General features: G+C 56.2%; 40 protein-coding genes, 2 tRNA genes and 1 pseudogene. 23 read left to right on the top strand and 20 right to left on the bottom strand.

Translation table 11 applies throughout. The features are described from left to right. A partial coding sequence (locus tag HEQ34_RS11455) for a ClpXP protease specificity-enhancing factor SspB (RefSeq protein ID WP_296200499.1) occupies window positions 1-455 on the bottom strand: 455 nt, incomplete at its 3' end. Between the two features lie 93 nt (window positions 456-548). Between HEQ34_RS11455 and hisB the strand changes: the two genes are divergently transcribed. The 6 genes from hisB (at window position 549) to groL (ending at window position 5,997) form a co-directional block, all read left to right on the top strand. Beyond that, complete coding sequence (gene hisB, locus HEQ34_RS11460; RefSeq protein ID WP_296200501.1) at window positions 549-1,136, top strand: imidazoleglycerol-phosphate dehydratase HisB; 588 nt, start codon at window positions 549-551, stop codon at window positions 1,134-1,136. A 150-nt stretch (window positions 1,137-1,286) separates the two neighbouring features. Next, window positions 1,287-1,898 carry an imidazole glycerol phosphate synthase subunit HisH gene (gene hisH / locus HEQ34_RS11465; RefSeq protein WP_296200503.1) on the top strand — a complete coding sequence of 204 codons (612 nt, stop codon included), beginning with the start codon at window positions 1,287-1,289 and terminating at the stop codon, window positions 1,896-1,898. Between the two features lie 94 nt (window positions 1,899-1,992). After that, window positions 1,993-2,721, top strand: a complete 729-nt coding sequence (gene hisA, locus HEQ34_RS11470) for a 1-(5-phosphoribosyl)-5-[(5-phosphoribosylamino)methylideneamino]imidazole-4-carboxamide isomerase (RefSeq protein WP_296200505.1) — start codon at window positions 1,993-1,995, stop codon at window positions 2,719-2,721. A gap of 237 nt (window positions 2,722-2,958) precedes the next feature. Continuing rightward, window positions 2,959-3,717: an imidazole glycerol phosphate synthase subunit HisF gene (gene hisF, locus HEQ34_RS11475; protein ID WP_296200507.1), complete on the top strand. Its 759-nt coding sequence runs from the start codon at window positions 2,959-2,961 to the stop codon at window positions 3,715-3,717. Window positions 3,718-3,883: 166 nt separating this feature from the next. Next, window positions 3,884-4,171 (top strand): co-chaperone GroES, encoded by a 288-nt coding sequence (gene groES, locus HEQ34_RS11480; protein WP_295442258.1) that lies wholly within the window; start codon window positions 3,884-3,886, stop codon window positions 4,169-4,171. Between the two features lie 170 nt (window positions 4,172-4,341). Then, entirely contained in the window at window positions 4,342-5,997 is a 1,656-nt protein-coding gene (gene groL / locus HEQ34_RS11485; RefSeq protein WP_295490368.1) for a chaperonin GroEL, read from the top strand. Between the two features lie 61 nt (window positions 5,998-6,058). Here groL and HEQ34_RS11490 read toward each other — a convergent pair whose 3' ends face one another. Continuing rightward, complete coding sequence (locus HEQ34_RS11490; protein WP_296200511.1) at window positions 6,059-7,495, bottom strand: carotenoid oxygenase family protein; 1,437 nt, start codon at window positions 7,493-7,495, stop codon at window positions 6,059-6,061. Window positions 7,496-7,545: 50 nt separating this feature from the next. Between HEQ34_RS11490 and HEQ34_RS11495 the strand changes: the two genes are divergently transcribed. After that, window positions 7,546-8,148, top strand: coding sequence for a TetR/AcrR family transcriptional regulator (locus tag HEQ34_RS11495; RefSeq protein WP_296200514.1), 603 nt, complete (start codon window positions 7,546-7,548; stop codon window positions 8,146-8,148). On the opposite strand, the gene HEQ34_RS11500 is transcribed toward HEQ34_RS11495, so the two are convergent. From HEQ34_RS11500 to HEQ34_RS11540, 9 genes are all read right to left on the bottom strand, one after another. Then, window positions 8,145-8,537 (bottom strand): nuclear transport factor 2 family protein, encoded by a 393-nt coding sequence (locus tag HEQ34_RS11500; RefSeq protein WP_296200517.1) that lies wholly within the window; start codon window positions 8,535-8,537, stop codon window positions 8,145-8,147. The two genes, HEQ34_RS11495 and HEQ34_RS11500, sit on opposite strands and share 4 nt — an antisense overlap. Before the next feature lie 129 nt (window positions 8,538-8,666). Beyond that, window positions 8,667-9,611: a D-2-hydroxyacid dehydrogenase gene (locus tag HEQ34_RS11505; RefSeq protein WP_296200520.1), complete on the bottom strand. Its 945-nt coding sequence runs from the start codon at window positions 9,609-9,611 to the stop codon at window positions 8,667-8,669. A 42-nt stretch (window positions 9,612-9,653) separates the two neighbouring features. Beyond that, window positions 9,654-11,234, bottom strand: coding sequence for a cysteine--tRNA ligase (gene cysS, locus HEQ34_RS11510; protein ID WP_296200523.1), 1,581 nt, complete (start codon window positions 11,232-11,234; stop codon window positions 9,654-9,656). 166 nt (window positions 11,235-11,400) lie between these two features. Then, complete coding sequence (locus HEQ34_RS11515; RefSeq protein WP_296200525.1) at window positions 11,401-12,072, bottom strand: nitroreductase; 672 nt, start codon at window positions 12,070-12,072, stop codon at window positions 11,401-11,403. A 64-nt stretch (window positions 12,073-12,136) separates the two neighbouring features. Then, complete coding sequence (gene cobT / locus HEQ34_RS11520; protein ID WP_296200527.1) at window positions 12,137-13,951, bottom strand: cobaltochelatase subunit CobT; 1,815 nt, start codon at window positions 13,949-13,951, stop codon at window positions 12,137-12,139. Beyond that, window positions 13,951-15,147: an alpha/beta hydrolase gene (locus HEQ34_RS11525; RefSeq protein ID WP_296200529.1), complete on the bottom strand. Its 1,197-nt coding sequence runs from the start codon at window positions 15,145-15,147 to the stop codon at window positions 13,951-13,953. The genes cobT and HEQ34_RS11525 overlap by 1 nt, the downstream gene beginning before the upstream one ends. Then, a complete protein-coding gene (locus HEQ34_RS11530; RefSeq protein WP_296200532.1) occupies window positions 15,147-15,683 on the bottom strand; it encodes a peroxiredoxin in 537 nt (178 codons plus the stop codon). Before HEQ34_RS11530 ends, HEQ34_RS11525 begins: the two co-directional genes overlap by 1 nt. Before the next feature lie 39 nt (window positions 15,684-15,722). Next, window positions 15,723-16,718, bottom strand: coding sequence for a cobaltochelatase subunit CobS (gene cobS / locus HEQ34_RS11535; RefSeq protein ID WP_296200534.1), 996 nt, complete (start codon window positions 16,716-16,718; stop codon window positions 15,723-15,725). 10 nt (window positions 16,719-16,728) lie between these two features. Further along, window positions 16,729-17,325: a J domain-containing protein gene (locus tag HEQ34_RS11540; protein WP_296200537.1), complete on the bottom strand. Its 597-nt coding sequence runs from the start codon at window positions 17,323-17,325 to the stop codon at window positions 16,729-16,731. Window positions 17,326-17,368: 43 nt separating this feature from the next. Here HEQ34_RS11540 and HEQ34_RS11545 point away from each other — a divergent pair, with 43 nt between their 5' ends. The 3 genes from HEQ34_RS11545 to HEQ34_RS11555 are packed head-to-tail and all read left to right on the top strand — an operon-like array spanning window position 17,369 to window position 19,144. Next, the gene (locus HEQ34_RS11545) at window positions 17,369-17,647 is read left to right on the top strand and encodes a BolA family transcriptional regulator (protein WP_296200540.1); all 279 of its coding nucleotides are present in this window, start codon (window positions 17,369-17,371) and stop codon (window positions 17,645-17,647) included. Window positions 17,648-17,692: 45 nt separating this feature from the next. Further along, window positions 17,693-18,211, top strand: coding sequence for a hypothetical protein (locus HEQ34_RS11550; protein ID WP_296200541.1), 519 nt, complete (start codon window positions 17,693-17,695; stop codon window positions 18,209-18,211). An 18-nt stretch (window positions 18,212-18,229) separates the two neighbouring features. Then, window positions 18,230-19,144: an alpha/beta hydrolase gene (locus tag HEQ34_RS11555; RefSeq protein WP_296200545.1), complete on the top strand. Its 915-nt coding sequence runs from the start codon at window positions 18,230-18,232 to the stop codon at window positions 19,142-19,144. Here the strand turns inward: HEQ34_RS11555 and HEQ34_RS11560 are convergent. Then, window positions 19,141-20,229 carry a DUF2332 domain-containing protein gene (locus tag HEQ34_RS11560; RefSeq protein ID WP_296200548.1) on the bottom strand — a complete coding sequence of 363 codons (1,089 nt, stop codon included), beginning with the start codon at window positions 20,227-20,229 and terminating at the stop codon, window positions 19,141-19,143. The genes HEQ34_RS11555 and HEQ34_RS11560 overlap by 4 nt on opposite strands. 39 nt (window positions 20,230-20,268) lie before the next feature. Between HEQ34_RS11560 and hisG the strand changes: the two genes are divergently transcribed. From hisG to HEQ34_RS11585, 5 genes are all read left to right on the top strand, one after another. Further along, window positions 20,269-20,925: an ATP phosphoribosyltransferase gene (gene hisG, locus HEQ34_RS11565; RefSeq protein ID WP_296200551.1), complete on the top strand. Its 657-nt coding sequence runs from the start codon at window positions 20,269-20,271 to the stop codon at window positions 20,923-20,925. Next, window positions 20,912-22,201, top strand: coding sequence for a histidinol dehydrogenase (hisD, locus tag HEQ34_RS11570; RefSeq protein ID WP_296200554.1), 1,290 nt, complete (start codon window positions 20,912-20,914; stop codon window positions 22,199-22,201). Before hisG ends, hisD begins: the two co-directional genes overlap by 14 nt. Beyond that, window positions 22,198-22,662, top strand: a complete 465-nt coding sequence (gene nusB, locus HEQ34_RS11575) for a transcription antitermination factor NusB (RefSeq protein WP_296200558.1) — start codon at window positions 22,198-22,200, stop codon at window positions 22,660-22,662. Before hisD ends, nusB begins: the two co-directional genes overlap by 4 nt. A gap of 56 nt (window positions 22,663-22,718) precedes the next feature. Continuing rightward, window positions 22,719-23,633: a thiamine-phosphate kinase gene (gene thiL, locus HEQ34_RS11580; protein ID WP_296200561.1), complete on the top strand. Its 915-nt coding sequence runs from the start codon at window positions 22,719-22,721 to the stop codon at window positions 23,631-23,633. 404 nt (window positions 23,634-24,037) lie between these two features. Next, window positions 24,038-26,164 carry a sodium-translocating pyrophosphatase gene (locus tag HEQ34_RS11585; protein ID WP_296200564.1) on the top strand — a complete coding sequence of 709 codons (2,127 nt, stop codon included), beginning with the start codon at window positions 24,038-24,040 and terminating at the stop codon, window positions 26,162-26,164. 76 nt (window positions 26,165-26,240) lie between these two features. On the opposite strand, the gene HEQ34_RS11590 is transcribed toward HEQ34_RS11585, so the two are convergent. Then, a complete protein-coding gene (locus tag HEQ34_RS11590; protein ID WP_296200566.1) occupies window positions 26,241-28,934 on the bottom strand; it encodes a TonB-dependent receptor in 2,694 nt (897 codons plus the stop codon). 179 nt (window positions 28,935-29,113) lie between these two features. On the opposite strand from HEQ34_RS11590, the gene infA reads away from it, so the two are divergent. The 5 genes from infA (at window position 29,114) to HEQ34_RS11615 (ending at window position 31,216) form a co-directional block, all read left to right on the top strand. Next, the gene (gene infA, locus HEQ34_RS11595) at window positions 29,114-29,332 is read left to right on the top strand and encodes a translation initiation factor IF-1 (RefSeq protein ID WP_125230427.1); all 219 of its coding nucleotides are present in this window, start codon (window positions 29,114-29,116) and stop codon (window positions 29,330-29,332) included. Window positions 29,333-29,350: 18 nt separating this feature from the next. Further along, window positions 29,351-29,926: a nucleoside triphosphate pyrophosphatase gene (locus HEQ34_RS11600; RefSeq protein ID WP_296200597.1), complete on the top strand. Its 576-nt coding sequence runs from the start codon at window positions 29,351-29,353 to the stop codon at window positions 29,924-29,926. Continuing rightward, window positions 29,919-30,911, top strand: coding sequence for a ribonuclease E/G (locus HEQ34_RS11605; RefSeq protein WP_296200569.1), 993 nt, complete (start codon window positions 29,919-29,921; stop codon window positions 30,909-30,911). The genes HEQ34_RS11600 and HEQ34_RS11605 overlap by 8 nt, the downstream gene beginning before the upstream one ends. Then, window positions 30,895-31,074, top strand: a complete 180-nt coding sequence (gene yacG / locus HEQ34_RS11610) for a DNA gyrase inhibitor YacG (protein ID WP_296200571.1) — start codon at window positions 30,895-30,897, stop codon at window positions 31,072-31,074. Before HEQ34_RS11605 ends, yacG begins: the two co-directional genes overlap by 17 nt. Window positions 31,075-31,141: 67 nt before the next feature. Continuing rightward, window positions 31,142-31,216 (top strand) — tRNA-Phe (locus HEQ34_RS11615). A gap of 153 nt (window positions 31,217-31,369) precedes the next feature. Here HEQ34_RS11615 and HEQ34_RS11620 read toward each other — a convergent pair. After that, window positions 31,370-33,976: a TonB-dependent receptor gene (locus tag HEQ34_RS11620; protein WP_296200575.1), complete on the bottom strand. Its 2,607-nt coding sequence runs from the start codon at window positions 33,974-33,976 to the stop codon at window positions 31,370-31,372. A 224-nt stretch (window positions 33,977-34,200) separates the two neighbouring features. Between HEQ34_RS11620 and HEQ34_RS11625 the strand changes: the two genes are divergently transcribed. Continuing rightward, complete coding sequence (locus HEQ34_RS11625) at window positions 34,201-34,341, top strand: DUF2256 domain-containing protein (RefSeq protein WP_296200580.1); 141 nt, start codon at window positions 34,201-34,203, stop codon at window positions 34,339-34,341. 66 nt (window positions 34,342-34,407) lie between these two features. Here HEQ34_RS11625 and HEQ34_RS11630 read toward each other — a convergent pair whose 3' ends face one another. Genes HEQ34_RS11630 through HEQ34_RS11640 form a run of 3 tightly spaced genes read right to left on the bottom strand, consistent with a single transcriptional unit; the run spans window position 34,408 to window position 36,299 of the window. Beyond that, a complete protein-coding gene (locus tag HEQ34_RS11630) occupies window positions 34,408-35,148 on the bottom strand; it encodes a DNA-binding domain-containing protein (RefSeq protein ID WP_296200584.1) in 741 nt (246 codons plus the stop codon). A 23-nt stretch (window positions 35,149-35,171) separates the two neighbouring features. Next, a complete protein-coding gene (locus HEQ34_RS11635; protein ID WP_296200585.1) occupies window positions 35,172-35,996 on the bottom strand; it encodes a DUF692 domain-containing protein in 825 nt (274 codons plus the stop codon). 33 nt (window positions 35,997-36,029) lie between these two features. Beyond that, on the bottom strand, window positions 36,030-36,299 hold the full coding sequence (locus tag HEQ34_RS11640) for a DUF2282 domain-containing protein (RefSeq protein ID WP_296200588.1): 270 nt from the start codon (window positions 36,297-36,299) through the stop codon (window positions 36,030-36,032). A 432-nt stretch (window positions 36,300-36,731) separates the two neighbouring features. Between HEQ34_RS11640 and HEQ34_RS11645 the strand changes: the two genes are divergently transcribed. Next, window positions 36,732-39,176, top strand: a complete 2,445-nt coding sequence (locus HEQ34_RS11645) for a TonB-dependent receptor (protein ID WP_296200591.1) — start codon at window positions 36,732-36,734, stop codon at window positions 39,174-39,176. Between the two features lie 58 nt (window positions 39,177-39,234). Further along, window positions 39,235-40,215 carry a 5'/3'-nucleotidase SurE gene (locus HEQ34_RS11650; RefSeq protein ID WP_296200594.1) on the top strand — a complete coding sequence of 327 codons (981 nt, stop codon included), beginning with the start codon at window positions 39,235-39,237 and terminating at the stop codon, window positions 40,213-40,215. A gap of 136 nt (window positions 40,216-40,351) precedes the next feature. On the opposite strand, the gene HEQ34_RS11655 is transcribed toward HEQ34_RS11650, so the two are convergent. From HEQ34_RS11655 to HEQ34_RS11665, 3 genes and pseudogenes are all read right to left on the bottom strand, one after another. Then, window positions 40,352-40,427, bottom strand: a tRNA-Thr gene (locus tag HEQ34_RS11655). A 20-nt stretch (window positions 40,428-40,447) separates the two neighbouring features. Further along, the gene (locus HEQ34_RS11660) at window positions 40,448-41,299 is read right to left on the bottom strand and encodes a hypothetical protein (protein ID WP_296200600.1); all 852 of its coding nucleotides are present in this window, start codon (window positions 41,297-41,299) and stop codon (window positions 40,448-40,450) included. Beyond that, window positions 41,296-42,092 (bottom strand): annotated as a pseudogene (locus HEQ34_RS11665) (replication-associated recombination protein A); the annotation flags it as partial. The gene HEQ34_RS11660 and the pseudogene HEQ34_RS11665, both read right to left, overlap by 4 nt.

Genomic DNA, 42,092 nt, shown 5'->3' on the forward strand with positions numbered 1-42,092 from the left:
ACGCTGACGACGTTGGAGCCGTCTTCGACGACGACGGAGGGGCCGTCATTGCCGGCTTCTTCGTGCGGTTCAGGGGCGCTTTCGCCTGCGTCAACGTGGAACTGTAACGCGAAGTCTACGGCTGGGTCCACAAAGGCGGTGATCGCGGAATAAGGGATGAACAGATGCGACGGGATCTGGCTGAACGACAGGCCAACTTCGAAATGCTCTGCCTCCACCTTAAGGTCCCAATATTTGTGCTGGAGCACAATGGTCATCTCGTCAGGGAAGCGTTCATGCAGATGTTGCGGAATGGAAACGCCAGGGGCTTGAGTCTTGAAAGTAATGTAGAAATGATGATCGCCCGGTAGGCCATCGCGCGCGACATTGCCGAGCACACGGCCCACCACCGCGCGCAATGCCTCTTGCACAACGTCATCATAAGGAATCAGGCTATCAACATGCTCTTCGGTCATAGCTTCTAGGTGGACCGACGGGAGCCCGAAATCAAGACGCTTATTGCCGCAAGCCAACTTGCCAAATGCGCTAGTGCGGCTATATCGGCGGCCATGCGTACAGGCTCTATCAGTCGAAAGACGAATGAAACGTCCATTGATGTTGAGGTTAACCTTGACGGCAGTGGTGTGTATGAAGTGTCAACGGGCATTGGCTTTCTCGACCATATGCTGGAGCAATTGTCCCGCCATTCGTTGATCGATTTGAAGGTGAAGGCGATAGGCGACCTGCATATCGACCAGCATCATACCACCGAAGACACTGGCATCGCCATTGGCGAGGCTGTGTTGCAGGCATTAAGCGATAAGCGCGGTATTACCCGTTACGGCACAGCCTATGCGCCGATGGACGAAACCTTGACGCGTTGTGCGCTCGACATTTCGGGGCGGCCTTATTTTGTCTGGAAAGTATCGCTTGGCATGCCGCGGCTTGGCGAATGGGATACCGAGCTGATCGAACATTGGTTCCATAGCTTCGCGACCAGCGCGGGCATCACGTTGCATGTCGAAAATCTATATGGTTCGAACAACCACCATATTGTGGAAAGCTGTTATAAGGCTTTGGCCCGCGCCTTGCGCCAAGCGGTTGAGATCGACCCGCGCAAGGCGGATGCGATTCCGTCGACTAAGGGGACGTTGTGAATCTCCCCTCCCGCAGGCGGGAGGGGTCGGGGGTGGGCCTGTGACGGTTAGGTTGCAAGCTCGCCTATGGCTCGCCACACCCAGCGCGGCCTTTGGGACTGTCCGGGGGACAGTCCTGCTGCGCTCCCCTCCCGCCTGCGGGAGGGGAATGTGAACCTTGCTCTCATTGATTATGGCGCGGGGAACCTGCATTCGGTGCATAATGCGTTGAAGGCGGCGGGCGCGACCGATATTCGCGTGACCGCTGATCCCGCTATCGTTGCCAAGGCCGACCGTATCGTTCTGCCCGGCGTAGGTGCCTTTGCGCATTGTATAGACGCTTTGTCTGCCATTGAAGGCATGACCGCCGCGATGGAACAGCGCGTTCGGGTCGAAGCGACACCGTTTCTGGGCATTTGCGTGGGGATGCAGTTGCTCGCCGACGAAGGCGTTGAGCATGGAAGCACAAGCGGGCTGGGTTGGATCGGCGGCACTGTGCGCGCGATTGCGCCCGCGCCGGATCTGAAAATCCCGCATATGGGTTGGAATGATGTGGTGCCGCGGGACGGCGCGCCGTTGATAGAGCGCGGCGAAGCTTATTTCCTTCATGGCTATCACTTTGATGCAGCGGACGCCGCCGATGTGCTGGCTACGACGGACCATGGCGGCACCCTCGTCGCTGCTGTGGGCCGTGACAACATAATGGGTGTGCAATTTCATCCGGAAAAAAGCCAGGCCTATGGCATCAATTTTCTGAAACATTTTCTGGAATGGATGCCGTGACCAAAACGCACAAACATCTTCCTGCCTTTGTGCCTTTGTGCGAACCAAATTTATCACGCAAAGACGCAAAGACACAAAGAAGAAAGTATTTTTCATGATTGTCTTCCCTGCGATTGACCTGAAGGGTGGCGAGGTTGTGCGCTTGGCCGAGGGCGATATGAACCGCGCGACCGTCTATGCCGATGATCCGGCGGCGCAAGCGATGCTGTTTGCCGAACAAGGCGCGCAATTTCTCCATGTCGTCGATCTCGACGGGGCATTTGCCGGGCGGCCTGAAAATGCCGAAGCGGTGGAGGGGATTATCGAAAATTTCCCCGGCTATATCCAATTGGGCGGCGGCATTCGCAATCCGCAGACGGTTGAACGCTGGTTCGACATGGGCGTCGCGCGGCTGGTGATTGGTACGGCTGCGCTAAAAGACCCGGCATTTGTGAAGGACATGGCGCGCGAATTTGCGGACGGTATTGTTGTCGCAGTCGACGCGCGCGACGGGTTTGTCGCGACTGAGGGCTGGGCCGAGACATCCGACATGCCCGTCATCGACCTGGCCCGCCGCTTCGAAGACGCGGGCGTGGCGTCGATCCTGTTCACGGATGTTGGCCGCGACGGGATGCTAACCGGTTGTAATATTGACGCGACGGTTGATTTGGCGCGGCGGGTAAACATTCCGGTGATCGCCAGCGGCGGGGTGAAGGGCATTGATGACATTCACATGCTGTCGCTGCATGCGAAGGACGGCATTGAAGGCGTGATTACGGGCCGTGCGATTTATGACGGGCGGCTGGATCTGGCGACGGCGATTAAGGTGGCGGAGCGCGCGTGAACTGCCAATCACATAACACCGTAACCCTGAACAGCGGCCGCTTGCGGTCGCGTTGGTCGAAGGGTGTGTTAAATGCTGACGCATCAACGATGGGCGCCCTTCGACTTTCATCAGCGCTGATCGCGCTGATGGCTCAGGGCTGCGGTAAGTTTTCAATGGTGACATGCCAATGACCGCCCCCCTCAACCCCGACGCTGCGCGTCGCGGTCCCCCTGCCCGTAACGGGGAGGAATTGTTATGACCGTCCGCGTCCGCGTTATCCCCTGTCTCGACGTTTCCAATGGCCGGGTGGTCAAGGGTGTGAACTTTGTCGACCTGCGCGACGCCGGTGATCCGGTAGAACAAGCACAGGCCTATGATGCGGCGGGTGCGGACGAACTTTGCTTCTTGGATATCGGCGCAAGCCATGAGGGGCGCGGGACGATCATTGATGTGGTCCGGCGCACCGCTGAAGTATGTTTCATGCCGCTAACCGTCGGCGGCGGCGTGCGCAGTGCCAAGGATGCACGGGCATTGTTGCTGGCGGGTGCAGACAAGGTCGCGGTGAACAGCGCAGCCGTAGCGCGGCCAGAGGTCGTGGCCGACATCGCCGCACGTTTCGGCAGCCAGTGCGTTGTGGCATCGGTGGATGCGCGGCGGACGGGCAGCGGATGGGAAATCTTTACTTATGGTGGCCGCAATCCAACCGGCATTGACGCCCTCGAACATGCCGTCAGGCTCGCCGACCTTGGCGCAGGCGAATTGCTGGTGACGAGCATGGACCGCGACGGCACGCGCGATGGCTACGACCTCGCACTCACCCGCGCAATCGCCGATGCGGTGAACATCCCCGTGGTGGCCAGCGGCGGTGTTGGCAATCTCGACCATCTGGTCGCTGGCGTGCGCGAAGGCCATGCAAGCGCGGTTCTGGCGGCATCAATATTCCATTTCGGCCAATATAGCATTGCCGATGCGCATGCGGCGTTGAGAGCGGCGGGGTTGCCGGCGCGCGCCTGACCTGCGACGCAAAAAATTCGCTCCCCGAGTCCTTGACCTGTCACAAAAACACCCTATCTGGGCTCCGTTAGCACTCGTCCTGTATGAGTGCTAATGTACATTCATTGCCGTCCTCTGCTTCATGCAGGCGTGGCGGGATGGCGAAACAAAAAAAGGATAGTTCAACATGGCATTTCGTCCATTGCATGACCGCGTTCTCGTCCGTCGGGTCGAGGCCGAAGCAAAAACCGCTGGCGGGATCATCATCCCTGATACAGCTCAGGAAAAGCCACAAGAAGGCGAAGTCGTCTCCGTGGGTTCGGGTACACGCGCCGATGACGGCACCGTAACGGCGCTCGACGTGAAGGCGGGCGACAAAATCCTGTTCGGCAAATGGTCGGGCACCGAAGTCAAGATCGACGGTGAAGACCTGTTGATCATGAAGGAATCGGACATATTGGGAATCGTTTCTTAAACAACTGACATGCTTCCCGGCGCAGGCCGGGATCCATTGTAAACGTTCGAATCTGGACCCCAGCTTTCGCTGGGGAACACAACATAGTCTGGACCCCGGCCTTCGCTGGGGAACACAACGTAATTCAGTCTCCAGCCTTCGCTGGGGCACACACTTAAAGGAAAAATATCATGGCTGCTAAAGACGTGAAATTCGGCCGCGATGCGCGTGAACGCATCCTGCGCGGCGTAGACATCCTCGCCGATGCGGTGAAGGTGACTTTGGGTCCAAAGGGACGCAATGTTGTCATCGACAAAAGCTTTGGCGCACCACGCATCACCAAGGACGGCGTTACCGTCGCCAAGGAAATCGAACTGAAGGATAAGTTCGAAAATATGGGCGCGCAAATGGTCCGCGAAGTTGCTTCGAAGACCAACGACATTGCCGGTGACGGCACGACTACTGCCACGGTTCTTGCACAAGCAATCGTGCGCGAAGGCATGAAGTCGGTCGCAGCAGGCATGAACCCAATGGACCTGAAGCGCGGCATCGACACAGCGGTAAACGCGGTTGTTGCTGACCTTGTTAAGCGTTCGAAGCCAGTTGCGGGTTCTTCTGAAATCGCACAGGTCGGCACAATCTCTGCCAATGGTGAAGCTGAAATCGGTAAGATGATTGCAGATGCCATGGAGAAGGTTGGCAAGGAAGGCGTCATCACCGTCGAAGAAGCCAAGGGCCGTGAAAGCGAGCTCGAAGTTGTCGAAGGTATGCAGTTTGACCGCGGTTACCTGTCGCCATATTTCATCACCAACACCGAGAAGATGTCGGTCGAGTTGGACAACCCATATATCCTCATCCACGAAAAGAAGCTCGGCAACTTGCAAGCCATGTTGCCAATCCTCGAAGCTGTGGTGCAGTCGGGCCGTCCATTGCTGATTATCGCAGAAGACGTTGAAGGCGAAGCGCTTGCCACTTTGGTTGTCAACAAGCTACGTGGCGGCTTGAAGATTGCTGCCGTAAAGGCACCAGGCTTTGGCGATCGTCGCAAGGCGATGTTGGAAGATATCGCGATCCTCACCAAGGGTGAAATGATCAGCGAAGATCTGGGCATCAAGCTTGAAACCGTTACCTTGGGCATGCTTGGCCAAGCCAAGCGCGTCACCATCGACAAGGACAACACCATCATCGTCGACGGTGCTGGCGAAACTGATGCGATCAAGGGCCGCGTAGAAGCGATCCGTGCGCAAATCGAAAACACCACGTCGGATTACGACAAGGAAAAGCTGCAAGAGCGTTTGGCGAAGCTCGCCGGCGGTGTTGCCGTGATCAAGGTCGGTGGTTCGACCGAAGTCGAAGTGAAAGAACGCAAGGACCGCGTTGATGACGCCCTGCACGCAACCCGCGCAGCGGTTGAAGAAGGCATCGTCCCCGGCGGCGGTACGGCACTTCTGTACGCTACAAAGGCTCTCGAAGGCCTGAAGGGCGTCAATGACGACCAGACACGTGGCATCGACATCATCCGCAAGGCTATTGTCGCTCCATTGCGTCAGATCGCGGCCAATGCTGGATATGACGGCGCTGTTGTTTCGGGCAATTTGTTGCGGGAAAATGACGAGACCATGGGCTTCAACGCATCAACAGATGTGTATGAAAACCTCGTGGCCTCGGGCGTTATCGACCCAACCAAGGTCGTTCGTACTGCATTGCAAGATGCGGCATCGGTTGCTGGTCTGTTGATCACCACTGAAGCTGCTATCTCCGACGCACCAGAAGACAAGGCCGGTGGCGCTGGCGGCATGCCAGGCGGCATGGGCGGAATGGGCGGCATGGGCGGCATGGACTTTTAATCGTCCAACGCTTTGTAATGCACACAAAACGGGCCGGAGGGGAAACCTTCCGGCCCTTTTTTTATGCCGCAACCCAATTGCCGTGAAAGCCGGGCGGGATGCGGTGCGGGATGTGGATGATGGCTTGAGGAGCGGCTTCGAAATTGGCTGCGTTCAGGATCACCAGATCGGTCGTCTGCGCCGCAATGTTCACAACATAGCCCATCAGCCAACCATCATCCTCCGCCTTCGCCTCTTGTTTTGGCACGAAAACAAACTCGCCGGGGATATGGCCCGAACCGAAATCATGGACTTTGCGAACGCCAGCCTCAAGGTCATGCTTGTACAGCTTTGACTGGTTCGGCGAGGCCCCGTCAAAGCCATCGGGCAGCGACATCGTATAGGCAAACCGATACGGCTTACCGATGCGTGCCTCATTGGGGCGTGGAAATTCTTGGGAATCTGGGTCAATTACCATGCGCTTGGTGCTGCGTGCGGCTGGATCTATCGTCCAGCGTTCAAACGGGACGCGCGCTGAATCCGGGCCGATTTTGCTTTCGGCAAACATCGTATCATGCGCGCAGACATCCATGATGACTGTGCCATCTTCGGCCTCAAAAGCGTTGCAGGGGTGGAACACATAACATGGCGCGACGTCGCACCAGATGACATCGTCGCTGCTGCCCTCCTTTGGAAGCAGACCGATGCGCGCCTTGTGCGCGGGGTTCCATGCATAAGGGAAAGGATGGCCTGCGAGCAATGTCTTCATCGAAAAGGTCACGGGTAAATCGAGGATGATCACATAGTTTTTGGTGATCATACAATCGTGGATCGACGGGCCATCTTGTACGCGGATTGGTTCCTCGCGGCGGACCTTGCCTTTGGCATCGACGACTACATGCCAGATCGTGTCGGCGATATCGCCCTTATAGGTAATCGCATGCATTTCACCGCTGTCATGGTCGAGATGCGGATGTGCAGAGAAAGCGTTTTTGAGCGTCCCGCCAAAAGGATCAAAGGCGATGGTTTCAAGTTCCTCGTTAATCCGCACAGGATAGCTACCTGCCTCGACAATCGCCCATGTCTCACCAGCATGGCCCAGGACATTGGTGTTGACCGTATCAAACGCGCCGTTGCGTGGCCCCGGCGCATCGGGAAGGCCGAGCGCCTTAGTGACTTTGCGGCTCTTGATCCAACGGTTGCGGTACCATAACGCTTTGCCGTCATGCAGCCGCACGCCATGCACCATGCCGTCGCCGGTGAACCAGTGATAGGCGGCGGGATTTTCGGGAGCCGCCGGATTGGGGCCGATGCGAATATAGCGACCGTCCAGTTCGCTCGGGATGCTGCCGGTTACTTTCAAACTATCGAGCGTCAGTTCCGCATCCATTGGCGCATGAATACCCGTTAGATAGGGATTGGGTTTATCCGCTTTCATCCGGTCGCGATTAAAATCGGCAATCTTGGTCACACCTTTGCTCACCACGCCGCGGATCAATGTTTCGACTGCACTTGCCATATCAACATCCTTTGCTTGAACTTCGACTCATTAAAGTTTACGGTGATAACATGATGATCAAAGGTAACGGTGTCAACATAGAATCTGAACCGCGACGCTATCATCATGGCGACCTTCGCTCAGCCCTTGTCGCGGCTGGATTGGAGCTGCTTGCGAGCCGGGCTGCCGATGAAATGTCGTTGCGCGAAGTGGCGCGGGCGGTGGGGGTTAGCGCGACGGCCGTCTATCGCCATTTTCCCGACAAACAGGCGTTGTTGTTCGAGTTGTGCGAACACGGCGCGCAGCAACTGTGCGAAAGTCAGCGCATTGCAATGGCTGGCAAGACGCCAAAAACTGCATTAGAGGCATCGGGCCGCGCCTATATCTTATTCGCATTGGCCAATCCCGGATTATACCGGTTGATGATGGCAACCAAACCGTCGATTAAATATATTGATGCCCATGACAGCGCAATGGACAATGCCATGCAATTGCTCAAAGATTGCGTTGCAAATGTGTTGCCGACCAACGCCACTGCCATGGAGCACGAAGTCGCGGCGCTGCATGCGTGGTCGTTGGTCCATGGTATTTCGATGTTAATGCTGGACGAATTGGTTGCACCGGACGGCAAAGTCATTGATGCACTACTGGAGATACCGCTTAATTTTGTTTAGCCCGACATCTGCTGCAACATTTCGCCCATTTTCTGGTGCAGCATGTTCATGCCCTTTAACGGGCGCACCATCACCTTGAAATGGGTGATCAGGCCGTCATTATCGCAGGTGATCATATCAATGCCGTTGATAGCAACGCCGTCGATGACGGTTTGAAATTCGAGGATTGCGCTGTTCTCCCGGTGCCATTCGCCGACATATTTGAATTCCGCATTGCCCAATGTATGCCCCGCCGCTGCCAGATATTTGGCGGTGATCGCCTTGCCCAGTTGGGGCGTGTGGACGACGGGGCTTTCGAAGACACAGTCGTCGTGCAGGATCGCGGCGATGGCATCTACATCGCGCGACAAGGCGACCGTGTGCCAGATTTCGGCGGGGTTATGTGGCATTAACTGTTTCTCTCATACCGTAGTGCTGAGCCTGTCGAAACGCGCCTGTCGGGGGTAGCGCTACAACCGACAAGCGCCCTTCGACGGACGCAGCCGCATTGCGACTGCTGCTCAGGGCTCCGGTTGTTATCAATAACCAAGGTCGAGGTCCACCATGGGCTCAAGCGCTTCGCCCTTGCGATAGCGTTCGAGGTTTTCGAAGAAGCGCGTGGCCGAGCGGACAAACATCTTGTCCTGCGCGCGGCCGGACAAATGCATGGTGACATGGGCGTTATCAAGCGTCCACAATATATGGTCGGTGGGTAAAGGCTCCGGCGTGGTGACGTCCAGAAACGCGTTGGCGATGTGCTTGGCTTGCAATGCGGTGACCAGCGCGTCCTGATCGACAACCGACCCGCGCGCGATGTTGATTAACGTTGCGCTGGGTTTCATGGCGGTAAGCTCATCTGCGCCAATCATATTGTCTGTTTCCGGCGTTGCGGGAACGGCGAGGATCACCCAGTCAAAATCGCCCAACTGCGCCCGCCATTGGTCGGGCGTCAGCATATTTGGCCCCGGCGAGCGGCGAACGACAGTCACATCAACGCCAAAGGGTTTGAGGCGTTCTTCGATCAGCTTGCCAATCGCGCCATAGCCCAGCAGCAATGCCTTTGACCCGAACAGTTCGACCTTTCCTGGCGAATCCTGCAACCATTCACGTCGTTCCTGCGCGCGCACGACTTCGCGATAGTTTTTGGCGACGGTCAGCATGCCCATTACCACATATTCGGCGATGGTAACCGCGTTGATGCCCGCGCCGTTCGTCACAACGCACCCTTGCGCCTTCAATTGCGCCAGCGGCATGCCGTCGACGCCGGCATAGATGCTGTTGAGCCATTTCATGTGGGTCGCGGCACCGATGACTGTCGCCATGTCGCCCTTGTCATACATATCAAACCAGCCAATCTCCGCCTGCGGCGCAAGCGCAAGCGCCTCATCCTTGGACATGAAGAAATGCGGATCAATCCAGTCGGGCAAACGCGGTTCAATCAACGGACGCACAAGGCCCGACATTACGAGTTTCGTTTTGGTCATGTACTTCTCCCCTCCCGCAGGCGGGAGGGGAATGATGGAGGGTTAAACATCCAATTTCCAATCCCAGCCCAGCGGGTCGCCGTCCATGACCTCGACGCCCTTGGCGATCAGGTCATCGCGGATGGTGTCGGACTTGGCGAAGTCTTTTGCCGCGCGGGCTTCTGTGCGGGCGGCGAGGGCGGTTTCGATTTCGGCTTCGGTGATGATGGCGGCCTTGGGGCGGATGCGGAGGTCCTGGCGGGTGAGGGGCAATAGGTTGAGGCCGAGGGCGGCATCCATCTCTGCAATGGCTGCAAGCTGTTGTGCGACATCGACCTTTTTAAGGCCGACGATGTTTTCCAACGCGGTGATAGCGATGGCGGTGTTGAGGTCGTCCGCTATTGCCGCCGCAAAGTCTTTCAGCGTAGCCGCTATGGGAGAAGAAAGGTCACCTCGCACCCCCGCAACGTCACCTCGCACCCCCGCAACGTCACCTCGCACCTCCGCAACGTCACCCTGAACTTGTTTCAGGGTCCATTTATCAGCCTCAACCATCGGTTCGTTGGGCACGATGGATGCTGAAACAAGTTCAGCATGACGGGTTTGGGTATCAGCATGACGGGTCTTGAGAGCGCTGACCCCCATCACCATCCGCTTCAACCTAACAAACGCCGCCTGCAACCCCTCCCAGCTAAACTCCAGCTCGCTCCTATAATGCGCTTGCAAGCACATCAGGCGGTAGGCGAGGGGGTGGAAGCCTTTGTCGAACAGCAACTGCAGGCGCAGGAATTCGCCGGACGATTTGCTCATCTTGCCGCTACGCTCGATCAGGAAATTATTGTGCATCCAAATGCGCGCGCCGCTGTCGGCGCAGCCCTCATGCGCTTGATTTTGCGCGATTTCATTGGGGTGGTGGATTTCGCGATGGTCAATGCCGCCGGTGTGGATGTCGAACGGCATGCCAAGCAGTGCCTTTGACATGACCGAGCATTCCAGATGCCATCCCGGCGCGCCTTTGCCCCATGGGCTATCCCACTCCATCTGCCGTGTTTCGCCCACTGGCGTCTTACGCCAAATGGCAAAGTCGGCGGCGTTGCGTTTGCCATCGACTTCTTCGATCCGCGCTTCGCCATCTTCGGTGACGGCGCGGGCCAGGCGGCCATATTCTGGAACGGTCGAAACATCGAAATACAGGCCGCTGTCGAGTATATAGCAATGCTTGTCGGATATGCTTTTGCCCCATTCAATCATTGCGTCGATATATTCGGTCGCTTTGGGGTGCGCGGGCTTGCGTATGTTCAGCCGTTCCAGATCGGCCTCAAAATCCGCTTGGTAAAAGGCCGCGATATCCCATGCGGACTTGCCTTGTGCTGCCGCCGCTTTCTCCATCTTGTCATCGCCCGCGTCGGCGTCGCTGGTCAGATGGCCAACATCGGTGATGTTGATGACATGGGTGAGCTTGTAGCCCTTGTAAGAGAGCACGCGACCCAACGTGTCTGCAAAGACATAAGCGCGCATATTGCCGATATGCTGGTAATTATACACCGTCGGCCCGCAGCTATACACCCGCGCTTCGCCGTCGTGAACGGGGGTGAAGGTTTCCAGTTGCCGGGTCAGGCTGTTGAAGAGGCGCAATTCTGTCATGCGCTGGCGATGGTGGAAACTACCATCAAGGTCAAGTCACCTCCAACTGTCACCCTGAACTTGTTTGTGCTCTGCACGCCTGCGGCTCCAGGGTCCATTTTGCTTCTCTGCCCCTTGGTTTGCGGGGCTGAATGGATGCTGAAACAAGTTCAGCATGACGTTTTTTTTAAAAGCCTTCCCATTTAATGGCCGCATCAATCTCCACGCGTGGCACCGTGAAGTTATTCACGGCGGCGTCTGTATCGCGATAACCAATTGCCATGCCGCAGAAGAAGATATGTTCATCATCAATGTTCAGCAGTTCGCGCATCGTCGTGCCGTACATCGCCCAGATTTCCTGCGCGCAACTGTCGAGGCCCTCTTCGCGCAGCAACAGCATCACGGTTTGCAGCCACATGCCCATGTCCGACCATTGCGGCGGGCCCATATATTTGGCTGTGTAGGTGAACAATTGCACCGGCGCGCCAAAGCTGTCCCAGTTTTTCATCATCTGCGCAACGCGGCCAGCGCCGTCTTCGCGGGCAAGGCCAAGCGCGTCGAACATCGCCTTGCCCACGCCGCGGCGCTGGTCTTCGTAGCGGCCTTCAAGGCCCTTGGGGTAGATGTCATATTCATGGCCATCACCCATCGGCGCAGTGGCGGCCTTTGCCTTGATCTTTGCCGTGAGGTCAGCCAGCGGCGCGCCTGTGAGGATGACGGCATTCCAAGGCTGCGTATTGCCGCCGGAGGGCGAACGCTGCGCCTTGGCAAGCACGCGTTGAAGTGTCGTCTGATCGACAGGCTTATCCAGAAATTGCCGGACAGAGCGCCGTGAGGCGACGGCTTCGGTTACGTTCATCTATATGTCCCCACAGGTTTAATCGTTTGATTAAATCATATAATGCGGCGTGCGAAAGGCAAGCTTATTCCTCGTCAAACAACCCAGCCAGTTGTTCAATCATCGTCCCGCCCAATTGCTCGACATCCATGATCGTCACCGCGCGTTTATAGTAACGCGTTACGTCATGGCCGATGCCGATGGCGACCAGTTGCACGGGGCTGCGCGTTTCGATCATTTCGATGACCTTGCGCAAATGCTGTTCAAGATAGCCGCCATGATTGACCGACAAGGTGCTGTCGTCCACGGGCGCGCCATCGGAAATCACCATCAATATGCGGCGGTCTTCGGCGCGGGCGATCAGGCGGTTGTGCGCCCAGAGCAAAGCCTCTCCGTCGATATTTTCTTTCAACAGCCCTTCGCGCATCATCAGGCCCAGATTGCGCTTGGCATGCCGCCATGGCTCGTCGGCTTTTTTGTAGATGATATGGCGCAGGTCGTTGAGGCGGCCGGGCATGGGTTGGCGTCCGGCGGCCAGCCAATCCTCGCGCGCTTGCCCGCCCTTCCACGCCCGGGTGGTGAAGCCCAATATTTCGGTTTTGACGCCGCAGCGTTCCAAGGTGCGCGCCAATATGTCGGCGCTGATCGCGGCGATGCTGATGGGCCGTCCGCGCATCGAGCCGCTATTGTCTATGAGCAACGTCACCACAGTATCGCGGAAATCGGCCTCGCGTTCGATTTTGTAGGACAAAGAGCTTCCCGGTGAGACAATCACGCGGGCAAGTCGTGCGGCGTCGAGCATGCCTTCTTCTTGGTCGAAATCCCAACTGCGGTTTTGTTGCGCCATCAGGCGGCGTTGCAGGCGGTTGGCGAGTTTTGTCACCACCGATTGCAGGTTCGACAATTGTTGGTCGAGATACGCGCGCAGCCGGTTCAGCTCTTCTTCGTCGGCAAGTTCGGTCGCGGTGATAGTTTCGTCAAATTTGGTCGACCAGATTTTATAATCGCTTTGCGGCAAATGGTCCCAATTGCGGCGCTGCGGCGTGACAGGTTGCATCCCGTCATCGCCCATTTCGCCGTCGGCGCCGTCCTGATCATCCATGTCTTCGCCGTCATAATCGGCCTCAGTCTCTTCGCCTTCGCCTTGCTGCGGCTCGGCGCGGGCTTCGGCTTGGCCAGCTTCGCCTTCGCCGTCATCTTCGCTGTCGCCGTCTTGGTCTTGCGCATCCTCTGCATCATCGCCGCCTTCGTCGGCATCGGACGGATCGACATCCCCTTCGGTAAGTTTCAGATGCTCCAACATGGATTGAGTCAGCGCGGCAAAGGCGTTTTGATCATCCAGCGCAAGCGCCAGCGCATCAAGGTCACTACCGGCATTTTCCTCAATCCAACCGCGCAGCATATCAACGCCAGCGGCGGCACCGGCTGGCACAGGCGCGCCGGTCAGCCGTTCGCGCACGATCAGGGATAAGGCCGTGGAAATGGGCACTTCGTCAGGGGCTTGTGCGCGGGCAATCGGGTCGGTGCGCATTTTCAGTTCAAGCGCATGGCCAAGGTTTGCGGCAATTCCCGCCATATTGCGCGAACCCAGCGCCTCAACCCGCGCATTTTCCACCGCGTCAAAGGCTGCACCCGCAATGACTTCGGATGGGCGCAATGCGGCGTGGCGGGCGGGGTTATGATGCTTCAACCTCAACGCAAAGCTGTCGGCAAAGCCACGCGCCTCGGCGACTTGATCGGGCGGAAGCAGGCGGCCCGGCATAGGTACCTTGAAATTCTTGCCCGCCTGGCTTGGCGCATCGGCGGTGAAGGCCAATTCTACCTCCGGCTCATGCGCGAGCGCACGGGCGGTGCCGGTCAGCACTTGCTTAAATTGTTCCAGAGGGGTGTCGTTGGACATTAATCAGGCAATCTCTTGCACATCGCGGCAATGTCTTCCTTCGTCGGCTTTTCCGGAGCGCGCAGGGTGAAGACATGTGCATCCTTGGTCGCCACGCGGTCCTGTGTGGTGCGTGCGCCGTTCACAACGGCGGCAAAATCCTTGCATACGGCAAAGCTGCGCAAATAGTCGCTATGGCCCACTCTATCGCCGGACACGTCGCTAGTATCGATAATTGTGAAGCCGGTTTTGGCAGGTTCGGTCTGATATTTTGACTTGGTCGCAAAGCAGCGTTGCGGCAGACCCTTTGCCTTTAGTTCCTGCGCCTCAAAGGGGTTGAAGCAAAATGGCGAGCCTAAGCGCGGATAGCCATGCACCGCGCGCGATAAGGCCAGCGCGCGGTCGCTGAGCGATGCATAGACCGTCACGCGCCGGTCATTGTTGACACGCCGCGCGGCTAGGACTTCTTCAGCGATGTCGCGTTCAAAATCTTCACGATCCACATCAGGTGATGCCAATATGATATTGGAAATATTGCTGGAATCGGCGTTGGTCGATGTGCGGTCAACATATTCAACCGCCGGAATTACAAGCCGCGCGCCAAGCGAATGGGACACGACGACGATCTCCTTGACCCACTCCGTCCGCGCCAATTTGGTCAGGAAATTGCGGAAATTGCGCTCGTCCCAATACATGTTGGTTTCATCAACGGCGTAGCTCAGCAAATTGCCTTGTGAGGGCCAGCTATAATGAATGATTGGCCCATCAAAATTGCTCATCGCGCCAATTTGCACCGCGTCGCGCGCCGTAGTTGCCAGTGTTTCGCGATAGCCATGCACATATAGCAGCACACGGCCCTTGCGCAGGTTCGCCGCATCGCGCAGGCCATCCCACCATGCATCCTCCGGTTGGAATGCAAGTGGCACAACCACTTGCGCATCGCCCTTCGCAGGCTTTATCTTTTGCGGTGGCGCAAAGCGGGCATAGCGCACGCGATCGGCCCTGTGATTGGTCAGGGCGATAGTATCGCCGCGGCAGTCGGGCAGGCGGCTCGTAACAATGAAATGGTCTTTTCCGGCTATCGCGGCGCTGTCATTCTGCGTTGGATTGCAACGCGGATTTTCCACCAGCGTGCTGTGCGGCACATCGCCATATGCGACGGCCACGGTGCAACCAGACAGGAGCATTGGCAAAAGCAGGAAAGCGAGCTTACGCATTACTTGCGCTTGGCGTTCGCCGCGTGCCATGCCTTTACCGCGTTCAGCGCGCCGGAAACATGGCCCTTCACGCCAAGCTGCGAATAGGCAAACAACACCTTGCCATCAGGCGCGATGACATAGGTCGTGCGGTTGGTACCTCCCATCATGGGCAGGCTGACGTCGTAATTTTTGATCATGGGCTTGGTCGCGATACCGACCATGAATTTGTTGCGGCAGGCTTCAACCGAAAAGCGCTTTAGCGTCTCCAGATTATCGGCCGACATGCCAACAATCGACGCGCCATAAGCGGCAAAGTCATCGGCAGCTTCGGAAAATTCATGCGCCTCAACGGTGCAGCCTGACGTGAACGCTTTGGGATAAAAATACAGCACCACTGGCCCGTTTTTCAAAGCCTTGTTCAGGTTGAAGCTATCGGCCTTGCCGGCCAGCACGGCTTGCGTCGTGAAATCGGTTGCGCGTGTCCCGGGTTTCAACGCGCCAAATGCCGGTGATGCCGACAGCATGAGCGCGAGAGCCAGTGCGAAGCGTTTCATAATGCGTTCCTTCAACTGAGGCGGCGAAATAGCCGGTAGTTACTTCGTTTTGCCAACGACGCTTTCTGGCAGATCTTGGCCAAAAACGCGCTGATAATATTCGGCGACCAAGGCGCGTTCCGCGTCATCGCATTTGTTGAGGAATGACAGGCGGAAGGCAAAGCCGACATTTTTGAAAATCGCGGTGTTCTGCGCCCAGGTGATGACCGTACGCGGGCTCATAACCGTCGAGATATCGCCGTTGATGAAACCTTGGCGGGTCATTTCGGCAACCTTTACCATATTGGCGACAGTAGCAGCGTCAGTGCCCGAGGCCTTTGCCAAAACGATTTCGCCTTCAACCTGCGCAGGCAGATAGTTCAGGCCAACGACAATGTTCCAGCGGTCCATCTGGCCCTGGTTGATCGCTTGCGTGCCATGATACAGGCCGCTGGTATCGCCAAGCCCTACGGTGTTGGCGGTGGCAAATAGGCGGAAATAGGGGTTGGGGCGAATGACGCGGTTTTGGTCGAGCAGGGTCAGCTTACCTTCGGTTTCCAACACGCGCTGGATCACGAACATCACGTCAGGGCGGCCAGCATCATATTCGTCGAACACCAATGCCGTCGGCGTCTGCAACGCCCAAGGTAACAGGCCTTCGCGGAACTCGGTCACTTGCTGCCCGTCACGCAAAACAATGGCGTCACGGCCGATCAGGTCGATACGGCTGATATGCGCGTCCAAGTTGATGCGGATGCATGGCCATTTCAGACGCGCCGCAACTTGTTCAATATGCGTGGATTTACCCGTGCCGTGATAGCCTTGCACCATCACGCGGCGGTTATAGGCAAAGCCAGCAAGGATCGCGAGGGTGGTGTCGGGGTCAAAGACATAGCTGTCGTCGGTGTCAGGCACACGTTCGTCGGCAATGGAAAAAGCGGGGCATTCCATATCCACATCAATGCCGAACAATGCGCGCACGCTGACCATTTTGTCAGGGGCGGCGAGGATGGTCGCGTCGCGGCTGTCGGGTTGGATATTTGGGATGTCAGTCATGTTATTCTCGTCAAATGAAAGCGGGCGAAGATTTAAGGTGCGTATAGGCAGCAATCACGTCTTGCAAAGCCTTTTCATAGGAGCGGTTGCCGCCATTTTTGTCCGGATGATAGGCGCGCACCTTCGCCGAATAGGCGCTGCGTAAGGCGCGGCGATCGGCATCCTCGCCAAGCCCTAGCGTCCGCAACGCTTTGCGGTCCTCCAGCGACAGAAAATGGCCATCGGCACGCTCTTTGGGTAGGCGCGACCGGAACCGGGTGGAGATAGCATCCAGCGGGTCCTTAAAGTCCGCCCATTTCGGCGGCGAATCGACATTGCCATTGGCGCGAAAGGCGCGGGTTTCACTTGGCCAGAATTGCACCGGGCTTTGCGCCATGGAAATTTCGTCGGCGCTCATGCCCGCAAACCAATTATAGCCCGCGTTAAACTGCCGCACATGGTCAAGGCAGAGATATTGATAGTCGCCGGGGCCGTTGGCCGACGCGGCCTGTCCTTTCGGATCAGGCGCGCGAAATTCCCCCGCTTCGCGGCAGCGGGGATAGGCGCATGGCCGCCCGCCCCCTCGAATGCGGCCGTGAAATCGGTCAGTGGAACGGTCGGAGGCCATGATTTTCCTTGGCGAAAAACCTGCCATATGGGAAGAGCAGGCTATGAAAAAAGGTCCTGCACAAGTTGAAATGGAAATGCTGCTTGAAACAGCATTCGCGCCAACCCGCCTTGCCGTCATCAACGACAGCGCCAAGCATCACGGCCATAGCGGCGATGACGGGTCCGGCGAATCCCACTTCACCATCGAAATTGAGAGCGCAGCCTTTACCGGCGTTGCCCGCCTGATGCGACAGCGCATGGTGAACAAGGCGCTGGGCGATATTCCCGGAATGCGCGTCCATGCGCTGGCCATCAAGGCTAGTGCACCCGACGAGATTTAGCTATTCTAAGACACCAGAAAATCGGCCCATAAAGGAGATGAATATATGCATAAATTGACACAAGCTGTTCTTTTGGTTGCTTTATGTGCTTCCCCTGCTTTTGCCGCCGATTCAGACACGAACCGACCCAAGGTGTACACAGACATCGTCGCGTGTCGCGCCTTGGCCGACGCCGCCGTGCGTCTTGCATGCTTCGATACCGCAACCAAAGCATTGGAAGATGCCACCGACAACCGCCAGATTGTCATGCTGGACCAAAATGACGTGCGCAAAACTAAAAAGTCTTTGTTCGGTTTTTCCTTACCGAAAATTCCGTTTTTTGGTGAAAGCGACGCAGAGCAGGAAGCAGAATTCAAACAAGTCGAAGGCGATCTGACGGGCGTGAAGTCCATAGGAGCCGGTAAATACCAATTCACCGTCAAGGATGCAGGGGTGTGGCAGACGACGGAGGCGACACCCTTGCTTTTGCGAGATGGCAAAGCGTTCACCATCAAACGCGGCTCGCTTGGCAGCTTCATGCTGGTGATGAACGGCCGGGGCATCCGTGTGAAACGGGTCAGCTAAACCAGAGGGCCAAATGACATGATCGAACTTTCCCCGCACCGCCTGTCGCTGTCGACGGGAATCGACATGGACGCGTTTACGGCTGGTGATCCCAAGAATCCGGCGATTATTTTCCTACACGGCTTTCCCGAATCGCACCGCACATGGCGGCACCAGATCGCGCATTTCGCCGACCGTTTTTACTGCATCGCGCCCGATCAGCGCGGCTATCGCGGGACGTCAAAGCCGCAGGAGGTGGACGCGTATACGGCGGACAAGCTGACTGCCGATATCTTTGCGCTAGCCGATGCCTTGCATGTGCAGGAATTCATCATCGCTGGCCATGATTGGGGAGGGGCGATTGCGTGGAGCGTTGCGTTGAACGGGCAAGCCAGCGCGCTCAATCCCGCTTGGGCGGGGCGTGTGCCGCGCGCGATTATCGCCAATGCGCCGCATCCCTATATTTTCCAGAATTTGTTGATTACCGACATGAACCAGCGCGAGTCGAGCCAATATATTCGCGCCTTTCGTGATCCGGCGAACGACGCGTTGGTGCAGGAACAGGGGCTGACCGGACTATTGTTGAAGACGATCAAATGGGACAAGCCAAATGCGATGGAGCCCGAGGAGCGTGCCGCATTATTGGCCGATTGGGCAGACCGTGACGCCTGTTTCGGAATGCTCAACTGGTATCGCGCGTCTGCGCTATATGTGCCTGCGATGGACGAGGATGCCGAAATCCCGGCCTTTGCCGCGGGTGCATTTCCGCCGCTGATGATTCCGACATTGATTGTATGGGCGATGGATGACCTGGCTTTGCCGCCGAGCAACATTGATGGCATACAAGAGCTTGTGCCCGACGTAACGATCGTGCCCGTCGAAAATTGCGGACATTTCGTGATTTGGGAACGACCCGATTCCGTGAACGCGGCGATGGACGCATTTTTGGCCTAATCGCCGCGCCAGTCTATCCACGCACCATGGGCATGCGCTTCGGCCAGCAAATGCCATTCGTCGGGGCCAGGCCAATATTTGACCGATAGCTCATGCTTGAAAGTCTCGCGATTGGTTTCCAGCATGACCCAAGCGAGCGGTCGTTCGGGCGTTGCTTTTTGTCCAGCGGCTTCAATGGCTGCGCGGATTTTCTGGCGCCGGTCCTCGGGGATATATTGCCACACAATCGAATGGTTGAATATGCGGACGACATAAGGGTCTTGTGGAGCAGATAGGCGCTCCAACACCCAGTCGAGCGCATCGGCCTTTACAACATTGGGTGGTTGCACGGCGGCAAGAGCAATCGCGGCGTCCATGCGTGCCAGCCGATCCAGATTTTCAGGCCAGACATAGCTTTTTACGCGCAATGCGGATGCGGGGTCGGATAAATCAATGGGGGCCTGATCACAGCCATGAATGTGGGTGATCGTTACCAGCGAATCAGGCGGCGGCGGGCCATGCCAATCGGGCCTAATACGCATCGGAGAATTTTCTGGCCCCACGCTGACGCCGCCTAAGTCATAATGATAACGGTCCATCATGCTATTGATGCCCGCGCTCGCGCCCAGTTCATTCAGTTCAAATTGCGAACCGATTTTGGGCGAAAGCCACAGCAAAGCGGCCATGAAGTTGGCGGAACGCCCGGCTTCGTTGGTTTGGGGCGGACCATCCAGCCATGGCAATAATCGCGCACCATGGTCATGCGTAATTGCGGCGATGATGGCGTCGACTTCGGCCTGATCCGTCACTTCGCCGCGATAAATTGGCCCCAAGCGATCATCTGCGCCCGTCAGGTGCAGATGGTGAAGCCCGCCCGCGAGCCGCAATGGCAGGGCATCCTCCAATGGCAGCCCCGGCCAGTTGGCAATGCGCCGTCCGATCATATTTTCGCCTTGCATGAGCGCAAGCTGCGCCTCGACGATCCGCGCTGTCACGGGCGCGTCGTTGCGGCGGCAATGTTCGGCCTGAATCATTATGCCCTCTGCCACATGCGCATCATCCATCACGCCGCGTCCAAAATCATCCGATGCTATATTTTCTGCCATATTGCCCTTTCTGCCCGCGACCCGTAAAGCGCGGTCATTGTGACTGAACCAATCATCTTTGCAATCCCCAAGGGACGGATTCTCGACGAGGCTTTGCCGTTGATGCAAGCGGCGGGTATAGAGCCTGAAGCGGCGTTTTTCGACGACGCCAGCCGCGCGCTTTTGTTCGCGACCAACGATCCGGCGATCAGCATCATTCGCGTCCGCGCGTTCGATGTGGCGACCTTTGTTGCCCATGGGGCGGCGCAGATTGGCATTGTTGGTTCGGACGTTATCGATGAATTTGATTATTCGGAACTCTATGCGCCCGTGGACTTGGGCATAGGCCGTTGCCGCATATCGGTGGCGATGCCGCAGGGCATCCCCGACGATGTCAATGGCGGGCATATCCGCGTGGCCACCAAATATCCCGGCACGACCAGCCGTTATTATCACGCGCGCGGTATTCAGGCCGAATGCGTGAAGTTGAATGGCGCGATGGAACTTGCGCCTTTGCTTGGGCTTTCGGGGCGGATTGTGGATCTAGTGTCGTCGGGCAAAACGCTCGCCGAAAATGGCCTCGTCGAAACGGCGGTCATTTCCCAAGTGTCGGCGCGGCTGATTGTCAACCGCGCTGCGTACAAGATGATGAGCGGGACTATTCCGGCTATGGTGCAACGTTTCAGAGAATTGACGGGCGCCCGTGCAGCGGCTTGATTCCTCCGAGTTTGGTTTTGCGGATGCATTTGACGCGTTGGTAAATGGCCGGCGTGAGGCGGACGCCGATGTGTCGAGCGCCGTGGCGCAAACGATTCGAGATGTGCGCGCACTTGGCGATGTGACGCTGGCTGAAATGACGCAACGCTTTGACGGTTTCGACCTGAACGAAGCAGGGTGGCAGATTGACGCGGCGCAGTGCAAAGCGGCCTATGACGCGCTCGCGCCTGATCTGCGCGACGCGCTGACGCTGGCGGCGAAGCGGATTGAGGCCTATCACAAGGCGCAACTGCCAGAAAACCGCGATTATCGTGACAGTGACAATGTGCGGCTTGGCGCGCGCTGGTCGGCGGTTGATGCGGCGGGGGTCTATGTCCCCGGTGGCCGTGCGGCCTACCCATCATCGGTGTTGATGAACGCGATTCCCGCGAAGGTGGCTGGGGTGGAACGCATCGTGATGGTCACGCCAACGCCGGGCGGTGCAACCAACCAGACCGTCATGGCCGCCGCTTATGTGGCTGGTGTGGACGAAATCTGGCGCGTCGGTGGCGCGCAGGCGATTGCGGCTTTGGCTTATGGAACCGCGCACATTCGGGCCGTAGATGTCATCACTGGCCCCGGCAATGCATGGGTGGCCGAGGCTAAACGGCAGCTTTATGGTGTGGTTGGCATCGACATGGTGGCTGGACCGTCGGAAATCGTCGTGGTGGCTGATGCCCAAAATGACCCCGAATGGATTGCGGCGGACCTGTTAAGTCAGGCCGAACATGACCCGACGAGCCAGTCGATATTGTTCACGGACAATGCCGAATTTGCGGACCAAGTATCAGCCACAGTTGACGCGCAAATTGCGACGCTGTCCACGGGCGCGGTTGCGCGGGCCAGTTGGACGGACTTTGGCGCGATTATCGTGGTCGCTGATCTGGAAGGCGCAATGCCTTTGGTCAACCGGTTGGCGGCGGAGCATTTGGAGCTGGCGGTCGATGATGACCGCGCCGAACGGCTGTTTGACCTTGTTCGCCACGCAGGGTCGGTATTTTTGGGCCGTATGACGCCCGAGGCGATTGGCGATTATGTCGCCGGACCAAATCATGTATTGCCCACCGGACGGCGCGCGCGCTTTGCGTCTGGCCTGTCGGTGCTCGATTTCATGAAGCGGACCAGCTTCATTGCGCTTGATCAACAGGCTATCAATAATATTGGTCCGGCGGCAGCAACGCTTGCCGATGCCGAAGGTTTACCCGCCCATGCGGCGAGTGTCAGGAAAAGATTATGAGTGCCCATAACGCCAGTGCCAAATCCAAATCCCGTTCGGCGGCGCGGCTTGCGTCGGTGCAGGCGTTATATCAAATGGATATGGAAGATATCGGCATCGCCCGCTTGCTGAATGAATTTCATTCGCACCGGCTGGGTCAGGAAATCGAAGACGCGCAATATGCCGATGCCGACCCCGATTTCTTCGATGATGTTGTCTCGGGCGTTGATGCGCGGCGCGCAGAAATCGACGAACGTGTCGATGGCAAGCTTGGTGAGAAATGGAAGATGGACCGTCTGGACAAGACGATGCTCCAGATATTACGTTGCGGCACCTATGAATTGATCGCCCGGCCAGATGTGCCCACCGCGACGGTCATCGACGAATATCTCGACGTCGCCCATGCGTTTTTTGACAAGAAGGACGCGAAGTTCGTCAATGGCTTGTTGGACGCCGTTGCAAAGGACGTACGCGCCCGCTGAACGGCGCTGTCCTGAATATGGTTCTGCATGTCCTCGCAATGCGGTAACGTTTCCCCATGACCACCGAATCCAGCTTCATCAATCTCTTGCGTGGTTTTGCCACTGACCCTGCGGCGCGTGGGTTAATGGATGACGTTGCGGTGATCGACATCGGCGATGCGGCGTTGATTATCACGCATGACATGATGGCAGAGAGCTTGCATTTCCGGTCAAACGCCAATCCAGCCGACGTCGCGTGGAAATTATTGTCATCGAACCTGTCTGATTTGGCCGCAAAGGGCGCAGCGCCCGTTGGTGTCCTGCTTGGCTTCATGCTGGGTGACGATGCATGGGACAGGGCATTTGCCGCTGGGTTGGAAAAGGCGCTGGCGCATTACAACGTCGTTTTGCTTGGCGGAGATACCGTTGCCAATCGCGGCGACAAACGGGCGCTTGGGCTGACCGCTTTGGGCAGGGCAACCCATCGCCCCGTGCCATCGCGATCCGGCGCGCAAATTGGTGACATAGTATATGTGACGGGGACGCTCGGCGATGCCTTGGCTGGATTTGAACTCATTGACGCTGGTTTTGATGAGGTTGGGCCGCTGGCCGATGCGTTTAACCGGCCAGTCGCGCGGGTGGCCGACGGCCAAAAGCTTGCGCCGATTGTCACCGCGATGATGGATGTGTCGGATGGTTTGCTGCTCGATGCCGAACGATTGGCGACTGCCAGCCAGATTGGCTTAGAAATCGACCTTGCGTGCGTGCCCTTGTCGCCGCTCTATATCAGCTATCGCAGCGACAGCCTTGAAAGCCGGATGCAGGCGGCAAGCTGGGGCGATGATTATCAATTGCTGTTTACCGCGCGACCAGAACTGCCGCTGCCCGTGCAGGCAACCCCCATTGGCTGTGTATTATCCGGCGGCGGTCTCACCTTAAAAGACGGCGCGACTCCGGTAAAATTGCCGCCGATGCTCGGTTATCAACATTAATAAGCTAGGGTCAGGACCACTTAAATCCACCTTCGCGGTTTGAGACCATACTGTTCAGTGCAAGGCGGCAAGCGCAGGGCTTAGTGGTTCTAAGTCCAAGCTTGCCAACGCGGCAATGGACAGTATGGGTCAAATCCGAAGGACGCCAAAATGGCTTTGATCTCGAAACAAAATGCCCTTGCAGGCAGAATAACTGCCTGCGGCGGCCATTTTCCTTCGATATCTTTGCCATTTTGACGCCGCGAAGGTGGATTTAAGTGGTCCTGACCCTAAACCGGCCCACAAGGCCGTTTTTATGGGTTGCGTCATACTGCAAAGCCACCCTATACCGCAGCCGCTTGTGTGCCTTTTCGGGTACACTAAGGGAGAGTTTCTAACAAAGAAAAACGGGGAAAGGACAGCTTATGTCTTTGTCAATTATGGCTATATTGTGCGGGCTTGTTGCCGTGCTCTATGGAATTATAACAAGCCGCTCGGTGCTTGCTGCATCGGCCGGTACGCCGCGGATGCAAGAAATCGCAGCCGCTATTCAGGAAGGCGCCGGCGCCTATCTGGCACGCCAATATCGTACTATTGCAATTGTTGGCTTCATCGTTGCGGTTCTGGTCGGTGTTTTCCTCGGGCCGTTGTCTGCGGTCGGCTTCGTCCTTGGCGCGGTGTTGTCTGGCGCGACAGGCTTTATCGGGATGAACATCTCGGTTCGCGCCAACGTCCGTACGGCGCAGGCCGCTAGCGAGAGCCTTCAAAAAGGCCTGACAATGGCGTTCAATGCCGGTGCGATCACGGGTATGCTCGTGGCTGGCCTTGCATTACTCGCGATTGCCGGTTTCTTTTATTACCTCACCGAAGTCGCAATGAACCTTCCGAACAGCCGCCCCGTTATCGACGGTTTGCTGGCGTTGGCGTTCGGCGCATCGCTGATTTCGATCTTCGCGCGTCTGGGCGGCGGTATCTTTACCAAGGCTGCGGATGTCGGCGCTGACCTCGTCGGTAAGGTCGAAGCAAATATTCCTGAGGATGACCCCCGCAACCCTGCGACGATTGCCGATAATGTCGGCGATAACGTTGGCGATTGCGCCGGTATGGCGGCCGACTTGTTCGAAACCTATGTTGTGACCATTGGAGCAACGATGGTTTTGCTTGCCTTGTTGATGCCAGCTGCGATGCCAGCGGCCGAACTGTTGAACCTGATGTCGTTGCCATTGGTTGTTGGCGGTATCTGCATTCTGACGTCGATTTTGGGTACCTTTTTCGTCCGTTTGGGCGGCGGTACCAACATCATGGGTGCGATGTATAAGGGCTTTCTGGTCACCGCAGTCACTTCGATTCCGGCGATTGGGTATGTCACATACCAGACGCTCGGCGGCGATATGAATGCCGTAGTGACCTATAGCACCGGCGGTTTCACGGGTTGGACATTATTCTATTCGATGATGGTTGGCTTGGCCGTCACCGGGCTTCTGGTCTGGATCACCGAATATTACACCAGCACCAACTACCGCCCGGTCCGTTCGATTGCCAAGGCATCGGAAACCGGTCATGGCACCAACGTCATTCAGGGCCTGGCGATCAGCCTTGAATCCACAGCACTGCCAACTTTGGTTATCTGTGTTGGTATCATTGTCTCGTTCCAGTTGGCGGGCATTATCGGTATTGCGTTCGCTGCAACCTCGATGCTGGCTTTGGCCGGTATGGTTGTCGCGCTCGACGCTTATGGGCCGGTCACCGACAACGCAGGCGGTATCGCTGAAATGTCTGAAATGGACAAATCGGTTCGTGAAAAGACCGACGCGCTCGACGCTGTGGGTAACACCACCAAGGCCGTGACCAAGGGCTATGCCATCGGTTCAGCGGCTCTGGCGGCGCTCGTTTTGTTTGGTGCTTATACCGCTGACTTGGCGTTCTACTCCGAGAAACTCGGCCTTGCTGAAGGCGGCGTCGATTTCACGCTCATGAACCCCTATGTCATCGTCGGTCTGCTGCTGGGTGCATTGTTGCCATATCTCTTCGGAGCAATGGGTATGACCGCAGTCGGCAAGGCAGCCGGTGAAGTCGTGAAGGACGTTCGCGACCAGTTTGCGAACAATCCCGGTATCATGGATGGCAGCTCGAAGCCCGATTATGCCCGCACCGTTGATCTGGTGACCAAGGCGGCGATCCGCGAAATGATCGTTCCTTCGTTGTTGCCGGTACTGGCACCAATCGTCGTGTATTTCGTGATCAGCTGGGTTGCAGGTCCCGCACAGGGCTTTGCCGCTCTCGGCGCACTTCTGTTGGGTGTGATTGTCGGCGGTCTGTTCGTTGCTATCTCGATGACTTCGGGCGGCGGCGCATGGGACAATGCCAAGAAATATATCGAAGATGGCCACCATGGCGGTAAAGGTTCGGAGGCCCATAAGGCAGCCGTAACCGGCGACACTGTGGGTGATCCCTATAAGGACACCGCTGGCCCAGCCGTAAACCCAATGATCAAGATCACGAACATCGTGGCCTTGCTGTTGTTGGCGGCATTGGCGCATGGCGGCATGTAACGCCTAAAGAAAATTAAGCTTTAAGGCCCCGCCGGAAGCAATTCCGGCGGGGTTTTTTATGCGCTCATCCGATTGTTCAGAACCGCTTTCTAAAGCTCAATTCAAATACCCGACCGCGCGGGTCGATATAGCCCGGCTGATAGCCCAAAGGCACGTTTCCATTCTGGTCGCGGACATCGACAATATCGTTCAAGATATTCTCGACCCGGAATGAGATGCGGCTACCTTTCAACAAAGGCACGGCTTTTATAACGCCCGCTTGCTGGTCCAAATTGACGAACAGAAATGCATTGATTGCGGCACTGTCGCTAAACCGCAGGTCGTTGCTGCCGGGAAGGCCCGAGCCGTCGGCGGTGGTTCCGCTCTTATACGTCCCTTGCAGCCGGAAACCAAAGCCCTTGTGGAACAGGCCACCTGAAAGCTCGACCTCATGCCGCGATGCGCCGCCATTGCTGCTTGTCGCTGAACCGTTGAGCAAATCGAGCACAGGCACGCCGGGACGGATGAGGATTTCGTCTTCTATCCGGTAGCTGTGGTATAAAGCGATGTTCCAGCGGCTGGGCTGGCCGCCGCCGGGTGCGCCAAAACGGCCACCGCCACCAAAGCCGCGACCGCCGCCGCCGCCTGCCGCCCGAGGCGCACCGGGAGCGCCTGTCGCAGGAGTAGGGGCGCTTCCTGCTGGCCCGCGTGCGGGTGCCTGCGCGCCAATATTGCCCGATAGGTTAAAGCCCCAGCGGATCCGCTGTGACGTTTCACGGTCGAAATTCACCGGGCGTCGGTCGATGCTGACTAAGCGGCCATCGACATCACGCACGACGCGGCTGGCAAAGGCGGCTTCAATCTCTGGCGTGAGCAATGGGAATGCGGCCGTGGTATTGCGGCTGTTGTTTTTGAAATAGCTGAACTGAAGCGCGAAATCCTTGATGAAATCTGGATTCCAATTCGCGTTCAATATGACATCGCGGCGCTTTTCGCCGATCAGGGCAGCGTTGCCGCCGGTAATGATGTTGATGAACAGGCTTTCGCCGCGCGTAAAGTCATAGGTCGCAACATTGGGCGTGACCAAAGTCGGGTTGCCCAATTGGCCAATGCCCGGTGCGTTTTCGTCGCCTGTGATCGATGCCTGAAAGGTCAGGTTGCGCGCAGGGGCCCAGCGCAGGCCAGCGCCATATTCCAATAGCTTTCCGAAATCGGACAGGTCGTTATAGCCGATATTGCCATTGACTGACCATGCGCCAATCGCGGAGCCAATGCCGAAATCGCCGCTCGTCAGGGGCAATTCCGCATTGACCGAATGGTTCATGATGTTCCGGCGCAAGGAGGTGTCGGTCGTGACGCCCGAACGCCATGTTTCACTGTCCAGCATTTGCCGGCTAAGGCCCGACGCGAACGTCATTTGCACATCGCCCGTGGGTAATTTGAGCACCGTTCCAGCAAGGGTGCTGCGCACGTCCATATTCTGGTTCAGGCTGCTGGCAAGATCAGGGGCGAGAAACAACAAATTCGCACCAAAATCGGCTGCAAAAGGGTTCGTCGTTCCAGCCAAAATACCAGCGCGTAAGCCAGAAAAGTCTGCGTTGCGCGTCGTACGTGTGTCATTTGCCGTGCGTGCATAATTGCCCGTTACTGTCCACCGCCATCCGCCCAGCGCGTGGTTGAACGTGCTACCAGTCTGGAACACATGCGTTTCGCTTTCCCGTTCAAGCGGGCGTGGGGTGTCGAAATAGCGGTTGAGCGTCACGTCTTGCCCGAATGGTGAAAACGGGCTGCTGCCGGGCAGGGTGAAGCTTGTTCCGGCCAAACCCAGCAAAGATTCGCTGCCTGTCAGCGCGTAATTGGCGTTCAGCGACAATATTGTTTGCGGACCAAGCGATCGGCTCCACGTGCCGTTTACCTCAAGCCGTTCGGTGCGGGGCAGCAATGTCCTTAGTTCGCCGATATCCCCGTCATTCAGGCGATTTGCCGTGCTGGCAAATTGCGCCAAACTCGGGTTGGATATGCCCAAGGGCACAGCAGCCCGCGTTACATTGCTTCCGGCAAGCGCGCTTAACGCGGGCGAAATCGCCCCATTGAGGCCCAGGCCGTTGATATTGCCGCCGCGCGCCAATAGCGAACCGCCCGAAGAAATCAGGTCGCGTTCGGACTCGGTCAGCGCAGTGGACCGTTCAAGCTCGATATCCAAATTAAACCGCGTGTTTTTACCAATGCGGGTCAGCGTCGTTTCAAATTCATTGCGCGCAAAGCCGCCATCCTGCGGCTGGGCATGTTCAAATTCCGTGGCGAAGGAGGCAAAATTGTCCTTCAAGATGAAATTGATCACCCGTTGGTCTGGACGGAAACCATATTTTAGCGCGACTTCTTCTGGGAAAATCTGAACCTGACGAATGGCTTCTGGCGGTAAATCTCGAAGTTCACGGAAACCCGATACGCGCTGGCCATTCAGCAATATGATCGGCATGCCACCCCCGCGTCCACGCCCCGAATTCGCTTGCGGTGCGACCGCCGCGACAAGGTCTGTCAGCGATGATGCGCCCAAAGACGCAATGTCAGCCTCGTTCAACTCCTCAACGGGCGGGACATCAGTGTCCACAGACCCCTTAATACGTTCAGCCGTCACGACGATTTCGCCCGAAGGCGCGTCTTCGACGGCTTTTTCGATGTCGTCATTGGCAATGACAACGGTGCTGCCCGTGTTCTGGACATCATCCATGGCCATTGCGGGAACAGAGGCCGTTACCAGCAAAATTGCGCTCAAACCTGTTGTTTTCATGGGGAGAAACTCAATGTATATCATCGTTACGTTCGGGCTATAACGTATTGCGCAGAACATGAACGTAAAGTTTATGATATTTTGTCGCAATAAAGCGATTACACTGTAGCGCTTCCCTTTTTCGAACATTAGGTTTACAGGCGCAGCAACGTTGAATTTTTGAAGATTTAAGGGGCCGAATGGCAAAAGAAGAATTACTCGAAATGCGTGGGACGGTCCGTGAATTGCTGCCCAATGCTATGTTCCGTGTCGAGCTCGAAAACGGCCATGAAGTTTTGGGCCATACCGCCGGAAAGATGCGCAAGAACCGTATCCGCGTTCTCGTGGGTGACGAAGTGCTGTGCGAACTGACCCCTTATGATCTGACCAAAGGCCGGATCACGTACCGCTTTAAATAAGGGCGGCAGACCTTGGGTCTGAACCCTATACTCATATTGGCTTCATCAAGCCCACGCCGACGTGACCTTCTCGCGCGGTTGGGCGTTGTGCCTGCGCGTATCGCCGCACCGGACATTGATGAGACACCCCGTAAGGGGGAGGTTCCGCGTGTCTATGCGCTGCGCATGGCCGAGGAGAAGGCGGTTGCCGTTCAACGTGACGCTGACGAAATTGTGGTGGCAGGCGACACCACGGTCGCCGTTGGCCGCAGGATATTGCCGCAAGCTGCCGATGCCGACATGCAACGCGGGTTCCTGAACCTGCTCAGCGGTCGCCGCCATCATGTCCTTAGTGCCGTTGCGGTGATTGACGGAAATGGCCGGATGCGCAGCCGCATTAGCGACAGCATCGTGCGCTTCAAACGTTTGTCAGCAGACGAAATCGAAAGCTATATCCAGAGCGGCGAAGGGCTAGGGAAGGCCGGCGGCTATGCCATTCAGGGCAGGGCAGAGGCGTTGATCGACTGGATGGCGGGCAGCCATTCTGGCGTGATTGGTTTACCTTTATATGAAACACGCACGCTGTTGCGTGCATCGGGTTATCCGCTTGACTGACATATGGCGCGATGATGCGCCGGGCGAGCGCCGTGCGGCGGTTGTCGAAAACGGAAACATCGTTGAAATTCATATCCAGCGGGATGCTTTATGGGCCTTGGGCGAATGTGGCGCTGGCCGCATTGACCGCAAAACGCCGTCGGGCGCGTATGTCGTTGCCGACGATGGCAGTGAACTTTTGCTGCGCAGCAAAACCAAAGAGCCGGACGGCGCGCGCGTACCGTTTGCCGTTACGCGCGAAGCCATATCCGAGCCGGGCCGTATCAAGCCGCCAGAGATACTATTGCGGGATAGCGCGCATGATCAACCCCTGACTGGCAAGGATGCCCTGTGGGACGCGCGTTTGGCGTCTCTTGGTCAATCTGCCATCAACGCGTCAATCGCCGAGGGCTTTGACGTCGCCATCGCTGGCCAATCACATGTCGGCGATGTTACCATAAGCTTTCAACGCACGAAAGCTGGGCTGGTGTTCGACATTGATGGTGTCGGTGATGCGCTCGCTATCAATATGGTCGCCGCGACCGAAATTGCGCGTCTGCTGCGCCTTTACCAAGTCGGCGCGATGGTCATGATCGATTTTGTGTCGATGGAGTCCAAGGCACAGCGCACGCAAATTGCCGAAGCCTTTGATGCCGCATCCTTAGCAGACGCCCGTCCGTTTGAGCGCACCGCCATCAATGGCTATGGCATGATGCAGGTCGTGCGTGCACGGCCAAGGCCGTCTGTGCTCGATCATCTGTTCGGCACGCGCATCGCGGCATTATCAGACGAGACACAGGCCTATTGGTTGTTGCGCGCGGTGGCGCAGTCATCAGGTTTCGGCGCACGCACCGTGACGACACGGCCGGAGGTTGCGACATTGCTGCAGTCCGAACGATGGGCGACATGGCGCGCGGCGGCTGTCCGTCTTGCGGGCGCGGATATGGTCGTGGTTGCAGATGAAAAGGCCACAGGCTATGGCCATGTCCATGTCGCACAAAGCTAATCAATGCCCATTATGCGGAAAGCCGGTAGTGGCGGAATCCAAGCCTTTTTGCAGTCAGGGATGCAAGGATCGTGACCTGCTGAAATGGCTGGACGAAGGCTATCGTGTGCCGGGGCCGCTGGCCGATTATGAAGATAGCATCGGTTCCGACGGCGGCGACTGATTTTGCGCTTGCCAAGAGGCGCATCGCCTCTCTATAGGCTGCGCTCCCACGCGGTTTTCACCGCGTAGCCCGAGTAGCTCAGGGGTAGAGCAGCGGATTGAAAATCCGCGTGTCGGTGGTTCAAATCCGCCCTCGGGCACCATTTTTCCGGTGTTAAAGATGTTAGCAACAGAAGACCAAGCGTCGCTTGGTATGCCGCTATGCGTAGGCGTATGCTGCGCCATGTTCTCGCAATAAAAAAAGCCGGAGCAGCGATGGCTGCCCCGGCTTCTTTTGCCCTGAAGAATTCAGGATATTAGAACTTGTACTTCACCGATGCACCATAAGTGCGCGGTGTGTTTGGATAGCCCGAAATCGAACCTTCTTGCACAACACTTGGGAAGATGACGGAGAGATATTTCGCATCCGTCAAGTTACGGCCCCAAAGCGAGAATTGCAGACCGCTGTCTAAACGCAGCGTTACCGCTGCACTGAGGTCATTTACTTCACGCTTATATTGACGCCAAGCTGGGTTTTCGTTGATTACGACCTTTGATTCATTGTGATAATCGGCGTTCAGGATCAAGGTAGTCCCTTCGTTCAGTTCCGCCGTGTAGGTTGCACCCAATGTTGTCGACAATTTTGGAATTCCAGCCACTGATTGGCCACTGACGTCACCAAATTGTGATCCGACATAGCTGTCATATTTGGAGTCGAGATATACGAAGGCCGCACGCAATTGCAATGCATCGGTCGGGTTGACACTGCTGTCAAATTCGATCCCCTTCACCGACTGCTTACCGGCGTTGGACAAAACAAAGCCCGTGCCAATGAAGCTGTTGCCTTGGAAATTTTTGATCGATTGATCAAAAATGGTCAGGTTGAATGCAACGCGGTCCCACTTCGCTTTCAAACCAAGCTCCATAACCGTGGCCTCTTCAGGAAGCGCATAACGCGTTCCGCTGGTGAGGTTGGCTGTGGCAAGGCCAGCTGTCCGGATTTTTGATGCGGGTGTGGTCGTGCTCTGGCCGGGCGTTGCAGCAACAAAATCTGCCGCGAATGGACGGGAATCGATCGACATGTTCCACGACGTTGCCTTAAACCCTGTGCCATAGCTGGCATAGAGGTTGATATTGTCGGTCGCTTCCCATGCCACACGTGCCGAATAGGTCAGCTTACCATCTCTCGTACGGCCATCTTCAACCGCATTCGGGATGTTCAGGAATGGCGGCAAGAATTGCAACGCTTGAAGATTAAGGGCCGGGTTACAAGTGCCGGAACGTGACGGATTTGCGGTCGTAGCAGCCGGTGCATTTGTAGCTATTCGACAAGCATTCACTCTTGGAAATAAAGCGGCGGAGAGCGCAGTGCCTCCGGCAGGTACAAATCCTGCCGGAAGCGCTGCAGGCAATGCAGCTCCTAAAGCATTAGCAACAGGTATCAAATCAATCGCGGAGAAGACGTCCGTAACCCGAATGTCGCTCGCAAGGATATCCTTCTTGTCCTTGGTATAGTTGAAGCCGCCCGTCAGAACGAGACCATCGGTAAGTTCTAAATCGGCCGTTCCAAAGACGGAGTAGGCTTTGTTCTTGTAGTCCCAATCTTCAAAACGACCTTGTCCTTGGCCACCAAATGGAGCTGCGGACGCAGGTACACCGGCTAATGCACGAATGGTTGGTTCAAGACCTACATAACTGCCGCCAGTAAGGGCATTAGCGTAATTCCGGAAATCCTTACCAAGAGTCAATGCCTCCTTTTTATTGATGCTTTCATCAAAATAATAACCGCCAAGCAAGAAGTTGAATGGGCCATCAAAATCCGAAGCCAAACGCAATTCCTGCGTTTTCGTGCTGATATCCACATCGCCACGGTTCTGGCCGATCAAATCTGCACTGGTAAAATCGCTGTCGGCGTTCGTTTTGGCGCGTGATTTACGATATGCGGTGATTGAGGTGAGGCTCAACGAACCCATTTCATAATCCGCTTGCATCGAAACACCACCATTGGTGATTTTGTTTTCCGATGCGAAATTCTGATATTCGCTGTAGCTGAAGATTCCGCCTGAGTTCACCTTGCCACCGATGGCACGAATGGCGGCACCGGTCGGACCGTCGAAGATATTGCCGACGAAGCAGCAATTTTCGTCAATCTTGTCATAGTCACCGATGATACGAAGCTTGAAGCTCTCGGAAGGCTCGATCAACAACTGCGCGCGGCCATACCAGCGGTTACGCTCGCTTGTTTTCGACCCATCGGTCAGGTTGGTGCCGTAACCGTCAGCCTTGTTGATGCCGCCAGCAAGGCTGAAAGCGATATTGTCAGAGATCGGGCCAGTCACGTCGGCCTTGGCCACGATTGCGTTGCGATTGCCATAGCTGATTTCAGCAGAACCGCCGAATTCATAGCTTGGTGCAGCGGTAACAATCGAGATAACGCCCGCCGATGCGTTTTTGCCGAACAGGGTCGATTGCGGGCCGCGCAACACTTCGACGCGTTGCAGGTTGGGAAGATCGCTGATGGCTGAAGCCGAACGCGAACGGTAAACACCGTCGATGAACACGCCGACCGATCCTTCGATGCCCGGGTTGTTAGCGCCGTTACCGAAGCCGCGAATGATGAAGTTGGTGTTGGCCGAGCTTTGCAGCTGGCTGACACGAAGTGTTGGAACCAACGTCTGCAAATCTTTAAGATCGCGAACCTGCGCCCGTTCAATGGCAGCGGCCGATGTTACCGAAACGGCGACCGGTACTTCTTGAAGTGTTTGTTCGCGCTTTGTCGCGGTGACGATGATGACATCTTCATCAACTTCGTCGCTGGCTTGTGGTGCATTATCCTGTGCAAAGGCGGCTGAACCCACGCTCAGCGAAGCGATGCTGATTGTCGACAACATGGCCGCCTTCAGCAGATGATTTCCCAATTTCATATTCACTCTCCTGTTGTTCATTCCATCCCGGTTCATCCGGGTTTTTATTGGGGATGAGATTTAAAATTGCCCCCAGCACCCCCTGAGCCGCCGTTAGGCTTATGTCGGTATTAACCAGAAAATGCTGCGCAGCAATTGCTTAGTGTCATTTGCAAAAAAATAGTCACATGTGCGATAAAAATGTAACGGACCCTTTCACGGCACCACAGCGATCTGGATAGCAAATGCCCAAAATGGTCAAAAAATCCGACCTTCCATCGAAAATATGCGCGGCATGCGCCAAGCCATTCGCTTGGCGCAAGAAATGGGCAAAGGATTGGGATAATGTGCTATATTGTTCCGACCGCTGCCGCAGGGCGCGTTGACTCTTTGATGAAAATGGACGGACGAAAAGGGTAGGCGAACATCGGCGCTGGCTTCGCGTGCCATGATTAAGGCTGGCTGGGTAATGAAGTGGCTGCGATACTGACTGCCTCATCATCCGCCCAACGCGCCAGAAGCAGGCCGGCGCGTTCGAGAGCCGCTTGCTCACCAAGCTTTTGTTCAAGCTGCATGCAAATGTCCGTAAAGGCCAGCGGGTTAGTCATCTGGACGAAAAGCTCTGCTTCGTCGGGATCGAGCGTCCGAAAACACGGAACCCACGTGCTGCGCCAAACGAGGATGTCGATTGGAACTTGAAAAGTTTTCGCCACTGGCGGACTTTCTGCGCGCGACAGCGCTGACCAAATTTCCGCAGCATTACTGAAGTGTCGTAGGATCTGGCCCCCTGATGCATGTGTCAGCGCAACATGCTCCCAGTCGAGATCGACGAACATCGCGCGTGTTAACGGCAATCGGTCTGCCGCAGTTTGGGCATTACCAAGCGCCAGCTCCAGTCGAACCATGTCGTGCGTTGCAACATCACCCGGAAACAATGTGCCAACTTCAGCGGCAAAGGATGCCGGATAGGCGTCCAGCGTCCAAGCGGTTGGCGGCTGCGCCATGATATGGCAACGCGCCGCTGTGTGAAATTGGTCCCTGCCTAGCAACGCGAGCGTGCGCGGGAAAGCATGCTCCAAGCAAGTCAGTAACTGCGTCCGGTAATTGTTGAGATAGACGTCGAGCCCTGGCCGCACGGAATCACCAAGGCGGTTGGTGATATCCGGATCTCCGGTTTCAAGCCATTCTCTCATGGCCTGCTGAAGATCGGCTAGTTTCAAGACTGTGATCTACGCTTGGTCGCGGCCTCAGCGCGCGCACGCGCCGTTGCAAGCTCGTCGAGCAAGTCGCCGATCGGAGGGATATTGTCGTCGCGTTCGATCATAACCGCGACAGGCCCGGCGCGGGTCATCGCAGTTTCAAAAAGGTCCCAGACTTCATCGCACACCGTTTGATCGTGCGTGTCGATCAGCAGGTCCTCACCCTGACTATGACCGGCGATATGGATTTGGCGAACATGGTCCAAAGGGAAGCGGGCGATGTACGTCGCTGGATCAAAGCCCAAATTACGGGCGCTGACATAGACGTTGTTGACGTCAAGCAACAGACCACAGCCAGTTTGCTCGCACAGTACGGAGAGGAATTCCCATTCGGGCATTTCTGATTGGGAAAAGCTCAGATAGGCCGACGGATTTTCAAGCAGTATCTGTCGTCCAACTATTTCCTGCGCCGCGTGCACATGGTTAGCAACAATATCCAGCACCTCCTGCGTATATGGCAGCGGGAGAAGGTCGTGCGAACTGAATCCGGGGACCCGGGTCCAGCAGAGATGGTCTGAAACGAACAAAGGATCGACGACGTCAACCAGAGCCCGAAGCCGGTGCACATAGTCGTGGTCGAGCCCCGATGCAGAGCCTATCGACATAGAAACACCGTGCAGGGCAACCGGGCATTTTGCCCGGACGGCCAACAGGTCCGCAAGCGGACGACCGCCGGGAAACATGAAATTTTCCGAGATTACCTCGACAAAATCGAGTTTCATATTGCCCGACAGGACGTCTTCATAATGCGGCTTGCGCAGCCCTAGCCCGAACAGCGTCATTGGCTGTTGCTCACGACCGGTTCGGCAAGATGATTACTTTTTGGCAGGAGGAGTGGTTTTACCGCCTTCTTTGCTTACGCATGTGCCCTTTGCGACGTATTTCCATTCGCTAGGAGCATTATCTGATTTTGCCTGCCCTGCACAGCTATGAACGCCGTTAGAGTCTGCACAATCATTCTTGCCAGCCTTGGCGATACCATAGCATTTTTCTTTGTCCCCGGCGGCCAAAGCGGGTGCAGTGCTGAGGGCAATCGATACGGCGATTGCGGCAAGAGCGAATTTACGTTCCGAATTTCCGGTCATTTTCTTCTTACCTTATTAGATTAATGGACGACATGCTGCCAGCTAGTCCAAATTATTTTACAAGTATATGTAAAAACGGCGGGGCAGCTCTCAAGCGCGCGCCGTATGGATGTCAGTACATAAATGCTCACTGCCATGCGTCCGCCATTGGCTGTCTGATTTCTGGAAAAGAGGTCCGGATACAAATCAGATCGGTCAAGGTCGCTAACTGATTGAACACTTCCTGACCCGATCTCGGCTCATGTCGTCCAAATGTCTTTTTTTTTGATGTGTAGAACGGCGCGCAGATGATCTCGGATCATTTGCGGTACGCACAGCTTTGCATTTCTATGACGATCGAATGACAAGGGATGGAAAAATAGTAATATTTTCATCATATTGGAGTCTTCCCCGCAAATTAGGCGAGCGCTTAGTTTCTTTGGGGAATCAAAAATGATCAGTATTTCAAAAGCTGCGCATCGCAGCATCAACAAGTTCACCACAGCTTCGGTCGCAGCGATTTTGGCGGCGTGTTTAACTAACCCGGCAATAGCAGAAGAAGCTGTTGATGAAGATAATGCTGGCTTGTCCGAAATTGTCGTGACCGCCCAAAAACGAACTGAAAATCTACAGGATGTGCCGATCTCTATCTCGGTTCTGGGTAGTGAGGGTATTGAAAATCGCCACATACAATCGCTGCTTGATCTGGGCGATGGCGCCATTCCTTCGCTGCGAGTCGCCCCGTTCTTTTCGCGTCCGGCCGCGCTTATCATTAACGTACGCGGCGTGGGTGTTTTGTCGGACAGCAACCAGCCAGCGCGCGATCAAGGCGTCGGCGTTTATGTGGACGGTGTGTATATGGGGCGCGCCCAAGGTTTGGGAACAGCGCTCTATGATGTTGAGAACATCGAAGTGCTTAAAGGACCGCAAGGCACTCTTTTTGGGCGCAATACCGAAGGTGGCGCGGTAAACATTGTCACCAAAAGACCGAGCGGTGAATTTGGACTGGATGCCACTTTGGGATTTGGCAATTACGGAAGCTATAAAGCCGAAGCCCATCTCGACTTGCCCGAGACAAATAACATCAGTCTGAAATTTGATGGGATTTTGACAAAGCGTGATGGTTTCGTGAAGAACCCGTTTCCAGGCGCGTTGGATTATGCCAGCTTTGTCAAACGCGGTTTCCGTGCCGAAGTGCAGTGGAAGCCATCCGCTAATTTTACAGCCAATTACGCCTTCGATGTCGCGCGTGACGCCACAAGTACAAATTATCTGCAATTGGTAGCGGCCCCCGTAGGTGCTCCAGCGACCACTACCTCAGCGGTGATTTTACCCAACCGTCTTTCTGCCTTGCCAATCGTGCAGCCACGGCGGGCTTCGAGCACACCTGTCGGTATGCCGCAAGATGCAAGTGTCGGTAACACAAAGGGCATCCGTCTGGGTTTGAACTGGGATGCGACCGAAAACCTGACCTTGAAGTCCATCTCGTCTTATCGTGATATGACGCAGACCCAGTATGATAACGCCATCAATATCCCTTCGCTCCAGCAACCACGGACGTCCGCAAACCCGACGGCCAGTTTCGTCGGCTTTCAATTCGGCCGTTACAGTCTGGCACCATTTGCCCAAGATCAAATCAGCCAAGAATTTCAAGTCATTGGGGATTTCGAACGTTTGAAATTTGCGACTGGCGCGCTTTATTATCGGGAGAATGCCGAAGATAGCGCAAAAGCGTTCAACACTTTGCAATTCACCGACGCAGCAGGAACGGCCATCGTGGTCCGTTCAATTGATTATGCGGCTCAAGTTGTTCAGCGCGCCAGCCGCGTTGAAACGACAAGCATGGGTGTTTATGGGCAAGCGACCTACACACCACCGGTTGCCAACGATGCTTTCCACCTTACCCTTGGGGGGCGCTGGACACGCGACAAAAAGGTGGGCGAGCTTTTCACGATTAATGGCACGACCCCGACCATCCCTGTAAATGGTGTCAATGTTACAAGGCCTGTGCCCTTGAACGCGGCTTGGTCTCGGTTTGATCCATTGGTTAACCTGTCTATTGATGCGTCTGAAGACGTCATGATTTACGGTAAATGGAGCACGGGCTACAAATCTGGCGGTGCCAACTCTCGTTCGTTAAATTACGCGCCATTTGGACCTGAGACCGTTTCGATGTTTGAAATTGGTGCCAAGGCGGAATTTCTGGATGGGCGTGCGCGGCTTAATGTCGCTGCCTATCAAGGCGACTATAAATCCATCCAGCTCGACTTTTTCGGCCTGTATGAAGATATCGTCAACGGCGTCCGCGTTGCCACAACACGCACTACCTCAGACACCGTTAACGCCCCGGGCACAGGTAAATTGAAAGGCTTTGAAGCGGAATTTAATCTGGCCCCGGTTACTGGATTAACGCTCTCGGCCAGCTATGCTTATAACAGCGTCAAAATTCCCGCGACGCTTAATCCATTCCCACAACCCGGTAACGTCTTTATCACGGTACCGATCCCCATTTATCAGGTTTATACGCCTGAAAACACTGCAAGCGCTTCGATCGATTATGAACTGCCGTTAAAAGATTTCACTATCCGTGCGCATCTTGACGGTAACTTCAATGATGGCTTTTACGGCAACTATAGTGACCCCGAATTTGACCCGGTCACCCGCGCCGTTCGCTATGTGCAGCTAAAGGGTGAAAAGGCGCTTATCTTTAACGGCCGCATTGCTTTTGCCGACATCGATATAGGCGCGTCAGATGCAAAGCTCACCATCGCGGTCTGGGCGCGGAACCTGTTCAACCAAGAGCATCTGTTCTACAAAGCCGGGGCGCCGCGGACTGGCATACAGGGTTTCTTTAACGAACCAAGAACCTTCGGCATGGAAGCCAAGATCAAAATATAAGATGAAGCGCCATGCCGTTCGCTCTGCGCTTTAATTATTGAACCATAAGGGACCCGATATGCGTTACTTATTTGCCACCGCAGTATTTTTGGCTTTCACCGCCCCAGTTGCGGCTGAAGCGCGCAATATTGTCATCACCAATGATGACGGTCTGACCAGCAATGTGGTCGCGCTGTATAAAGCGTTGAAAGCCGATGGCCATGATGTGATTGTATCGGTTCCCTGTCAGAACCAAAGCGGGATGGGCGCAGCTTTAGGGTTGCGCCCGCTCACCCCTTTGGAGTCGGCTTGCCGCAACAATGCCGCCGATATAGGCGCATCCGCCGCTGGCCCGATGACCCGTGAAGGTTTGGGGAGTGATTTTTATTATGTGAATTCCACGCCAGTGATGGCGGTGTTATACGGGTTGGATATCGTCGCGATGAAACGTTGGGGCAAGGCACCCGACCTCGTACTGTCCGGCCCCAATGAAGGGCAAAATGTCGGCGCGATTGCCATCAGCAGCGGTACAATCAGCGCAGCGCAATTTGCAACGTTGCGCGGTGTTCCGGCAATTGCCTTAAGTGCGGGACAGAATAGCGCTGGCCCCGATTTGGAGAATGCGCAGTCTCCCATCATCGCCGAAAAAAGTGCGGAGATGGTGCGCGCTTTGGATGTCGCATCAAAGGGCGGGCGGATGGTTCCGGCCGGATTGGCGCTTAACATCAATTTTCCCAATGAGGCAAAGGGAGCAAAATTCTGCGTCTCAAAAGTCGGCACCTATAATGCCTATACCCTCAAATTTGCCGAAAATATGGCGGCAAGCGCATCGCCCGAAATGAAGGAAATGGCGCGGACGTATAAGATGGATATCCCGGCGCTGCCTGGCTTGTTACTCGGTCAAAATCCGATCAAACCTTCCGCTGATCAATTGCAAGATGAATCCTTCCTCCACCTTAGCTGCATTGCCGTATCGCCGATGCAAGCAGGTTATGCCGGTGATGACCAGAATATCAACTGGGTTAGCGGCGTTTTGAAAGGCTCGGCGCTAGCTAAATAAGGGTGAGGGTGCGGAGCAATGGTGCACCCACTGCCGCCAGCGTGCCGCGATGTGCCGCTTTGTTCCGTTTTCATCTTCGAACGAAAAAGCAGCCGCACGAAAATACATCGCTCCTATCGGGTTTTGAGGGGAAAAATGGTGCCGGCTACAAGGTTCGAACTCGTGACCCCCTGATTACAAATCAGGTGCTCTACCAACTGAGCTAAGCCGGCACTCGGCGCGTCCCATAGCGTCAAATGACTCCAAAGGTCCAGCCCTCAGTTGCAGCAATTTCAATATTTAGTGCATTGGGTGCCCAAAGGTGCGGATTTTCGGCAACATTGCGGAGCCAAGCGGCAGTTATCAGGGCGTCGGTCGCATGGTCTGTATAGTGGTTTAAGGGTAAATGGGGTTTCGATCCAAGCGCTTGCAACGCCAAATCGAGTCCGGTGGCATCGCGCACCTTGCTGCGGCCCTTGGCAACGCCAGCAGCGCGGGCGGCGATGGTGGTGTAAATCTCTAATGCCACTTTGCCGCGCGCCGGAAGCGGATCGAAGGGCCAAATCGCCACAGCATCGCGCAGTTGGTGCAGAAGCCGCATACCCGCAAAACTCGCCTTGGCGACTTGCGACGCGCCAATGGCGTCATAAACGGTTGAAGCCTTGCCGCTGCTGCTTTTGTTCTGCAACTCGCATTGCCGCCAAAACAGATAGTCCGATTTTGTACCATCTGCCGCGCCGAAATAGAAATGGCTGCGGTGGAGGGTTTCGAGGAAGGATGCCGCGCCCAGATCCGGGTCGTTGCAGACATGGTCGACATACGCCCAGAATGCCTTGGCGGACGCGGGCACATCATCGCCCGGCAAATAACTGCCGCGTTCGACAAAAGGCGGGGCGAAGCTGAAGTCGAAACCGATAAGCAAATCATCATCTTGCGCCAAAAGCCAGTCGGCGACGCCTTGGCGCGACCAGGCCTTGTCAGGCGGCGTTATGAGGCGCGGGGCTTCATCGCCTGCGTCACAGACCGCGAGCGCGATGCCGGGGTGTCGGCTACCTTTTGCGCCGGACCAGTCGGCGCACGCGAAACGGGTGAAGAGGCGCATTATTGGCTGTCGGGTTCGCCATTGCGCGCGCGCAGCCGGTCCCAATATTGCAGCCGCTCGATTATCTTGCGTTCAAAGCCGCGTTCGACGGGTTGGTATAAAGCGGTAGGTGTCACCGCATCCGGCCAATAATTCGCGCCCGAAAACCCGTCTGCGCTGTCATGATCATAGGCATAGCCTGCGCCATAGCCGATGTCCTTCATCAGCTTCGTCGGTGCATTCAGGATATGCGCTGGCGGCATCAGTGAGCCGGTATCCCGCGCCATTTTCCATGCGGATTTCTGCGCCTTATACGCGGCATTCGATTTAGGCGCGGTGGCGAGATAGAGGCATGCTTGCACAATGGCGACTTCGCCCTCCGGACTGCCCAAAAATTCATAAGCCTGCTTGGCGGCCAGGCATTGGACCAAAGCCTGCGGGTCCGCGAGCCCGATATCCTCACTGGCGAAACGGACCAAGCGGCGCAGCACATATAACGGCTCTTCGCCTGCCACCAACATACGCGCCATCCAGTATAAAGCCGCCTGCGGATCGGACCCGCGCAAGCTTTTATGCAGCGCGGATATGAGGTTATAATGTCCCTCCCGATCCTTGTCATAAACAGGCATCCGCCGCTGCAACAAGGCCGCCATGGCTTGTGGGTCGAGCGGGTTCTCAATGTGAATGGCAAACAGAGTTTCGGCCTGATTGAGCAAAAAGCGGCCATCACCGTCGGCGCTGGAGATCAACGCCGACCGCGCATCGTCGGTGACGGGCAGGGGGCGTTCCAATATGGCTTCTGCACGGGTCAGCAGCG

It is taken from the genome of Sphingorhabdus sp., from assembly GCF_023910635.1.
Taxonomy (GTDB): Bacteria; Pseudomonadota; Alphaproteobacteria; order Sphingomonadales; family Sphingomonadaceae; genus Sphingorhabdus_B.

Excerpts from the sequence above, each read along its gene's own strand:
- hisB (WP_296200501.1), top strand. The coding sequence starts at position 549 with ATGCGTACAGGCTCTATCAGTCGAAAGACGAATGAAACGTCCATTGAT.
- hisA (WP_296200505.1), top strand. The coding sequence starts at position 1,993 with ATGATTGTCTTCCCTGCGATTGACCTGAAGGGTGGCGAGGTTGTGCGC.
- hisF (WP_296200507.1), top strand. The coding sequence starts at position 2,959 with ATGACCGTCCGCGTCCGCGTTATCCCCTGTCTCGACGTTTCCAATGGC.
- groES (WP_295442258.1), top strand. The coding sequence starts at position 3,884 with ATGGCATTTCGTCCATTGCATGACCGCGTTCTCGTCCGTCGGGTCGAG.
- groL (WP_295490368.1), top strand. The coding sequence starts at position 4,342 with ATGGCTGCTAAAGACGTGAAATTCGGCCGCGATGCGCGTGAACGCATC.
- HEQ34_RS11490 (WP_296200511.1), bottom strand. The coding sequence starts at position 7,495 with ATGGCAAGTGCAGTCGAAACATTGATCCGCGGCGTGGTGAGCAAAGGT.
- HEQ34_RS11495 (WP_296200514.1), top strand. The coding sequence starts at position 7,546 with ATGATGATCAAAGGTAACGGTGTCAACATAGAATCTGAACCGCGACGC.
- HEQ34_RS11500 (WP_296200517.1), bottom strand. The coding sequence starts at position 8,537 with ATGCCACATAACCCCGCCGAAATCTGGCACACGGTCGCCTTGTCGCGC.
- HEQ34_RS11505 (WP_296200520.1), bottom strand. The coding sequence starts at position 9,611 with ATGACCAAAACGAAACTCGTAATGTCGGGCCTTGTGCGTCCGTTGATT.
- cysS (WP_296200523.1), bottom strand. The coding sequence starts at position 11,234 with ATGACAGAATTGCGCCTCTTCAACAGCCTGACCCGGCAACTGGAAACC.
- HEQ34_RS11515 (WP_296200525.1), bottom strand. The coding sequence starts at position 12,072 with ATGAACGTAACCGAAGCCGTCGCCTCACGGCGCTCTGTCCGGCAATTT.
- cobT (WP_296200527.1), bottom strand. The coding sequence starts at position 13,951 with ATGTCCAACGACACCCCTCTGGAACAATTTAAGCAAGTGCTGACCGGC.
- HEQ34_RS11525 (WP_296200529.1), bottom strand. The coding sequence starts at position 15,147 with ATGCGTAAGCTCGCTTTCCTGCTTTTGCCAATGCTCCTGTCTGGTTGC.
- HEQ34_RS11530 (WP_296200532.1), bottom strand. The coding sequence starts at position 15,683 with ATGAAACGCTTCGCACTGGCTCTCGCGCTCATGCTGTCGGCATCACCG.
- cobS (WP_296200534.1), bottom strand. The coding sequence starts at position 16,718 with ATGACTGACATCCCAAATATCCAACCCGACAGCCGCGACGCGACCATC.
- HEQ34_RS11540 (WP_296200537.1), bottom strand. The coding sequence starts at position 17,325 with ATGGCCTCCGACCGTTCCACTGACCGATTTCACGGCCGCATTCGAGGG.
- HEQ34_RS11545 (WP_296200540.1), top strand. The coding sequence starts at position 17,369 with ATGAAAAAAGGTCCTGCACAAGTTGAAATGGAAATGCTGCTTGAAACA.
- HEQ34_RS11550 (WP_296200541.1), top strand. The coding sequence starts at position 17,693 with ATGCATAAATTGACACAAGCTGTTCTTTTGGTTGCTTTATGTGCTTCC.
- HEQ34_RS11555 (WP_296200545.1), top strand. The coding sequence starts at position 18,230 with ATGATCGAACTTTCCCCGCACCGCCTGTCGCTGTCGACGGGAATCGAC.
- HEQ34_RS11560 (WP_296200548.1), bottom strand. The coding sequence starts at position 20,229 with ATGGCAGAAAATATAGCATCGGATGATTTTGGACGCGGCGTGATGGAT.
- nusB (WP_296200558.1), top strand. The coding sequence starts at position 22,198 with ATGAGTGCCCATAACGCCAGTGCCAAATCCAAATCCCGTTCGGCGGCG.
- thiL (WP_296200561.1), top strand. The coding sequence starts at position 22,719 with ATGACCACCGAATCCAGCTTCATCAATCTCTTGCGTGGTTTTGCCACT.
- HEQ34_RS11585 (WP_296200564.1), top strand. The coding sequence starts at position 24,038 with ATGTCTTTGTCAATTATGGCTATATTGTGCGGGCTTGTTGCCGTGCTC.
- HEQ34_RS11590 (WP_296200566.1), bottom strand. The coding sequence starts at position 28,934 with ATGAAAACAACAGGTTTGAGCGCAATTTTGCTGGTAACGGCCTCTGTT.
- infA (WP_125230427.1), top strand. The coding sequence starts at position 29,114 with ATGGCAAAAGAAGAATTACTCGAAATGCGTGGGACGGTCCGTGAATTG.
- yacG (WP_296200571.1), top strand. The coding sequence starts at position 30,895 with ATGTCGCACAAAGCTAATCAATGCCCATTATGCGGAAAGCCGGTAGTG.
- HEQ34_RS11620 (WP_296200575.1), bottom strand. The coding sequence starts at position 33,976 with ATGAAATTGGGAAATCATCTGCTGAAGGCGGCCATGTTGTCGACAATC.
- HEQ34_RS11625 (WP_296200580.1), top strand. The coding sequence starts at position 34,201 with ATGCCCAAAATGGTCAAAAAATCCGACCTTCCATCGAAAATATGCGCG.
- HEQ34_RS11630 (WP_296200584.1), bottom strand. The coding sequence starts at position 35,148 with ATGAGAGAATGGCTTGAAACCGGAGATCCGGATATCACCAACCGCCTT.
- HEQ34_RS11635 (WP_296200585.1), bottom strand. The coding sequence starts at position 35,996 with ATGACGCTGTTCGGGCTAGGGCTGCGCAAGCCGCATTATGAAGACGTC.
- HEQ34_RS11640 (WP_296200588.1), bottom strand. The coding sequence starts at position 36,299 with ATGACCGGAAATTCGGAACGTAAATTCGCTCTTGCCGCAATCGCCGTA.
- HEQ34_RS11645 (WP_296200591.1), top strand. The coding sequence starts at position 36,732 with ATGATCAGTATTTCAAAAGCTGCGCATCGCAGCATCAACAAGTTCACC.
- HEQ34_RS11650 (WP_296200594.1), top strand. The coding sequence starts at position 39,235 with ATGCGTTACTTATTTGCCACCGCAGTATTTTTGGCTTTCACCGCCCCA.